This window comes from Bacillus sp. LB7 (genome assembly GCF_030449715.1).
GTDB classification, from domain to species: domain Bacteria; phylum Bacillota; class Bacilli; order Bacillales; family Bacillaceae; genus Bacillus; species Bacillus paralicheniformis.
In genome coordinates, this window is the sequence record NZ_JASGCA010000004.1 from 1 (window position 1) to 57671 (window position 57671).

The following is a 57671-nucleotide window of genomic DNA, read 5'->3' on the forward strand; positions in this document are numbered from 1 at the left end:
TAGATTTCACTCACATTTTAACAAAAAAAGCTTGTCGATCAAGCCACTTTTTATGGCTTTGTCGACAATCTGAAAAGGACAAAACCTTTAAGCGGTTTTGTCCTTTTTTATCATTTTGTTTTTTTAGCTGCGTCAAAAGCTTTTAAAGCGTTGACTAAGCCGTATCCGTAGCCGTTGTTCGGCGATTTTTTAAAGGTTTTGTCAGTCAGAGGCGTCGCCGTATTCAGCAGGATGCGCTCGATTTCATCGACTGTGAGATCCGGATTGGCTTCCCTCATTAAAGCGACGATGCCGGATACATGCGGGGTTGCCATCGATGTCCCGTTCATTGCAGCATATTTGTGTCCCGGATAAGCAGAGCGGATGCTGACGCCAGGTGCAGAAATATCGGGCTTGATTTCGTCATATGGCGAAGGCCCTTGCAATGAAAAGTCGGCTAACGCGTTTGTGCTGTCAACTGCGCCAATCGCGAAAGATTGCGGATAGTTGGACGGGTTTTCAACTGAACCCGGCCCGCCCGGTTCGAATTCGCTGACATTGCCTGCTGCAAATGCAGGGAAGATATCAGCTGCCCGCCAAGCTTTGACAATATCCAAATACCATTCATTGAGTCCGCGTTCCCCTGCCCAAGAGTTGTTGACGACATCGGGAGCCTTTTCAGGGTGCGCTTTTCCTTTCGCATCTTTCGGGGCCAAAATCCATTCTCCTGCAGCCAAAAGGGATTTTTCATCTCCGCCGTCCTCTGAAAAAGCCTTGACAGCGATCCACTTCGCTGTCGGCGCGACACCGATCTGGTTTTTGCCGCCGGCTTCTGAGCCGACCATCGTGCCTGTCACATGTGTGCCGTGGCCCAAGTCGTCATATGGCGTTTTCTTATTGCTTACCGCATCAAACCAGTTGAACTCATTGTCTGGACTATTCGGTTTAGAAGGATTGTAGCCTCTGTACTTTGTCTTCAACGCCGGATGATCCCACTCAACGCCGGTGTCAATCGAAGCGACAACGGCTCCTTTGCCTTTATAGCGCTTTTTCCAGACATCAGGAGCATGAACCTGCTGAATGTTGGAAGCGGGGGAACGATCCGCGGACGTTTTCGATTCTACCGTAGGTTTTTCAGTGTTGCCGAGCTTAATTTTTTGATTGGGCAGCACTTTTTCAACCTCCGGAAATGAAGCCGCTTTTTCCATAACATCCTTTGTCGCTGTCACAGCGATGCCGTTTACAATATAGAAAGATTCCACTTGCTTTGCTGTTCCTTTTTTCTCTTCTTTTTCCAAAAACGATTTCAAGTCTTTTTGCGTTCTCTCAGCTTTTGTACGCAGAGACGTCAGCACGGCCGAACGTTTGATTTCTTTTACTTTTTTCACTGTCATAACGCTTGCTTTCGCCCGGTTTTCAGCCGCTGTTGCCGCTTGCTGAAGATTCGCCTGGTTTTTCATTTTGATTAAAAAAGTCACTTTATCTTCTTTCTCAAAACGTTTGTAAAGAGCGCTTGATATTTTGCTTTGTTCCTTGGCCTTCGCTGCCGTGCCTGTTTCAGCGTGCACAGCAGCCGGAGCGAGAAGTGAACCGATGAGTGCAGCGCACATGAATGTGCGAAATAATGGCTTTTTCTTCACATGACATCCTCCTTTAGCAATAGCAAATATAGTCGTTTCTTGCGTTTCTTTGTCTAGAAACAGAAACTATTAATAATGGTAAAAGAAAAGACTTATAGATATTGTCGTATTTTGTCATTTTTCCTTTGCCAGTTTGTAAATTCGTTCTTTTTACATATGACTTGTTCACCGTCATAGTTCGGCCAGATGACAAGACGAAAGGAAAATCCGTGCATCCGGGAGAAAAGAGAGAGGTTAGATGCAAGGCTTTTGAGGGAGGCGCTTCGATCAGAATGACAATTGATGCTTTTGTAGGAACGTTTATTCGTCAAGGGCTGTTTTCTCGCCTATAAGGTGAACTACAGATAAACTTTTAATTTGTATTTGATTTAATTAAAAATCAGTTATCGGGATCTTTTAATTAGGAATCTAGAAAGTTATGTAGAGTGGGGAATTCAGTGTGGCACAAGCGATTAACAGAAATAGCTAAGAATGTTTAAAAACAAATTAAAAGAAAAATTAATTTAACAAGTTTTCTCGTATACATTGCTAATGTTTTTAGGTCTACTGACTAATTTCATTACATTTAAAGAACAAAAGGCTGCTGATTCGATGTCAGCAGCCTTTCTCTTAACTAACACTATTCAATTCTAAAGCCCTGAAGCTGATCGATTTCTTTGTACTTTTAATTAGTATTTAAAAGTACAAATTAAATTTTAATCAGCGTTTATTGCGGTTTCTTAAGAAAGTCGGGATGTCAAGCGTATCCTCGGCAGGCTGTGATTGGCTGCGGTGCGGCATGCTTGGCTCCTCGCGCTTCGGCTCCCGTTTCGGAGCAGGCTGATGATGATGCTGTTTTAAGCCTTGGTTTAAAGGTCTCTGCGGCTTAGATGCATCTTGATCCTGTTCGATAAAGCCGGTCGCGATGACTGTAACGACGATTTCGTCTTTCAAGTTTTCGTTGATGACAGATCCGAAGATCATGTTGACGTCCTGGTCAGATGCAGCTGCCACAATGTCCGCTGCTTCCTGAACTTCATAAAGGCTTAAGTTGGTTCCGCCTGTAATGTTCATCAGCACGCCTTGGGCGCCGTCAATCGCCGTTTCAAGCAGCGGGCTGGAAACAGCTTTTTTAGCGGCTTCTGCAGCGCGGTTCTCACCTGTCGCTACACCGATACCCATCAGTGCAGAACCTTTGTTGGACATGATCGTTTTGACGTCGGCAAAGTCAAGGTTGATCAGTCCAGGTGTTGCGATCAAGTCTGAAATGCCCTGAACACCTTGACGGAGAACGTTGTCCGCTTCGCGGAACGCTTCAAGCATCGGTGTGTTTTTATCGACGATTTCAAGAAGACGGTCATTCGGAATGACGATCAGGGTGTCGACGGCTTCCTTCATTGCTGAAATACCGCCTGCCGCCTGAAGTTGTCTTTTTCTTCCTTCAAAGGTAAACGGCCTTGTGACAACGCCGACAGTCAATGCGCCCAGATCTTTTGCGATTTGTGCGATGACAGGTGCCGCGCCCGTTCCTGTTCCGCCGCCCATTCCGGCTGTGACGAACACCATGTCTGCACCTTTCAGCGCTTCTTCAATTTGTTCTTTGCTTTCCTCTGCGGCTTTTTTGCCGACTTCCGGATTGGCTCCGGCGCCGAGACCGCGTGTCAGCTTCGCACCAATCTGCATTTTCGTTTCCGCTTTTGACAGGTTGAGAGCCTGGGCATCCGTGTTGACTGCGATAAACTCGACTCCCTGAACGTCATTTTCGATCATCCGATTGACGGCATTGTTACCGCCGCCACCTACTCCTATTACTTTAATCGATGCTAAGCCGTCTATATTTGTTTCAAACTCTAACATGCTAAATCCTCCTAATCCGTCGAATGACTAATCTCTATTCCCAAAAGAAGTTAAATATTTTCTTCATTTTGCTTGGCTTTTTCTCAGCTTGAGCCTGCTGCTTGGATTTTGGCTTCGGTCGCTGCTGCACTTCTTTTTGATGTGTTGCCGCGACTTCCTGAACCGCTTGTTCCGGCATCTTAAACCCTACTTTTCTGCCTTGGATTTTTGCGTTGCGGTAAGCGAATTGGATGAGGCCGACTCCTGTCATATATTGAGGTTCTCTTACACCGATATAATTCGGGCTAGCCACTCTGACGTTATTTTGAAGAACATCCTGTGCGAGGCTGAGGACCCCCGGCATTCCAGCCTGTCCCCCTGTAAGCACAAACCCTCCCGGCAATTCTTTTATTCCCATGTTCCGCAGTTCCTCTGCCACGAATAAAAAGATTTCTTCGAGCCTGGCTTCTATAATGTCTGCCACTTCCCGCTGAGAAAAGGTTTGCTTTTGGTCTGTCCCGATCACGGCGACTTCAAATGTTTCCTCTTCCGACGCTTCTTCATAGAAAGCATGTCCAAACTGCTTCTTCACCCGCTCAGCTTCGTCTGTGGAAGTGCGCAATCCGATTGAAATATCCTTGGTGATGTTTTCTCCTCCCAGGGGTATGACGCGGGTCGCAAGAAGATGGCCGTCCTCAAATACGGCAACCGTTGTCGATCCTCCCCCGATGTCGATTAAAGCCACTCCGAGGTTTTTTTCGTCCTTTGATAAAGCGACAGATCCGGCAGCCAGCGGCTGAAGGCAAATATCCGTTATTTCAATTCCCGCTCTTTCCACACAGCGCAGCAGGTTATGTAAAATCGTTTTAGAACCCGTGATCAGCGATCCTTCCACTTCAAGGCGGACGCCGAGCATCTTTTTCGGATCTGTGATATCGCCTCTGCCGTCAACGATAAACTGTCTCGGAATCACATCGACGATCAGCTGTTCAGGCGGGATGGAAACGACTTGAGCGGCCTCCATCACCCGGCGCACGTCTTCAACATGGATCTCTTTATTCTCGCTTGAGACAGCCACAACACCGTTCGTTTCTTGAATATGGATGTAGTTCCCGTTAACCCCGACGATCGCGTGGGTGAGCGGAAAACCTATCATTCTTTCTGCTTGTTCAAACGCTTTTTTTATAGAATGAACCGTTTCATCTATATCAACGATTGATCCTTTTTTCAGCCCCTCTGAGGGAACATTTCCGACTCCGATAATGTTAAGAGAATCGTCTGACATTTCACCGACGATCACTTTAATATTGGACGTACCGATGTCTAGACTGACGTAAAGTTCATTGTTGTTCATTCTATGGCACCTCCTCACATTTCAGTCAATTCTATTCTATTATTTGCCGAACAACAATACAATGAATCTGGTTTTACAAGTGTGTAACAATCAATACAAACCAATACGCTTCGTTTTTAGTTTTAGGATTACTGTGAATATTCGTGATATCCTATGTATATCCTCTTTTAAATCCGATTTTTTTTAATTTTTTCTCCTCGAGGCCGTCCATTTGGCGAGCAGTATTCTTCTGATGACCGCGATGTTTTGGAAAAGCCTCACACCAAATGCAAACATACCGACTAAATACAAGTCTACACCAAGATGAACGCCCAGAAAAGCCAAACTTATGGCGAGAATAATATTGAAGAAAAAGCCTGTCACAAAAACTAGTTCATCGTATACACTTTCCAAATGGGCCCTTATTCCCCCGATCAAAGTATCAAGGGATGCAAGAATCGCCAGGGACAAATAATTTGAGTATTCATCCGGAATGGTGAAGTTCGTGCTGAACCCGATTGTAATTCCGAGCAAAAGCCCTAAAACCGGAAGCCACATTAGGAATTCTCTCCTTTTGATTTCTCGAGCGGTTTCAAAGGCGCAACTTGCATTGAACCTTCGTAAGCTTTGATTTTGATTTGTTTTTCAGGCCTTTTGATTTGTAAATCCAGATTTTCTCCCGCGAACAGATCCTGCAGGGATGAAGCATTCATTCGGCTATATAGTTTATCGGCGTTTTTGCCGATGACTTTTACCGTTATCGGATAGTTGTCCAAAGGATATCCGTCGATTTTGGTTGTTCCGTTGATATCCCTGATCACCGTCGTGTTGACAACCCTTCTGTCATTGATCGATATTTCTTCCGCTTCATACATATTCAGTTCATTAATCAGCTTTTTCAGAAGGTCTGGAGGGGGATTTTGAATGGATTCTCCCGTGAGTTCTTCCGAGAAGAGCTGAGAAATGGTGATGATGATTCCGTTCCCTGTAACATCTGTAAAGCCGGCCTGTTTTTTTAAGTTTTGAAGCGTTTCATTCAACGCTTTTGTCCGCGAGGTTTCTTCTTGATGACTGTATGTGTTCAGCATTTTTTCATACTTGTCAATTTCGCTGATCAGCTCAAGCTGTTTTTTCTGTTCTTTCTTCAGGTCCTCCCTGAGGTCCCAAATGTCCCGCGTATCGCGGACCTTCGGCGCTTTCAGCGAATTGAACTGCACGGACAGCATAATTCCGAAAATGAGCATCAGGATGCTCAAACTGATGAAACGATTATTTTTCTTCAACGTCCGCCCACCAACTTTTCAACGTTCATTCCCCTTGCTTTAAAAGGGGCTCCATCTTGATTTGGTCTTGTTTTTCGATGCTGACTGAAATATGATCGCGGCTCAGCTGGTCCACAAGTCCTCCTGCAATGTTCAGCGCCGGCATCAGCACATCCGCATCCCCGATGGCCGAAATGACAAACGGCGCGGGATATTGGTTGCCGTCAACCGTGATGACAGGACCGTTGCACGATATGTAAGAATGATGCGTCACGCGCTGTCCGTTGATCGACACCGCGGCCGCCCCGGAAATCCACAGCTCATTGAGCAGGCGGAATATGTGGCTTTCATGGACGATATAGTTGTTGACATTCTCACCTTCCGGTATGTAAGAAGCGTCTTTCAGCGTCACCTTGATTCCTTCGCCCTGAACGCCGATTTCCCCAACGAACATTCTGTACCTTTCAACATCTTCCACAATATTGTAATACTCTTTTTTTTCCTTTTTCAAAGCCGTTTCTGTTTTCTGTACTTCCTGCTGTTTTTTGTAAAGCTCCTGTTCCAGCTTTTTATTTTGCTTTTCCTGGGAAATCAGCCGGTCGCGCAAGGAATACTCCTCTTTCCAATTTTCGGCGGTTTCTTCATGGTCTTTGTTTTCCCTGGCGAATTGATAGGAGAAAGACAGCAGGAATCCGAGGACAAGCATGGCGAGTGAAAGATTGACTGTGTGCCTCTTCAATTTCCGTCTCCCTTTTTGCTTTCATCCGTTTTTTTCAGAGGTTCAAAATAAGTCGCGACTTCCATATGGATAATGCCTTTTTCCCCTTTCGGCAGCTCTTTTACGATCGCCGGATAGCTGTTCATTTTCTGTCCGAACGTTTTCAGCGAAGCTGTCACGATATAGCCGTCGTTCATATACAGTCTGATCAGCCAAGGATTCGATTTTTGAGGCGTATAGTTAATCTCGGAAATCGACTTTTTCACGGAATCGGAAAGCTTGTTCAGCTGCTTTGCCATTTGAACGAGCTTTTCGTCTTCCTCCCAGTTATTAAGGGTCGGTCCGATGTCAGTCGGCGTCACCTCTTCAGGAAGCACTGTGCCGTTTTCAAGCACAGAGTAGTACACATTATGTTTTTGCAAAAACGCAATGCTTTTATACTCTTCGATGGAGATGGCGATTTTGTTGGGCAGCTGTTTTGAGATTTCGGCTTTTTTGATCAATTTATTCTGCTCGATCTTTTCTGCGGCTTTTTGCTTGCTCAGACTCCAGAATTCCGTCTGTCCTTTATGGATCGAAGACAGGGAAATGATCTGGTCTTTTGAAACGTTTTTGTTTCCTTTGATCTCTACCGTCGAGACTTTGCTGATCGGCGTCTGCAGGTAAATGATGATCAGCATCATCGTGAAAAAGAGCAGAATAAACGTAATCAGCCGGCGGTTTGCCTTTTGCTTTCGCTGTTCTTTGATTTTGGGAATCCGTTCTTCTATATTCACTACTTTTTCTTTATCAATACCGGGTTTCACGTAGGCTCACCTCAGGTTAATAAAGCAGACAAAAAGACTTTTATTTGCTTATTTTTGTTCGAAAAAAGACGCGCTTCCCGACATATGAAAGCACGGGGCAAGCTAAAAAGCTTCCGTTTAGCGAAACAAACGACATACTAGGATGCCGTTTGCTTGTTTGTTTCATACATTATATCATAAGGCGATCTGAAGTAGAGAGGCCGTTTACCGTTTTTCTCCGATAATTTCGACCTCAGTGTGCATGTCGATATCGTATTTTTCTTTAATCGTTTTTTGAATGAATGCAATCAAATCCAGGACGTCTTTCGCTGTTGCGCCGCCTGCATTGACAATGAAATTGCCGTGCATCTCTGAAACCTTTGCCCCGCCGATCTGATAGCCTTTCAAACCAGCCTCTTCAACTAGCCGGCCCGCATGTTCAGGCAGCGGGTTTCTGAAGATGCTGCCGGCGCAAGGGTTGGACACAGGCTGCGTTTCTTTTCGGTAGTCTTTGTTTTTCTGCATCTGTGCGACGATCTCATCGCGTTCTTTTTGCTCCAGCTGGAGAACGGCTTCAAGACATATGCCCGGCCGCTCGTTTTGCAGGATGGACGTGCGGTAGCTGAACGTCATCTCTTCATTCGTCAGCCAATCGATCGTTCCGTCTTCAAACAGGATCAATGCTTTCACCAATACCTTGCTGATATCTGAACCGTGGGCGCCGGCATTCATGTAAACCGCTCCGCCGACCGAACCCGGAATGCCCGCGGCAAATTCGAGGCCGGAAAGCCCTTTTTTGCTGATGCCTGTCGCAAGCCTTACGACAGAGTAGCCGCCGCCGACCGTTACTTGCTCGCCGTCGATTTCCATATGGTCAAGTCCTTGGCCGAGCTTGATGACAACGCCTCTTATCCCTTCATCGAGAACGAGAAGATTCGAGCCTCTGCCGATGGCCGTCCACTTGACGCCGTGCTTCTTGATCACCTTCATCGTATCTTTGACAGCTTGAATGTTTTTCGGAACCACCAGCACGTCAGCCGGTCCTCCGATTTTAATCGTAGTATGGTTGCTGAGCGGCTCGTTTTCCAGAACTTTGCCGACTTCAAGTTCTTTTAATTCTTGTATCACCTTATCCATCGAAAACCTCCAAAATCCTTCTGTCTTATCATTTTGCATGATGTTTCAGTTCTTTCAGCACATTGTACAAGCGTTCGGCCGCGTCCGGCACGCCAAGCGACTTCGCGTGGCTCTTCATCTCTTGCAGCGTCTTTTCGTCTTGTAAAATATGATCGATCGCCTGAATTAAGCGGTCTCCATTAAGCTCTGATTCTTTTAAAACGACAGCGGCGTTCTGCTCTCCTAGTGAGCGTGCGTTCACTTCCTGGTGGTTGGCCGTAACGTACGGACTCGGAATCAAAACGCTTGGAATGCCGAGCGCGGTGATTTCCGCTATTGTCGTTGCTCCCGCGCGCGCGACGACGACCTCGAACGCTTTTAAGTACTCGGGCATTTGATGGAGAAACGGCTGAACGACCATATTCGGAGCGGCACCTTCTTTTTCAAGCGCAGCTGTTACTTTATCATAGTGAACTTCCCCTGTGACATAAAGAACCTGGTAATCCCGCTTTTTTAATTCGTTTTGCATCTCGATAACCGCTTCATTGATCGGAGCGGCACCGCGGCTGCCTCCGAAAATAAGGACCGTTTTTTTGCCTTCTGAAAGGTCCAAAGCGGTCAGGGAACGGCCCCCTTTTATAGAGACGACTTCAGACGCCCTCGGGTTTCCTGTAAAAACAACTTTTTCTGCAGGAAAATGCGGTTTCGCTTCATCAAAACAAATGGCTACCTTATCAACATATTTGGATAAAAACTTATTGGTGAGTCCGGGAAGGCTGTTTTGTTCGTGGATAATCGTCGGAATCCCCAGTTTTGAAGCAGCGTATACCACGGGTCCGCACACGTAGCCGCCCGTGCCGATCACCGCGTCGGGCTTAAACCGTTTTAATTCTTTTTTGCATTCCTTAACACCCTTTAAAAAGCGCATGACAGTTTTGACGTTTTCAAATGACAGCTTTCTTTTAAAACCCGTAATTTCAATTGACTTGAAAGGGATCCCTTCCCGCTCGACGATATTTTTCTCCAGGCCCTTTTCGGTTCCGATATATAAAAACTCAACATCTTCATGATGCCGTTTCACTTCTTTAATAAACGCAAGGGCGGGGTAAATATGGCCGCCCGTTCCGCCTCCGCTAACAACAATCCGCATCTGTTCTCCCCCTTATTCCTTATGTACACGCCGATAACCCTGCTATCTCGCAACAGGGTTATCGTCAAAATCTAGTATCTAGAATACCTGCTGACATTCAGCAGCACGCCGACCGCCATAAGCATCAAGGTCAGTGATGAACCGCCATAGCTTAAAAACGGAAGCGTAATGCCTGTAACAGGAATCAGGCCGGTCACGACGCCAATATTGATCATAACCTGAATCGCTATCATCGAAATGACGCCGACGGCGACAAAGCTGCCGTATAAATCGGGCGCACCGAGCGCGATCCTGATGCCTCTCCATAATAGAACGCTGAAGAGCAAAAGAATCAGCGATCCGCCGATAAAGCCGAGCTCCTCTGATAATATCGCGAAAATAAAATCTGTCTGCGGCTCAGGCAGATAAAAAAACTTTTGCCTGCTCTGGCCGAGGCCGAGGCCGAACAGCCCGCCGGGCCCCACCGCATAAAGCGACTGAATGATTTGAAAGCCGCTCCCCAAAGGGTCCTCCCAAGGGTTCAAGTATGAAGTGATCCTTTTGATCCGGTACGGCGCCGACAGCACAAGGCCGACAAAGCCGCTCAGACCAAGAAGACCGAGAAAGACGAAGTGCGAAATTCTCGCCCCCGCGACGAAGATCATAATGATGCATGTGCCGACCATTACGGTTCCTGTTCCAAGGTCAGGCTGCAGCATGATGATCAGAAAAGCTGAAAAGACAATGCCCAGCGCCGGCACAAAGCCTTTTCTAAACGATGTAATATTCTTTTGCTTTTCAGATAAAAACTTGGCCAAAAATGCGATCATCGCGAGCTTCATAAACTCGGACGGCTGAATGCTGAAAGCGCCGACTCCGATCCAGCTCCTCGACCCGTTCCGTTCCATGCCGATCCCGGGAACAAGGACGATGATGAGCAGAAAGAAACATACTATGATCAGTATTTTCGCATAAGTCCTCCACGTCCAGTAGTCGACGTTCATGATGAAAAACATGGCGATGACCCCGATGCCGGCAAACAAAAGCTGCCGTTTCGCAAAGAAAAAGGAGTCGTCGTATTTGTAAGTCGCCCATACTGCACTGGCGCTGTATACCATAATCAGTCCAATTGTTAAAAGCAATAGCGTAATGATAACCAGCAAAAAATCCGGTGACGTTTTTTTTGTTTGCAAAGCCGAACACCCCAAGCTCTAATTCTTAGGGCTATCTTTACGAGACAAGCCCTTATTTAAGCATATGCACGGCGTTTACAAACATGTCACCACGTTCTTCAAATGTTTTATACTGATCCCAGCTTGCGCAGGCCGGGGACAGAAGAATGACATCTCCTTCGTCTGACAGGCTGAACGCCGCAGTTGCCGCTTGTTCAACATTATCGACACGTTTAACCTGTTGTATTCCCATTTCTTCGGCCAGCTTCTCAAACTTTGGCGCGGTCTCGCCGAATGTGATCACCGCTTTGACAAAAGACATATGCGGCTTTAGTTCATCGAATTCATTTCCGCGGTCAAGCCCCCCTGCCAGCAAAATGACCGGCTTTTGAAAGGCGGACAGCGCTTTTTTCGTCGCAAGAATGTTTGTCGCTTTGCTGTCATTGTAAAACAGTCTGTTTTTGATCGTCGCGACGTACTGCATCCTGTGCTTTACACCGGTAAAGCTCGTCAGCACCTTGCGGACGGCCTCATCGGAGACGCCTGCGGTTTTAACGATGCAAAGGGCCGCCAAAATGTTCTCCAAATTGTGCTCTCCCGGCAAAACGACGTCTTCAAGCGGCATGACCGGTTCGCCATTAAACATAATCACGCCGTCTTTCACGCACGCTCCGCGCTCAAGAGTCCTGCGGACCGAAAAATACACCTTCTCCGCTTTTGAACACTCGGCGAGCCGGACGACTGTCTCATCGTCCAAATTAACAACGGCAACGTCTGTTTCCGATTGATTTCGATAGACCTGCTGTTTGGCAAGCTCATAATTTTGGCGCGAATGGTGATAATCGAGATGGGCATCAAATACGTTTAATAACAATCCGATTTTCGGTCTGAATTGATAAGTCCCCATGAGCTGAAAACTCGACAGCTCTGTCACGATCCATTCGTCTCCCCTGGCCTGATTGGCCATTTCGCTTGCCGCCGTGCCGATATTACCAGCAACGAGCGCTTTTTTCGAATCGGCTTTCAGCATTTCATAAACAAGCGTTGTCGTTGTCGTCTTTCCGTTTGAACCGGTAATGCCGATGAACGGAGCATCTGTCAGATGATAGGCAAGTTCAACCTCCGTCCAGACCGGTATGCCCCGCTTCAGCGCTTCCTCGACCATCACGTTTTCATAGCGGATGCCAGGATTTTTAATCAGAATGTCGATCGAATGAAGATCAAAAAGTTCCGTCGGGTGAGAGCCGCAGACGACTTTCACCCCTTTTTCCGCGAGAATCCGCGCAGGTTCATTTTCCTCAAAAGGCAGCTGGTCATTCACGACAACCTTTACGCCTTTCTCATGAAGGATCGAAGCGGCAGCATATCCGCTTTTCGCCAGCCCCAGTACGAGCACATTTTGATTTTGCAATAAATCTTGAGTATCCACTTATAACCACACCTCGATGTAAATTCCTAAGACGGCTAGCAGAAGCCCCGCTGTCCAAAAAGTGACGACAACTCTCCACTCAGACCATCCGACAAGTTCGTAATGATGGTGAAGAGGGCTCATTTTGAAAATTCGTTTGCCGGTCGTTTTAAATGAAATCACCTGCAAAATGACGGACAGTGTTTCAATGACGAATACGCCGCCGATGATGACAAGCAGGATTTCCAATTTCGTTAAAATCGCGATCGTCACAATTGCGCCGCCGAGGGCAAGCGATCCTGTATCTCCCATAAAGACTTTCGCGGGGTGCGCGTTAAACACGAGAAATCCTAACACCGCTCCGACAACGGCAACCGCGAAAATGGCGACATCGTATTGCGACTGGTTCCACGCCAAAATCGCAAACGCACCGAACGCGATGGCAGCGGTACCCGACAACAGACCGTCAAGCCCGTCAGTCAGGTTGACGGCATTTGAACCGCCGACAAGCATAAAGATGACGAGCACCGGATAAATCCAGCCGAAATCAAAAGACAGCTCTGTTCCCGGAATGCGGATGTCAGTCGGCAGCCCTCGGAAGTGGTAGACGGCATAGAATACCAGAGCAATCACGATTTGGCCGATCAGTTTTTGTTTGGATGTGAGTCCAAGGTTACGCTTCATCACAACTTTAATATAATCATCCAGAAAGCCGAGCAGACCGTATCCAACCGTAACAAACAAGAGAAGGATCATGTTCATGCTGACTTCGGAAAATTTCATCGTCATGGCTATCGTCGTCGCGATAATCGACAATATGATCATGACGCCGCCCATCGTCGGCGTTCCCGATTTTTTTTGATGGGATTTCGGACCTTCCTCACGGATGCTCTGCCCGAATTTCAGCCTTCTTAAAAACGGAATGAAAATCGGAGATAAAAGAACGCTGATTAAAAAGCCCATGATAATGGTAAATAAAATTACTTGTTCGAGCATCGTTCTTCTCTCCTTTCCGCGTGGTATAAGTAGCAGCATACGCATTTATCATATTCACTGTTTTTTTTCATATGTTGATTTATTTCATCCATCATTTCAACAACTCTTTCCTGTAGTTCTTTTTCGATTATTTCAGCTCAAGAATGGCTCTTTTGGCAACCTCAGCGTCATCAAAATCAAAGGTTTGACCGCCGATCTGCTGGTAGGTTTCATGGCCTTTGCCTGCGATCAGGACGACATCGCCTTTTTTGGCGTTTGCAATGGCAAAAAAGATCGCCTGCTCGCGGTTGACGATGCTGTGATAGTATGCCCCTTTTACGCCTTCCTCCATATCGTTTAAAATGGCGAGTGGGTTTTCGCTTCTCGGGTTATCGGCTGTAAAGACCGGTTCATCGGCAAGGTCAACAGCGATCTTCGCCATTTTCGGACGCTTCGTCTTATCGCGGTCTCCTCCGCAGCCGACGACGACAAACAGCTTTCCTTCCGTTAAGCCTCTGCACGTGTTCAGGACATTTTCGAGGCTGTCAGGGGTATGTGCATAGTCGACGATCACCGGAAAGTCCTGGCCGGCGTCCACAAGCTCAAATCTTCCTCTGACGCCTTTCAGCCCTTCAATTCCTTCTGTAATCGTGGCAAACGGGATATCCGCTGCAATCGCGATCGCGGCGGCCGTTAAAACATTGTAGACGTTAAAGAGGCCGACAAGCGGAATCGTCACTTGGGCAGTACCTTTTGGGGTCACCAAATCAAAGGTTGTCCCTTTCGGAGCCATTTTGATATTTTCAGCCTTGACATCGGCATCGTTTTGAATTCCGTATGTCAAAAGGTGTGCTGATGTCACTTGGGCGAAATACGCTGAAGCAGGGTCATCCGCATTCAGCACGGCCCACTTCGGTTTATCGTGGTTAAAAGATCCGCCGAGCTGAGAGAAAAGCAGACTTTTCGCATGTTTATATTCTTCCATTGTCCGGTGGTAGTCAAGGTGGTCCTGAGTCAGGTTCGTAAATGCGGCGATATCGTAATCACACCCGTGGACCCGGCCCATGTGGAGAGCGTGTGAAGACACTTCCATGACGGCTGTATCCACATCCTGATCAACCATTTTCCTAAACGTTTTTTGAAGTGTGACGCTTTCCGGCGTCGTATTTTTCGCATCGAACGTTTCGTCATGGATTTTCGTGTACATCGTGCCGATCAGTCCTGTGCGGCTCCCGGCTTTTCTAAAGATCTCCTCCACCATGTGAGAAGTCGATGTCTTGCCGTTTGTGCCTGTAATGCCGATCAGCATCAGCTGCTTCGTCGGCTGGCCGTAAAAGGCGTCCGACAGCACGGCAAGCGCCCTCTTCGTATGACGGACGATGATCACCGGCACATCGGCGTCCACTTCCCTTTCCGCCACGATGGCGGCAGCCCCTTTTTCAGCGGCTTGCCGGGCGTAGTCATGCCCGTCGACTGTATAGCCTTTTATACAAACAAAAAGACTCCCTGTCTTGACTTCCCTGGAGTCCATCTCAATTGAAGTTATATCAGGGTCTTCTTGGCCGGCATAGGAAGGTGCATTTTTTAAATATGTAAGAAGCTTTGTTAATTTCATCGTATCAAACCTCTCAAGTCTAGTCATTCTTCATTCGTTGTCATATGTTTCTGCATTGATTCGCTGCACGGGCTTCGTGCAGGCATACAGTTCATATTTTAGCGTAAAAAAGAGGATACATCCAGCTAATCCTTTAAAATCGATATATTTTTTAGGAGGAACGGCCCCCGGTCATCAGCCGGCTGCCGCTCCTTATCATGATCCGAATTAATCAGAGGCTCCGCCTTCGCTGTCAAGGTAAATGCGAATGGTCGATCCTTCTTTTACTTTTTCACCCGGTTTAGGGGACTGCTGAACGACGACATCGCCTTCTCCGGAAGCTTTCAGCCTGAGGTTGAGCAGCAATGGTTCAAGCTCTGTCACCGAAAGCCCTATAAGGTTCGGGACCTCGATCAGCTTTTTGTCCAGCCATTGATATTCGCGTTCAATCTGATCTTTCCGCTTCTTAACGCCAAGCTGCGGAAGGCTGTCTCTCATGATGTTTCCAACGATCGGCGCTGCAACCGTACCCCCGAATTGAATCGTGCCTTTCGGGTTGTCGACGGCGACGTAGACGACGATGCTCGGATCATCTGAAGGAGCCGTTCCGATAAACGAGACGATGTGGTTGTTTTTTAAATATTTCCCGTCCTTTACTTTTTGCGCCGTACCGGTTTTGCCGCCCACACGGTAGCCGTCGACAAAAGCGTTCCGCCCCGTCCCCTGGGCGACAACGCTCTCCAGCGCGTAACGGATCTGTTTGGATGCTTCTTCAGAAATCACTTTTCTTTTGGCGATCGGCGTCTGTTTTTTCACTGTTTGTTTTGTTACGGGATCAATCCATTCTTTAGCAAGATACGGCGTATACAGCGTTCCGCCGTTGACAGCTGCAGAAACAGCTGCGACCTGCTGGATCGGTGTCACCGATACCCCCTGGCCGAAAGCGGTTGTCGCCTGCTCTACAGGACCGACCCGGTCAAGCGGGAATAAGATGCCCGTTCCTTCGCCTTGCAGATCGATCCCGGTTTTTTGTCCGAAACCGAAATTTTTAATGTAGCTGAACAGTTTTTCTTTGCCAAGCCGCTGACCAAGCTCCACAAATCCCGGGTTGCACGAATTTTGGACGACTTCAAGAAACGATTGTGCGCCGTGTCCGCCGCGCTTCCAGCATTTCAGCCTTGCGCCGTCCACTTCAACGGAACCCTTATCATAGAAGTGATCTTTTTGGAGGTTGACTTTGTTCTCCTCCAAAGCTGCGGCAAGCGTGATGATTTTAAAAGTCGAACCGGGCTCATATGTGCTCCATACAGGCAAATTCCGATTATAGACTTTAGGATCGATTGATTTGTAGTTTGCGGGATCAAAGTCCGGCCGGCTGACCATCGCCAGTATCTCCCCATTTTTCGGGTTCATCGCAACACCGACCATTCCGTCCGGATTATACTTCGCTTCTGCGATATCAAACTCCCGCTCCATGATCGTCTGTACCTTTGAATCGATCGTCAGCTTCATATCAAGCCCGTCTTTGGGCGGTGTATAGTCATCCGCCTCACCCGGCATCCTCTTGCCTTTCGCATCAGAATAAAATTTCACATAGCCCTTTTCACCTTTCAACTCTTCGTCATAAAAAGCTTCAAGGCCGAGCAGACCCTGGTTGTCAATGCCCGCGAATCCGAGCACATGGGACAGATAGCTGCCGAACGGATAATGGCGGATCGAATCTTCTGCAATGTATACGCCTTTCAAGTTGAGATCTCTGACTTCTTTTGCTTTCTCGTGGGAAATTTTCCGGCCCTCGGGATTGATCCTTTCAATCGACGTTTTTTTCGTGACATGTTTGTACGCTTTTTCTTCCGACATATTCAACACACTGGCCAGCAGTTTGCTCGTTTTGATCGGATTTTCAACCTGCTTCGGAACAACCAAAACCGATGGCGCGCTTTGGTTTGTCGCCAGCTTGACGCCGTTCCTGTCCAATATTTCGCCCCTTTCCGGCTCAAAAGGAAGGTTCCGGCTCCACGAATCTTTTGCTAATGTCGTCAGTTTATCCCCCAGAACGAACTGAACGTATCCGAGCCTTGTATCAATAATCAAAAAGATGATCACACCAAAAAGCAGAACGAATATTAAACGTTTTCTGACCGTTACATTGGAAACGCGCAAGAGACCGTTCACTCCTTATTTAGGCTTGTTTCATTTTATGCCTTGGAGCGTTTTGATAGAACGGCCCTTATTTTTATATGTTCAGGAGGCGGCCGCGCCCAAACGGAAGGCTATCGACTCTGAGCCGATAGCCTTTTAGACGGGATCTATTCGTTTTTCAGTCTGACTTTTACGACCGAGTTGGCTTTTAATTCTTTGCCTGCTTTTACATTTTGGCTTTTCACATAACCCTGGCCGCTCGTTTCGATATGAATGCCGGCCATGGCGCCGAAGCGGAGGGCGTCACGCTTTGACCAGCCCGTCATATCAGGCAGTGTGATTTTCCCGTCGGCCTTCAGGAAGACCCGCTGGTTCGGCAGGACGGCTTCTCCTGCTTTCGGGTACTGTTCTTTCACAGCCAAGCCATCGCCGATCGTAACCGGAACAAGGCTGCTGTTTTGCGCCTCTTTTTCGGCGGATTCAGCTCGTTTGCCGGTGAAATCAGGCATTTCCAGCTGTTTTTCTTCCTGCTTGTCTTCTTTTTTGGTCTCTTTCGGTGTGATATTTAAATAGTGAAGACTGTTTTTCATCACCGGATTGAAAATTTTTGATACCGGAGCAGAGCCTGTTTCCGTAGCCTTTAATTGCGGCTGCTGTACGGCTACATAAACGAGAAGCTGCGGATCGTCCTTCGGCGCCATGCCCATGAAGGAGAACACGTAGTCTTCGCGGCCGGTCAAATATCTGCCGTCTTCTCCGGTCATTTGCGCCGTACCGGTTTTTCCGGCGACATCAAATCCTTCGATTTTGTACGGCTTCCCAGTTCCTTTATCAGATGTGACGACTTTTCCCAACAGGTCGCGCACTTCTTTTGCCGTTTTGGCAGAGATCGGCTGGCCGACTTTTTCCGGTTTATTTTGATAAATCGTTTTGTTTTTGTCAGAATCAACGACATGATCGATGACATAAGGCTTCATCATTTTTCCGTTATTCGCGATCGCCGTCGCGGCCTGAAGCTGCTGGATCGGTGTGACCGCTGAACTTTGACCAAAGGCAGTTGTTACTTTATCACGCAAATATTCAAAATTGATTTTGCTGTTCGCTTCCCCGGGCAGGTCGATGCCCGTTTTGTCGTAAAAATGGAACTTCCGCAAATATTGATTGAAGCGGTCTGTGCCGAGTTTATCGTTGGCAAGGATCGCAAACGCGACGTTTGAGGAGCGTTCAACACCTTCATTAAATGTGATCGGGCCCCAGCCGTTGCCGCCATTATGATCTTTAATCGGCTTATCTTTTTTAGAAACCGAATAAGATCCAGACTTGTATTTCTCTCCTCCATTATATACGCCTTCTTGGATGGCCGCCGCCAATGTGAAGATCTTCATCGTCGAGCCCGGCTCAAAGCTGTAGGAGACTAGGTCGTTGTAATAGTTCGTGACATCGCGCACGTTCGGGTTGAAGCTCGGCCTTTGCCCCATCGCGAGCACTTTGCCCGTTTTCGGATCAACAACCGCCGCCATAATCTTCTTCGGCTTGTATTCTTTTTGGACGGTCGTCATGCTGTCTTCCAAAAACGCCTGGATTTTTTGATCGATCGTCAAATACACGTTGTCTCCGTTGTTTGGCGCTTTAATACTTTCATTGCTGTTCGGCAGGCGCCAGCCCGTTCTGTCGGTATCGTACGTCATGTATCCGTCCGTTTCTTTCAAATAATCGTTCAGCGTTTTTTCAAGGCCCATCATACCTTGCATTTCACCTGTTTTTGCATTGATCTGCGAATAGCCGATGAGGTTGGAAGCGAAGATTCCGTTTGGATAGTAGCGCTTCGTGTCGCGGGTGAACACGATGCCAGGAAGCTTCAGCTTTTCGATTTTTTCTTTTTGGGCGTATGTCAAATCCCGCCCCGCCGATCCGAATTCAACCTGAAACGCTCCTTTTTTATTGAGAATATCGAGCACTTTCCCCTCATCCATGCCGAGAATCGGCGCAAGCTTTTCAGCCGTCAGCTGCTTGTCTTTCACGTATTGAGGTTCCATCTTTTCGCTCATAATCGCGACAAGCTTATATGTCGAAGTGTCTTCGGCAAGCACTTTTCCGTTCCGGTCAAGGATCGATCCCCGGTGGGCTTCGATCGTCCGCTTTTTCTCATACTGTTCGTTCGCCTTCTGTGCAAGCACTTCCCCGTTCACTTTCCCCGTCGCTTGAATAAACGCAAATCGTCCTACGATAACAAAGAAAAAGAGGGCAAAACAAATACTGAGTATTGCCGCTCCTCTGTTCATGAATTTATTTTTTTTCGGCATTGTGCATCATTCCTGTATGTCTTTCACTTTTTTATCACCTAATTTAAGGCCTTTTTTCCGGGCGATGTCCATGATACGGTCCGGCTCTTTCAGCATATCGGCTTCTTTTTCGAGGTCATCAACTCTGCTGCTTTCCGTTTCAACCTTCTTTTCGAGCTTTTGAATTTCAATATTGGTCTGATACGCGGCGAAAGCCTTTGAAATCATAAATAGTGAAGCGCTGAGTACAGCCAGGGCAAAAAGCACAATCAGTACCTTTTCCCCAAGCGTGATCGATGCTCTTCTCCGGATGATAACGGATTGTTCTGCACTGTTTGTCTGTCGTTGCTGTTTTTCTACTTTATAAGCCAAATTGCTCATAGACTGATGACCTCCTTTTAATTCGTACAGCTCACTCTCGTGCTTTTTCCGCGATGCGCAGCTTCGCTGAGCGCGCACGGTTATTGTGTTCAAGCTCCTCTTCGGAAGCTGTGATCGGCTTTCTGTTGACTAATTTTAATTTCGGTTCAAACTCCTTGGGGATCACGGGCAGTCCGTGAGGCAGTTCAGGAGGCGATGACATCTCTTTAAATGTCGATTTGCAGATCCGGTCTTCCAGCGAGTGGAATGTGATGACCGATACCCTTCCGCCCGGCTTCAGCACCTCAATCGCCTGCAAAAGCGCTTCTTCAAACACTCTCAATTCATCGTTTACCGCAATTCGAATCGCCTGGAAGATCCGTTTGGCCGGATGCCCGCCGCTTCTTCTTGCCGGTGCGGGAATCGCCTCTTTGATGATATCGACAAGCTGGCCTGTTGTTTCAATAGACGATTGTTCTCTTGCTTTTTCGATTTTCCTGGCGATTTGCTTGCTGAACTTCTCTTCTCCGTATTTAAAGAAGATTTTCACGAGATCCTCATAAGGCCATTCATTGACGACTTCCTTTGCCGAAAGGCCCGCCGACTGGTCCATTCGCATATCAAGAGGTGCATCATGATGATAGCTGAAGCCCCTTTCAGGTGTATCCAGCTGAGGAGATGAGACGCCTAAATCAAATAAAACACCGTCCACTTTCGTGATGCCGATTTCGTTTAGACGGTCTTTTAAATACCGAAAATTGCTTTTTATGAAAACGACTTGTCCTTCATAATCCGCCAGTTTTTCCTTCGCATGGCGGAGTGCGGTTTCATCCTGGTCAAAAGCGACCAGCTTTCCTTTTTCAGACAGCTGCGAAAGCAAATATTCGCTGTGACCGGCACCGCCTAATGTACAGTCTACATATGTACCGTCTTCTTTTACATTTAAACCGTCAACTGTTTCTTTTAATAATACTGTTGTATGCTCAAACATTTCTTTACTAGTCCCACCTTTATTCAAATGAACTGATTGCAGAAGCGCCGCATGCGCAAAGATTCATTATATATCAAATCCGATCATGTTTTCAGCTATTTCGGCAAATGAATCTTCCTGCTCTTCTACGTATTGTTCCCAAATCTCTTTGCTCCACAATTCAATTCGATTTGAAACTCCGATGACCACGCATTCCTTCTCAAGCTTTGCATAATTTAAAAGCGGCGATGCAATGTTGATCCGGCCCTGCTTGTCCAATTCGCATTCGGTGGCTCCGGAGAAAAAAAAGCGGGTAAAAGCGCGTGCATCTTTCTTCGTAAGAGGAAGGGCCTTCAGTTTTTCTTCGATGAGTTTCCATTCGGACATCGGGTAGCCAAACAGGCACTGATCAAGCCCGCGCGTCAAAACGAACTGCTCGCCGAGGCCTTCTCTGAATTTCGCCGGAACGATCATGCGGCCTTTTGAATCAATCGTATGCTGGTATTCACCCATAAACATGATCTCGGCCCCCACTTTCGTTCCTCAACTCACCACTATCCACCACTTCTCTCCACAAATTTATTTTACACTGTTTTAGAACAAAAAAAAACCCTGAACTACTCAGGGTTTTTTAAAAAATTATTTCAAAGTTTGACAACTTGATGCATGTTTTGAAATGAATATGGCAAATCCTTGTATTTTTCCAAGAAATTCGGACCGTATTTGTTCAAATAATACATGATGTTCCAAATTCTCTCCTGCGGAGCGTCTAATGGCTTGATGCTCGTTTGAATTTTGTCAAAATCACGCAGAATGTAGTTTTCTCTTTCTTCAATTCTTTTGATGACCGTTTTCTCCAGAAACTCGAGCTGATCTTGAATGAAGCCCGCGTTCTTTTCTAAAAGGGGGCCGAGGCTCCCGTCGATTTCGAGGGCTTCCGCGCGCACCGCGGAATGGATGTTTTCGATTTTTTCTTTCGCCTGTTTGACCGAATCGGTAAAACCGCTCGGAACCTTATCTTCAAAATACTGTTCTTTTTTGGCGCGCGCTCCCTTTTCAATCGATTCGCGGAGTTCGATCCCCCGTTCGCCCAGCTTTTTTTCGATGTGCCGTTCAAGGAATGTAACCTGAAGCCTCGGTACTACAGGCGGCATTTTATAGCCCATAACCTGAAAAGCGCCTTTTAGCTCGCCCCAATAATTGATCTCTCCGGGACCGGCGATGAACGCCAATGTCGGAAGAAGGTATTCCTGCATGAGCGGCCTTGTTACGACATTATTACTGAACGCCTCCGGCTTTTGGCAGATCAAATCGCAAAGCTCTGCTTCAGACCACTGAAGATGAAGCTCTTTTATAAAAAACGCGCCGTTTTCTTTTTCGATTAAAAAGCGCTCGCCGTCATGCTCATAAAAAAGGTTCGCATGCTGTGCGGCTCCTTCGATAATCGGTGTGTAGCCCAGTTGTTGCATGAATTCCTGCTGCCGTTTGACAGAATCGGTCAGCTCGTCGTTTCTGTTCAGCAGCTGCCGGAAAAAACGCGCTTCAAGGGCTCTGATGCCCGGGTCGCCGGAATTCAGAAGGATCAGGCCGTCTTGTGCAAACATGCCGGCAACAAGATATTCGAAAAAATCGGTGAAGGAAAGAGACTGCCTTAAACATCGGCGCAAATGGCCGAGAAGATCATTCGTATACTCCGTTTCTTCAAATGAGGCAAAAATCCCGTCCAGCCACTTTTCAGCTTTTTCGGCATCGAGCGCCGTTTTTGACGCCTGGCTTTTTTTCCAGTGGGACCGCGGGAGCTTGTGCTTTTTCACCTTGCCGCCGTCAGAAATGTGGACGTGATTGATTTCTTCCAGATCGTGGTCTTCCCCCGCAACCCAGAATACCGGAATGACCGGAACGTTCAGCTCTTGTTCTTTTTGCTTTGCAAATACAAGGATCGATACGATTTTATGTATAGTGTAAAGAGGCCCCGTTAAAAGGCCGGCCTGCTGCCCTCCGACAACGACGACGCTTTTCGGATCGCGAAGCCGTTCGATTGTTTCATTCATGCTTGCCGATTGAAATTTGCTGTGATAGTCGAGCAAATAGTCTGCTAAAGCATCGCGGTCATACGTCCGGGAGGAAAGGTCATCCAAACGGACACTCCAACTTTCATTGCTCAGGCCGTAATCAAAAAACGGCTCTATCTCCTTTTTTCCATTTATATAGTCTCGAACAAAAGGGTTTTGACTTTGTATGGAAAGTTCAGTAAGCTGCATCTTTAGAACTTCCTTTCTCCAGTAAATAGTTAGCTTTCCGAAACGAGTATAGCACGTTCCGTGATTCGGTCAAAAGATTTAGCTCCATTCGTTTTCAAGCGCCTTGATGCTGCGATATAAAAAGGTAAGGTGCGGAGCAGACTCCCCTGACTCTTTTGCCCGCTTCAGCAGATAGCCCATGATCGCATCGGCTTCCGTTTTTCTTCCGGCCAGCACATCGGCAAGCATCGAAGACGTGTTGCTTTTTGTCCGGCGGCAGACGGAAAGAACATGGTCCCACGCTGCTTGGCGGTCTTCAAGTTCCAAAATCCGGCTCGCTTCTTCAAAGACGAGCTTCATATAGTCCGCATACATCGGCTCTTCAAGCAGTGCGCCGTTTTCCACCCGCAAAAGAGCCGTCAGCGGATTGATGCACGCATTGACAATCAATTTTCCGGCGAGGGTCTTATACCAGTCTTCGCACCAAATAAAAGGGAACGCTTCATGAACCGAAGCGAGCTCTTTTTTCAGACGGGCGGCGGAGGGGCTTCGGAATGCGCTCCATTTTACGGCCCCTTTTCCCGTGTGCCGGAATGTGCGGTCATCCACCCTGACTGCTCCGTGCTCCACAGATCCCGTATAAATGCGGTGGCCTGTCTGCCATTTTTCAAGCACGGGAATATGGGCCATTCCATTTTGCAGGAACATGATATCAAGAGGAGCTGCCTGTTCCAGTTCCGGCAGAACACCTCCGAGCTGGTGCTCCTTTACGGCAACAAAAAGAAGGTCGCAGTCCGAATCAAGTTCAGTCCTTCCGCTGACGTTCGCGATCATCTCTTGTTCGTCTTCAAGAAGGCGGATTCCCTTTTCTTCAATCGCTTCAGCCTGTTCCTTTCTCCGCGCGATCACCGTCACTTCATGGCCGAATGAAAAATAGTATGCAAAAAGGAGGCCGACCGAGCCTCCTCCGATGACTCCGATTCTCACATTCTCACACCCTGATTTTTTTCATATACTGTATATCATAGCAGAAATTTTCGCCGTTGACTTGTAAGTTGTTTCAAATATTCAGAACCATTTCGCTTCATTATATTAGAAAATTTTTATCATTTGGATTTTTTGAAAAAAGCGTTTACAATATAAGTAGACCACAAACAAGGGGGTAACATAATGGTCAAAGTCGAACGTTTGCTGATCAACTACAAAACGCTTGAAGAATTTAAAAAGTTCAGGGAGTACGGCATTCAAGAGCTTTCCATGCTGGAGGACCTTGAAAGCAACATGATTGAAAACGACAGCAATTCACCTTTTTACGGCATCTATTACGGGGATCGGCTCGTTGCAAGAATGAGCCTGTATAAAGCGGATGGAAAAACCAACCAATACTTTGAAGAAGGCCAAGATTACCTCGAGCTCTGGAAGCTTGAAGTTTTGCCGGGGTATCAGCGCAACGGCTACGGTACGATGCTGGTGGAGTTCGCCAAATCATTCGGACTCCCGATTCGCACAAGCCCGCGCGTCAAATCATCCGATTTTTGGAGCAAGATGGGCTTTACACCGGTTAAATACGATATGGCCCGGGATAAAGGGGAAAATCCGCTCGTTTGGCATCCTGCGAGCGAACCAAATCAAAGTTCTGAATCAGCATAAATGAAAAAAGCCGGCCGAAAGCAAATGGCCGGTTTTCATTTTTCAAGCGTCTCGAGATTTTCATTCGACTCCGGCTGGCGCTTCACCTTTTTGTTTCGTTCGCCTTCCTGAAGCACGACCATTTTCCTGGCTCTCTCCATGATTTCAATCAAGGCTTTATAGTCCTCTTCCGTCAATTCAAGCCGTTTTTTCAGCGATTGATTTTCGCTTCGCAGCTTTTCAACTTCTTGTTTCAGCTCATTGATTTCTTCAGCGAGCTTTTTCTTCTCATCTATAAAGTCTTTTTGAACCGGGGCTTCTTTCAGCTTTTCAAGGTATTGAATGACATCATCGAGCGTCAGATTTTCCGTATTGCTCCCGGAAACCGTTTTGACAGATCCAGGAAGGTTTGCGGAATGGATGCCGATTTTTTTGCGCAGCTCTTTGCGCTGCTTTTTTGCCAGTTCAATGCCTGATTGGTATTGCTTTCTGACAAAGGAATTCCAGCGGAATCCGCAGGCAGCGGCCGTTCTGCTTAAAGCCTTGCCCACTTCTTCAAAGGCCGAAAGCTGTGTGCCGCCTTCCCGAATGTGCCTTAAAACAACCTCAGCCAGCAATATATCTTCATCCTGTGTCCATGCATCCTGTCTTGTAATCGTCAAATGTTATCCCCCTCCATGACTTTATGAATTTACCTCATACATATGCGGCTGATAGAGTAGATAGACTATTTTCTTTACAGGAAATAAAAGGATGAAGGGAATAAAAAAACACAAGACCTGAAGTCTTGTGTTTTCATTGTTGACGATTAGTTGCTTTTTACGTCTTTTCCTTTGTATGATCCACATGCTTTGCAGACGCGGTGTGAAAGTTTCATCTCACCGCAGTTTGGGCATTCTACCATACCAGGCACTTGCAATTTAAAGTGTGTACGACGAAGTCTTTTTTTCGTTTTAGAAGTTCTTCTAAAAGGTACAGCCATTATTCCCACCTCCTTAAAGAGCGTTAAGATTCATCATCTTGTTTTAAGAGCTTCTCGAGTCCGGCAAGTCTCGGATCGATCCGGTCTTTCCGGTCATCTTCTGTAATGACCTGCCAATCCTTGCCCTCCTGCGGAGCACCTTCTTCTTTTTGAACAGACTCACAAAAGATTTGCATAGGGATCTCAAGAAGGATTTCTTCTTTCACGACCGGAGTCAAGTCGATAAGGTCATCCTCAACAACATGGACGTCTTCATCTTCCAATTCCTCGGTCTTATGAAATATAAACAGTTCTTTTGTAGAAATACTGAATGGATACCGAACATCAACAAGCGTTCTTGAGCAAGGCAAGATCATCTCGCCTGAAATGGTAAAATCAAATGCAGCCTGCTTTGAGCGGATTTCCGCGCGCCCTTTCACCCGCACCGGTGAAATGCTGCGTATTTCCGAGCTTTGAGAGAGTTCGCTTAAATCAACGGTTTCATCAAATTCAAAGTCTTTCTTCGGCATTTGATTCAACTGATGTATCGTCCATTTCATTGTATCACCTCTAAGTGAGCAACAAACATGATTATAGCTTTCATCATGTTTTTTGTCAATATTTTTTCTTTACAGATATGCGCCTGCGCTTTTCATTCGTTGACATTGTGAACAACAATTCATACACTTAGAAAAAATGCTGTTTTCGCTAGGCGTCTGGACATTCCATGTGTAAATGTATCATAACTATTTCAAGAGATGCAAGAGAGGTGAAAAAATGAAAGCGGTCGGCCTTGTTGTGGAATACAACCCTTTTCATAACGGACATTTATATCATATAAAGGAAGCAAAATCGGAAACCCGGAGCGAGGTGGCGGTTGCCGTTATGAGCGGCTCCTTTTTGCAGCGCGGCGAACCGGCCATCGTCTCAAAGTGGGCGCGAACGAAGATGGCGCTCGCATCATTTGCCGATGTCGTCGTTGAACTTCCTTACATATTCGCTGTCCAAAAAGCGGAAACGTTTGCTGAAGGCGCCGTCTCGATTTTAAATGAATTAGGGTGTGCTTCTTTGTTTTTCGGAAGCGAGCACGGCGATATTGAGGCGTTTCTCAATACAGCCGCACATACGATAGAGCATGAAGACGAGCTCAACGAAGAAGCAAAAAAACAAATAGCTTTTGGGCTGAGCTACCCGCAAGCGATGGCAAATGCGTTCCGGGCTGTAACCGGAGACGGCAGAAACATTGTTGACCTTTCAAAGCCGAACAACATACTCGGATTCCATTATGTGAAAGCCATCGTGCAAAAGCAATTGAGCATGAAGCCTGAAACCGTCAAGCGCCGATCCTCGGGCTATCACGATTCGGCCTTCCCGGAAACGGACCGAATCGCAAGCGCCACAAGCATACGCAAATCGATCTTTGAAACGGGAAGCCTCGCGAACAGCCGCTTCTACCTTCCGAAGCCATCGATCGACGAGCTTAATGAATACGCCCGGATTTTCGGCATGTGGCACTCGCCGGAAGATTATTTCCCCTTTTTGAAATACAGCCTCCATACAATGGATACAGAAGAGCTGAAAGGGATTTATGAAGTGGAAGAAGGACTTGAGCACCGCGCCAAAAAAGCGATCCGAAAAGCAGGCTCATTTAAGGAATACATGGAGCTTTTGAAAACGAAGCGCTATACGTGGACAAGGCTGCAACGCATGAACACCCACATCCTCACAAAAACGAAGAAAGCCGACGTCAAGCGCATGTTAAACGAACCGCATCCGGCATACATCAGACTTCTCGGCATGACAAAAAAAGGGCAGGCCTATTTAGCCGAAAAGAAAAAAAGCTTGAGCGTACCCCTTATTACAAAGACGGGATCTTTTTCCCACCCTTCCCTTCAGCTCGACATAAAAGCGGGCCAAGTATACAGCGCCCCGCTCAAAGAGCCGGAGCGGACGATGCTGACGGAGCAGGAATATTCCCTTTCGCCGATCAGGTATGACGAAGACAGCCGGATATTTTTGCGCAAATAAAACCGCCTGATGTTGTCCATCAGGCGGTTTTTACTTTATCTTCTAAATAATGAATCGCATCATCCATCGTGTCGACAGGGACGATTTTCATATCGGTTTTAATATCTTTTGCCGTTTTGACCGCTTCTTCGTAGTTTGATCCTTTTTTTCCGCCTTCGTTCGGAGCAAAAAAGATGTCGGCTCCCGCCTTGTCTGCGGCAACGACTTTCTGACTGATGCCGCCGATCGGACCGACTTTGCCTTCGTCATCAATCGTTCCGGTTCCAGCAATATGGTGTCCTTTCGTCTCGTCTTCTTTTGTCAGCTGGTTATAGATCTCCATTGACATCATCAGCCCTGCCGAAGGACCGCCGATGTTTTCAATGTCCATATCGACCTCCGGCTTCACCTTGACATTGCGGTCTGTGATGAGGGATACGCCAAGCCCGGCTCTCTTCGGATCTTCTTTAAATGTTTTCAGCTTCATCTCATATGTTTTTTCTTCTTTATCCCGTTCAACTACAATTTTCACGCGGTCTCCGGCTTTTTTTGATTCGATGTAGCGGACGAAGCTCTCCGCTGAGCGGAACGTTTTTCCGTCCGCTTTTTTAATTTTGTCTCCGACTTGTATTTTTCCTTCTGCAGGCATGCCGCTGACGACCGTCATGGCATATACGCCGTTAAACGTGTAGCTGACTTCTTTTCCGGCCCGCTTATAAGCGGCGATCATCGCATTTTCCTGGGAATCTCTCATCATTTGCAGCTGGCGCTTCATATATTCCTGATCAGATTCGCCTTCTTGTTTGAAATTTTCTTCCGGAAGAATTTCGTGGTAAGGGCGCATTTTTGCCCACATGTATGTAAGCGGATTTGCAGGGCCGACTTTAACTGTCATTAAAGAAAAGCTCCCTTTTTCAGGATAGCCGTTATCGACTTTAATTAAAGGTTTCAGCTCAGTCGCTTCGCCGGGTTCTGTGATGTAATAAGGCAGCTTCACAAATGACAGCGCGGCCGTGATGATAACGATCAGTAATGCGATGCGTATAATTCTTTTTTTCAGCATGAATATGTAACCCTCCATCTTTATTTTCACCGGCTCACATCTTCGGTCCGGTTCCAAATTTTCAGCCTGCATGAATTCACAGATGTATGAAATACCTTCTATTGATGCTTATCAAGGGGAAGGGCTTCTGGGAGTTTAAAGCAGCTTCCGGTTCATTTGTATCACCGATCTGCAATCTGGTGGTCTAAAATGAGGACCAGCCTTCGTATAATGATAAAGAAGTTTCACGGAGAAGGCTTCCGCACAAATCGGGCAAGCTTTTCGTTTATTTTATCATGATCCTGTTTCCAATGTGTATTCACAGCCGCAAAGGGGGTTAGAAATGGACATGTCAAAGGTAAAGACACTCATGATTGCCGTTTTGCTGCTTTCGTTTACAGCCGCTGTCATCACCCATCCGCAAGAATCATTTAACGCATCTAAAAGTGGACTTGCCATGTGGTGGGAGGTCGTTTTCCCTTCCCTTTTGCCTTTTTTTATTTTATCAGAGCTCTTGATCGGGTTTGGTGTCGTCAAGTTTGTCGGGCTGCTGCTCGAACCTTTTATGAGACCGGTGTTCCGCGTCCCCGGCGTCGGAGGGTTCGTGCTCGCGATGGGAATGGCGTCAGGAAACCCGGCCGGCGCAAAACTGACTTCAAGGCTGAGACAGGAGCGGCAGATTTCCCGGGTCGAAGCAGAGCGGCTCGCTTCGTTCACCAACTCATCTAACCCGCTGTTTATTTTCGGAGCCGTTGCGGTCGGCTTTTTCCATAATCCTTCTCTCGGCGTCGTACTTGCAGCAGCCCATTATTTGGGCAATTTCGCAGTCGGATTGACGATGCGTACTTACGGACGAAAAGAAGAAAAACGCACCGCTGTGCGAAAGAAGCTTCCTTTGCCTTCCATTAAAGATGCCTTAAAAGCGCTCCATCAGGCAAGACTTGAAGAAAAGCGGCCGCTCGGCAAACTTTTGAGCGATGCTGTCATCTCTTCCGTCCAAACGCTGTTAATGGTGGGCGGCTTCATCATTCTTTTTTCGGTTTTTAATAACATTCTTTCTGTGATGCACATCACCGACATTCTTTCGCACGCCACACGAATGGTTTTGACTGCTCTTCAATTGCCAGGTGATTTTGATAAACCGTTATTATCGGGATTGTTTGAGATTACACTCGGCAGCAAACTGGTCAGCGCCACGGATGCGGCGCTTCTCCAGCAAGCGGTGATCGTCAGCTTTATTTTGGGTTTCAGCGGCTTCTGCGTTCAGGCGCAGGTTGCAGGCATTCTTGCTGAAACCGATATTCGCTTTAAGCCGTTTTTTATCGCCCGCATCCTCCAGGGAATTTATGCAGCGATCTTTGTTCTTATTCTTTGGAAGCCTCTTTATACATCGTTTTATTCCCCGACGGAGCCGGCCTTCTCCTTTCTGACGGCCGGGAAAACGGAATCTTTCTTTCTGCAGATGTGGAACGCGTTGGCAGAGATCGGTCCGCTCCTTACGATCGGCACCCTTCTCATCTACAGCATTCTTTATGCCAAATCTTACGCCCCTGCTAAAAAATGAGCAGCCGGTTACGGCCGCTCATTTTTTGCAAACTTTTTTTCAAGTGCAGCCTCGACCGCTTCCGGCACGAGTTCTGCGACTGAACCTTTATATTTTGCCACTTCTTTGACAATGCTTGAACTGAGGAATGAGTATTGGTTATTCGTCATCATAAAAAACGTTTCAATATTTTCATCGAGCACTTTGTTCATCGAGGTTCCCTGCATCTCGTATTCAAAGTCAGATACCGCTCTAAGCCCCCGCAGGATGACGTTCGCCTGCTTGCTCTTTGCATAATCAATCAATAGCCCCCGGAAAGATTCCACTTGCACATTCGGGATATCCTTCGTCACTTCTCGAAGCAGCCCGCAGCGTTCTTCCACCGTAAACAGCGGCTTTTTCGAAGAATTGTTCAAGACGCATACATACACTTTGTCAAACACTTTCGCCCCGCGCCTGATGATATCCAAATGTCCAAAAGTCACCGGATCAAAACTTCCGGGACAAACGGCAATACTAGCCATCCCCATTCCCTCTCTTTCTGTATATGGTCACGCCTGTTAAGCCGTATATTTCCTGACGGGCAAGCTGAAGTCCGCCCGCCTCGGCCGGAAGCATAACTTCCTTCCCATGCTCAGCTAAAATAAACCCTCTGTCAGTCAGCATATCCGCTTCATCAATCTTCGATAAAAGCGCTTCCAGCTTTTGTTCTCGATATGGCGGGTCCAAAAAGACAGCGTCAAAGCTTGCGCCCCTTTTCACCAGCGCATGGAGAGCCCGTTCAGCGTCATTCCTGTACACCTCGGCGCGTTTTTCCAAGCCCAGTGTTTTCAAATTCCCTTTTACGGTTTGAATCGCTTTAAAATCACGGTCGACAAAAATGAAGCGGTCAAACCCCCGCGACAGCGCTTCAATGCCCAATCCGCCGCTTCCCGCGTACAGATCAAGACCCGTGCCGCCCTCAAAATACGGGCCGACCATATTAAAGATGGATTCCTTTACTTTATCAGTCGTCGGCCTTGTCGACGTGCCGGGAACCGCTTTTATGGCACGTCCCTTATACGTCCCAGAAATCACTCTCATACTTCCACCACTTTTTCTTAAAACTCGAAAAAAATCATTCCTATCTTATCATAAAGTGTTTTCTGGCACAAACACCCAAAGTACAAATTCATATGTATAGCAAAAAGGCACAGTGGTGATAATAATAGCAACAGCATCGATTGATGTTGTTGCCAACCGCGGAGAAGACTTACGTTTCCCCATAAGTTCTTCCTCCGGTTTCTCCTCTCCCTTTGCCTTCTCCTTAATTTTTAAGGAATAGAAGGACCCCGCAGAGGTATTTCTGCGGGGATTTTTTTAAAATAAACCAAGTTAGAGCCCGGCTTTATAGTCGTATTCTTTCGCTTTATCCTGCTTGGATTCAAACTCCATTTTCAAGAACGGTTTGTATGAAAGATCCACCTGTTTGACAAAAGAGTACGAACGTATTTTAGCGATGATTCTTTCGGCATCTTCCATATTGCAATAAACCACTACATATTTCAGCCGCTTTGAAACGTAATGAACATTTCCGAATTTCCTGAGCATTTTCGCCTGCTTCAAGGAGTGCAGCCAAACGATTAAGCCTTGACGCCTGATTTCCAAATTGTTCACCTGCCTGTCGCTCTGTGCATGAAGTTCTAAAAAAAACGAGACTCGGGGCGACCGAGCCTCATCAGGAAACTTTACAGCCGCAGCTTCCGCCTGACCCGCAGCCGCCGCCGCAAGATGAAAGATTATCAAAATAAGGGTTTCCAGTCGGTACTTTGATATGTTTTGATACAGCCTGACCGATTTCCACGCTGACTTCATCAAGGATGGATTGCAGCTCGGTTTCCGCCTTTTTAAATTCGGCTACTGCATCGTGAAGGTCAAGCTCCCGTTTGATTTCCCTCATTTTCTTGGATATCTCTTTATAATCAGGATGATACTTGCCAAAGCGCTGCACATCCTCGTACTGTTCTTTTATTTTCGTAAACGAAGCGATAATACGTCCGGCCTCTTCATCTTCGCGGAGACGCTCGTAGCATTTTCTGTAATGTTCAGCCGCCTCTGATTGAAGAATCATGTTGGCCAAATCATATGCTTCATTTTGAAGCCGCAACGATTCCATTGTGGCAAACATAGACATGCACCTCCAGCTATAGTGTATCACAAAACAGCCGTTTTCAAAAATGTCTGTGCCGCCTCCGAACTATTATTTTCCAAAAACTTCGCTTGCACAAGCTGCATCGCGCCAATCCGAAACGCCCTTGGGCTTCGGTTTATGGGTGGCGCAGCCGGCCAGCAAGAGGCACAGCGTGATCACAAGCCAGCACTTTTTCATCACAGATCAACTCCTTTACACCTAGCTTTGCCAGAATGACGCGATTTATCATCATAAAAAAAGACTCAGGCTTTAAATTAATCCTGAGTGCGCATCGCATGAAACATTTGAAGCATCATCTGGGCCATCTGAATGCCGCCCGATAGCTGGTTGACCCTGTGAGGAATCGTTTTTTCATAAAAGTTCATCATATCGAGATGAAAGGCTGACAGGTCATTCGGATTCCGCGAAAGCTTGCGGTACCAGACCGGCTGCTCACGGATGAACCGGCGGCGCTCTTCATCAGCGAACACATACTCCTGCACTTCTTTACGCATGTCTGACTCCTTCCCTAATCTTTTCGGAAAGAAAACGGATGCTCGCCGCCGCTTTGATTCTGCTGTTTTTGGCTTCCGCCCGAAAACTGGCTGAGCAAGCTTTGCAGCGAAGAAATAGACTGGCTCATTTTATTGATCTGCTCATTCATTTGATTGGCATCCATCTTGCGGACGGCCGTCACCATTTTTGAAATGAAATCGTTTTTGCCGCCAGCAGAAGGCTCCTTCTCTGCCGAAGCTTCTTGTTCCCTGTATGGATCCCAAATCGAATCGTCTTCCCCGAGCAAAACCCAGTTTTCATATACTTCCTGCCAGCTTTTTTCTTGTTTCCGGACTTCGGAAATCAACTTAGGATGCCGTTTAATAAATTGCTTAAATTCATCAATGGATGATTGCGCGTTTTGATTTGCCAACGTCTACACCCCCTCCGAAAACATATACCTGCTATAGTGTAATCCGCCCCGGCAAAATGTGTTCGCCTAAAATTCCTCTTTTTATAGGAGTCAGTGCGGAAGAGTGAGCAGCCGACCAAACATTAAAAGTTTCATGGTTTTCTCTACAAACTAAAAACCCGGGTATGATCCCGGGCTCTAGTGCCATTCTTTAATAAAGTTCTGCGTATAATATTTCTCGTCCACCCCGACTCCGAGATGAGTATAATCGGCATTTAACAGCGCTTTTCTGTGTCCTTCGCTGTTTAACCAGCCTTCAACCGCCGCAGGCCCGTCGACATAGTTGAGCGCGATATTTTCCCCCGCCTGCTCAAAGTTGATTTTCCCTTTTTCCAGCCTGTCTTTGAGCGTGCCTTCCGTTTCTGACACATGGGAGAAATAATGGTGCTCTTTCATGTCGCTGCTGTGACCGTATGCCACTTTTGATACGCCTTCATCCCAAGAGAGCTGGGAAAGGCCGTGTCTTGCGCGGATGACATTCGTCAAATCAAAGATCTGCTTCTCATTTGCTTTCTCGATTTTTTTCCAATCCGATTCTGTCAATGCATGAGGTTCGATCAGGGTGCCTCTGTAGACAACTTCGTACGGCCTTTGCTTGATGAAAGTCGGCGCATCAAATGCCCTGATGCTTGACAGCGTCCCCTCGAATTTATCCATATACAGCTGAACATAAATGTCTCCGACTTTCACCGTCGGCCTTGTATTCATGTCTTCCTCGGAAAACTCAAAACGGTATGAACTGCCTTTATATTGAACATTGACATACGGGGCGATCTGGGCGGTTTTGAAAACTTCCCTTGACGGCCGTCCAATTTTAAACGGAGCGGTGTTCAGCCCGTCGCCTGTCGCAAACAATGTCACGGCCTTGCCGCCAAGCAAGCCGATTTGAACGTACTGTTTTGCCCCTTGGTTATAGACCCACCATTCATAATCATATGCTGAAGGATCGACCCTGTCCGGTTTCCCCAGTTTCTTTTTGATGGTATCAGCCGACTCTCCGATAAAAGAAAGCAAGCCGGAATCGGGAATGTTCAAGGATTTCTCTTTTTTCGCATCCTCGTTTGAGACTTGCGGCTTGTCTTCCTTCACAATTTTCTCAGGTGTTGAACCGTATTGAATAAACAGCGTGTATGAAGCCGCAACAATGAGAAGGATCACAACCGCTCTTAATATATTTTTCAAACTTTCACCTCCGACTGACGGATCAATCTATCCATAAAACGGCGCACCGCATCAATTTGCCTTTAGTGTCATTTAAACAGAACTGACATGAATTTTCAATGATAATACAGCCTATTAAGATGTGCGACAAAATATGTTTTAATGAAGAAAATCTCCAGGCCTCTCTTCGTTTTCCGATATAAATGTCAGCGCATCGCCAGCCTGCCGGTTTGATTTTTTGTGGGTTGAAATATCGCCGAGCGTAATGATGCCCGCAAGCGTTTTTCCCCGTGTAACCGGGACCCTTCTGATCTGATAATCTCCCATGAGATCAACCGCTTTTTCAATTGAATCGTCTTCACTTACGGTAATGAGATCCGTCGTCATGACATTTGTAATTTTTTGCGAATTCGGTTTTTTAACGGCGATCCCCCGCAACACCAAATCCCGGTCAGTGACGATCCCAACCAGTTCCAAGCCGTCATCAAGCACAACCGGAATCGCTCCGACATTTCCGTCTTTCATTTTCACTGCAGCCTCGTACACATTATCAAGAACTGTACAATATAATATTTCCTTTGTCATGATATCTTTCACACGTGTCAATCAGAAGACCTCCTCTTGTCTTTCGTTTGTTCATATTGTCGTCAAGCCGCCCGCGATTCATACTGTTCACAAAAATATTTATATATCGGCTAAAGCCAGGATTGAAAGTTTAACGCTTTCATACTATGATTGTCAGTAAAGGTAATTTTTAAAAGGGGGTTTTACGGGATGAAATTTGAAGAATCCGGTATTGAAGGCTTGACTGCTGACCTTAACCGGTTAGACGACATCATGGAAAACGAAGGGTTTGTAAGAGCTGGCCAATGGGATTATGAACGCGTCACATATGACCGCAAGTTCGATATGGTGGAAGGCAGGTACTACCTCCGCGTGTTCGGTTATGCTGTCGAAGGCGATGTAGGGGCCCGGCGCGCGGTCATCAAACTGATGACACCGCTTTTGGGCAAATATTATTATCCGCATGGAGTGGAATACGGTGAAAACGAACATTTCCCGCCGCAGCTCCTCAAAACAAGCAAAACGGTGCTGAATTCGATCAAAGATAAAGTTTCAGCGCTTGAAGTGTAGCAGACGTACATAAAAAGGGTACAGCTCCTCTGGTGAGGCTGTACCCTTTTTTCATCTTAATGAACCGTAGACGGTGAATATCGTTCTTCTTCCAGTTCCTTTTCGTCTTTGGCTCTTTCCTTCCTCGCCCATCCGAAAAAGATAATCGCCAAAAATGTCCCGTACACGATTTCCTGTATGATTTTCATGACGATCGCGCCAAGCTGCTGATCTTCCAGAACAGGCATGCTGCTGAACATTTCCGGACCTGTAAGCGTCATTCCGCTCAGCGTATCGAGAGGAACGCACAGTTTCATTGCCTCCGCCCATGCGGACGGATCTGAATATGTCGAATACAGAGTCGTATCGCTGAACATGATCAGCGCGCACGCCGGTGTCAGCAAAATCCCGTCAGCCATAATGTAACCGAGTTTCAAAAGTCCGTTCATTTGCGGAAGCTCCTCGACCTTGTGAACGAGCGGCCACCACATGAAAAACGCCGCAATAAAGATCAGCACCGTAATGACGGCATGATAAACGGCATCCGTCTTGATAAAATCAAACACTAAAGGAATGTGATACATCGAAAATAAACCGTTAAACACGATAATCGCGATCAATGGTTTTGAAAAAAACCGGAACAGCGGCTTGACGACCGGCAGAAAAATGACCTTTTTCCAAAACCAAGGCGGTATGCCAAGGATGATCAAAGGCGGCACGATCAAATACAAAACCGCCATTTGCGCCATATGCGCGCTGAACATAATATGTCCCAGCAAATCAATCGGGCTGCCTTTAGACACGTATAAAAGAAGCATCGCTGTCAGGAATAAACCGATTTCTTTCCTGGATGCCCGCTCTTCTTCTGATCCAAATCGTTTCATCAGAAAAAAGTAAAGGACGGTTATGAAAACGACAGCCCCTAGGAAATAGGGGCTCCACAGGGCGCGAAAACCGAATATTTCAAGGCTGCCCAACATGAGGCATCCTCCTTTCTGTATGTCGGTTCGATTACCACCAGATAAGCGTCACAAAAGCCAAAACGGTAACAAAAGCGACCAAAACGCCCGAATAAAGGAACAACGTCGGCGCTTCATGCCCCCGCTGACTCATATGCATGAAGTAGTACAGCTGAAATGCAACCTGAATGACGGCCAGCAGCAGAATAAACGGCACCGTAAACCATACGCCGGCATCTGAGGCGACCGTTAAAAAAGCGACAATGGTCAGGCCGATCATCAAACCGAATGAAATAACCTGATATCTCATGTCCTCCGCATTTTTCTTTTTGCGGTAGGCAAGATCTGTTTTGGGATTCCCTCTGTTTTCGTTATTCACCATTTTTATCCCACCATCCCCATCAAGTATACAACGGTAAAGATAAACACCCAGACAACGTCGATAAAATGCCAATAGAGGCTTGCGACAAAAAACTTCGGCGCGTTGTAAAGGCTTAATCCGCGGCGCGCATTTCTGATCATCAAAGAAAGAATCCAGAGCAGCCCGAACGTAACGTGCGCTCCGTGCGTGCCGACTAGCGTATAAAAAGCGGAGCCGAGAGCCGAACTTTGAATGGTGAACCCATATTCGTGAATATAATGGGTGAATTCATATATTTCAAGCGCCAGGAAGCCTGCACCGAGCAGAACGGTGATTCCGAGCCAAACCTGCATCTTTTTAAAAGCAAAGTTCTTCATATGATACATGGCATACACGCTCGTTAAACTGCTCGTTAAAAGGAGCATTGTCGCCAGAAAGACCAGCCCCATGTCAAACATCTCGGTCGTTTTCGGCCCTCCTGCATTCGAATTCTTCAGCGCAAGGTATGTTGCGAAGAGAGACGCGAAAAGAACCGTCTCTCCCCCGAGAAATAGCCAAAAGCCGATAAACTTATTTTTTCCTTCTAACGTAGCTTTTTCAGGAGAAGCCGGGAAGGTTTCAGCCGTCAATTTCTCTTCTGTATGCATTATGCCTTCACCCCTTTGTCGTCATCATCCATCAGATCTTCTTTATGAATATGATACCCGTGGTCATCAATTACAGACCGGAGAAGCATCATAAATAATGTGATCCCTAATCCGATCAGAATGACAGGCAGCCCCCAGGCAAATTCCGTCCGGTACATGAAGCCGAAGGCGGATATAAACAGCCCGAGTGACATGATGAACGGGAGAATCGATCCGTTTGGCATATGGACGTCCTGAAGCGGCTCCGCGGCGGTCATTGACTGCTTGCCGGCTCTTTTTTCGATCCATAAAGCATCAAGGCCTCTGACCAAAGGCAGCTGTTTAAAGTTGTATTCAGGAGGCGGCGAAGACACGGCCCACTCAAGCGTTCTTCCGTCATGCCAAGGATCGCTGCCGACTTTTTCCCCTTTGGCAGTCGTCACGATAATATTGATCACGAGGATGATGACCGCAGCCGCCATAAACACAGCTCCGATTGAACTGATCAGGTTCGCCATGTCAAATCCCTGATTCGGCAAGTAAGTAAACACGCGTCTCGGCATTCCCCACAATCCGAGCCAATGCTGGATGAAGAAAGTCAGATGGAACCCGATGAAAAAGAGCACAAATGTTATTTTGCCCAACGCTTCGCTCAGCATTTTTCCGAACATTTTCGGCCACCAGTAATGAGCGCCTGCGAGGATGGCAAACACCACACCGCCGATGATGACGTAATGGAAGTGGGCCACGACAAAGTACGTGTCGTGGAACTGATAGTCAGCCGGTGCAGCAGCAAGCATGACGCCTGTCACCCCGCCCATGACAAACGACGGGATAAAGGATATCGCGTAAAGCATCGGCGTTGTAAACTTAATGCTCCCGCCCCAAGCCGTGAGCAGCCAGTTGAAGATTTTAATTCCGGTCGGGACGGCAATGGCCATCGTCGCCACTGCAAAAATGGCGTTCGCCACAGGCCCGAGTCCCGTTGTAAACATATGGTGGGCCCAAACCATGAAGCCTAAAAAGCCGATCAATACAGTCGCAAATACCATTGAAGAATAGCCGAACAGCCTTTTTCTCGCAAAAACCGGAATGATTTCCGAAAAAATTCCGAACGCCGGGAGTACGAGAATATAAACTTCAGGGTGCCCGAAGATCCAGAACAGATGCTCCCAAATGATCGTATTACCGCCTAGTTCCGGATTGAAAAAGCTCGTTCCGAACAACCGGTCCAGCATCAAGAGCGCGATGCCTACGGTCAGCGGCGGGAACGCGAACAAAATCAAAGCCGAAGCGACGAATGTCGTCCATGTGAATAGCGGCAGCCTCATGTATGTCATGCCCGGCGCCCTCATGTTGATAATCGTCGCGAGAAAGTTAATCCCGGCAATCAGCGTACCGATCCCGGCAATTTGCAAACCGAGAACATAGAAATCGATCCCGTGCCCTTCGGAATGAAGGGAAAGCGACGCGTAAGACGTCCAGCCGGCATCGGGTGCCCCTCCCAAAAACCAGCTTAAATTCAGAAAGATGCCGCCGAAAAGAAACAGCCAGAAGCCGAGCGAGTTCAAGAATGGAAACGCAACATCCCGCGCGCCTATCTGCAGCGGAACGACGGCGTTCATCAGTGCGAACAAAAGCGGCATCGCTGCCAGGAAAATCATCGTTGTACCGTGCATCGTCATGATCTCATTGTAGACTCCGCCGCTCATGATGTCATTGTTCGGTATCATCAGCTGAAGCCTGATCAGCATCGCTTCGATTCCGCCGAGCACAAAGAAGAACCCGCCGCCCAGCAAATAAAGGATGGCAATCTTTTTATGATCGACAGTCGTTAAATAGTCCCATAATACAGCCCCAAAACCTTGCTTTTTCTTAAGCGTACTCACAATGTAACCTCCCTCATTCTCCCTTTGAAGCGTTAGTCTTCCGTTTTTAACCCCTTTAAATATTCAGTCAGTGCATCAAGTTCCTTGTCGCTCAAATCAGGGTATGTGCCGGTCATTTTGTTGCCCGGTTTTATGCTTTCAGGATCCTTGAGCCACGCTCTCAAGTTTTCATCGCTGAATTCCTTCACGCCGGCGATCGTCGACCTGTCTCCAAAAGTCGCGAGGTTCGGAGCCGTTCTGGCCGCTTCCGCCCTTTGGTCCTTTGAATCGGTCGCATGACAGCTCAGGCAGTTTTTCTCTTTGAACACTTTTTCTCCTTCAACAGCGAGATCTGTTTTCGCCCCCGCTTTATAGTTTTCCATATCGCTCATCCATTCCTTGAACTCATCCTTCGAAACCGCTTTAACTTTAAAGTCCATTAAAGCGTGGGAAGGTCCGCAGAGCTCGGCGCATTTCCCGTAGAAATAATCTCCGGCTTTTTCCGCGCGTTTTGAATCGAACGTTAAGAAGAATTTGTTTTCATTGTCTGTGTTCGTATCAATCTTACCCCCGACTGAAGGAACCCAGAATGAATGTTTGACATCGGAAGCTTTCAGCTTAAAGTAAACGCGTTCATCGGTCGGCACGACCAGCTCCTGGCTCGTCACCACGCCGTAGTCAGGATATTCGAACTCCCACCAGTAAAGGTTCGCTCGGACGTTGACGATCAGCGCCTTCTCCGGATCCCTGTTTTTCTTATCCATCGGTTTTGTATCAGCAAGATCAAAGGTCTGTGCGACAACAGGAACAACCAGGATAAGAAGGAGAATAATCGGAATAACAGTCCATAAAATTTCTAAATTGCGGTTTCCTTCAACCTGTTTAGGGATGTGGTCATCACCGAGCTTAGATCTTCTGTACTTGACGATGACAAATACGAAAATGAAACTTACCACCACTACAACAACCACCATGATCAGCGTGCTGAGAATCATTAGGAAATACTGCTGATCAGCCACCTCGCCCGCCGGCTGCAGCGTTGATATGAACGGTTCTCCGCACCCTGCTAAAACGAGCGCCAAAATAGTGAACAGCGACATCAGACGCCATTTCTTTAACATTTCTTCCCAACCCCTTTTCAATCAATCCTTTTGAAACTTTCACTGTTCAAACGTTTATAGGACACCTATTCATTCATCTGACTCCCCACTTCAATTAAAGCACTTACATTTCCTCTTTTCTTAAATAATGATGTTTTTTACTCAAAATACCATCTATGTATGAACGTAAAGCCGCCTTGTTAAACATAATCGAAAAAATCGATAAGGCGGCTTTTACATGATTGTTGTCTGTTTGAAGTGTTAAGTGACAGCCTTCAATGTGATGAATTATAGAGTTCTATCCAATTTTAAAAAGTGTAAATACGACCATGGCAACAAAGAAAATGGTCAAGTAATTTAATGAATATACAAACATGAGCGTTGCCCACTTCATGATATTTTTGCTTCTGTAACCGACCAGACCGCAAACGAGCCAGCCGATATTGAGCACCGTCCCCAAAATAACGATCGGCAGTCCGAGTCCGCCCAGGAAAAACGGCAGCGGCATTAAGCAGGCAATCCAAATGATGATTTGCCTTTTCGTCACTTCAAAACCGTGTACAACAGGCAGCATCGGTATATTTGCGGCTCTGTACTCCTCCGTTTTCTTAATCGCAAGCGCCAGAAAGTGGGGAATCTGCCAAATAAACATAATTAAAAACAGCACCCACGCCTCAACTCCGATGGAGCCTTGGACAGCGGTCCATCCGATCAAAGGAGGAACAGCCCCTGACACACTTCCGATGATCGTATTAACGGTATAGCGGCGCTTTGACCACATCGTGTATAGAAACACGTACGTAAAGACGCCGACAAACCCTACTGCGGCAGTTGTCAGATTGGTCATCAGCAGCATGATAAAACCGAGCGCAGTCAGCAGAATGCCGAACCACAATGCCTGTGAAGGCTGGATTTTTCCAGTCACCGTCGGCCTTGTTCTCGTCCGCTGCATGAGCTGGTCAATATCACGGTCATAATAGTTGTTGATGACGCATGATCCTGCAATAATAAGCGAGGACCCCGCTAAAGTGAACAGCACGATATCAAGGTTTCCTAGAAAGCTCAGATTTGAAAAGTAAAAAGCGAGCCACATGCCCGTAAAAGTTGTTATCAGGTTCGAGTAAACAATCCCGACTTTGATAAGGGCGAGGAAATCTTTCCATGCTGTCGTCTCTTCTATTTGTCCATTCATTGCTGTATCAGCTGTAATTCTTGTTTCAGCCATAATACTAACCCCCCTTACTCAAACCTTCATCACGTCAAGAGAAGCGGTATATTCATAAAAAACCTACAACTCTATCATACAAGATTACCGGTTGGAAAAAAACAGCCTATTAAATATTAATCGACAAACCGGTTTATATTTGTGAACTTTTTATGACTTTCTTTACAGATGAAGGAAAAGTTGTGAACAAGAGCGGAAAACCACTGTCATTCTAATATAGTTCTATCAAACGAAGCCAGAATTATCAAGTCTTCAAAACCAATAAAAATGTGAACGCCTTCTATTGCATTTTTGTGAACAATAATCATTATGAATTGCAGCAGAACATCAATTCGCTTACACTTGAAGGTGGTAAATATCTTTTTATTAGTCAGTTTGCATTAAAAAGGAGAATTGAATTTATGAATAAAGCATTAAAAGGCTTGGGAATTATCACAACTATCGCCATGCTTTTCGTGCTGATCGGCGGCGCCCTCGTCACAAAGACAGGTTCAGGAATGGGCTGCGGCAGATCTTGGCCGCTTTGCAACGGAAGCATATTCCCGGCTCTGACCCTTGAATCGATTATCGAATGGAGCCACAGGTTTGTCAGCGGCACATCCGGCATCCTTGTGCTGGCTCTCGCCATTTGGACATGGAAAAAAATCGGCCATATCAGAGAAACGAAATTTCTCGCGGTAATGTCGGTCGTCTTTCTCATTCTTCAGGCGCTCCTGGGTGCTGCGGCGGTCGTCTTCGGGTCGTCGGCCCTAATCATGGCTTTGCACTTCGGAATCTCGCTTATTTCCTTTGCATCTGTTCTGCTGTTGACGCTCCTCGTGTTTGAAGCTGACAGCAAGCAGAAAGCCGAATCGTTTTATATAGGAAAAACCATGCAGTTTCATATGATAGGAATCATTATATACACATATATCGTCGTTTATACAGGCGCATATGTCCGGCATACGAAGTCAAGCCTTGCGTGCCTTGACTTTCCGATGTGCAGCACGCAAAACGGCTGGCTCCCAGGGAAGTTTCACGAATGGGTGCAGATGGGACACAGGGCTGCGGCGCTTCTTCTGTTCGCCTGGATCATCGCGGCAGCGGTACATGCGGCCAGACAGTATAAAAGTCAAAAACGCATTTATTGGGGCTGGATGATATCCCTGTTCCTGATCATCCTTCAGGCTGCTTCAGGAATTGCGGTTGTCTACAGCAGGCTGGATTTGGGATTTGCACTCGCCCACGCATTCTTTATTTCCTGCGTGTTCGGAATCCTTTGCTACTTCCTGCTGCTTGTTGTGCGCTATCGCAGGCAGGTGCAAAAATAACAATAAATGGTTGATCCCCCGCAACAGGCGGGGGATTTTTTTCATAAAAAAAGGCCGCCGACAAAAGTCAGCGGCCGCGTTTTTATTTTTTCAGCTCAATGAGGAGGTCGCCGGTTTGAATGGCTTCTCCGTTTGTCACGTGAATGTTTTCAACAGTTCCTGAAAACGGAGCCTGGACGGTCGTTTCCATTTTCATCGCTTCATTGATCATTAAATGATCGCCCTTCTTCACTTGGTCCCCTTTGCTTACAAGAAGCTTAATCACCGTTCCCGGCATGGACGCCGCGATGTGATTCGGGTTTGAACGGTCGGCTTTCACCTTTTGATGAACGGACGATTTAATGCTTTCGTCTTTAATGACCACTTCGCGAGGCTGGCCGTTCAGTTCAAAGTAGACGACTCTCGTCGCATCAGGACGCGGTTCGCCGATAGAGACAAGTTTGACGATCAGCGTTTTCCCTCTTTCGATCTCGACCTCGATTTCTTCGCCGAGCGTCATGCCGTAGAAGAAGGTCGGTGTATCAAGCACTGAGATGTCCCCGTACAGTTCCGCTGTCTTCACATACTCGGTAAACACTTTCGGATAAAGCGCATATGCGACAGCATCCTGGTCGGAAAGCTCCAGATCATGCGTTTCCTTAAACTCCGCTTTTATATCGTCAAACGAAACGGGTTCGAGCAGTTCTCCAGGGCGCACTGTAATCGGCTCCTGCCCTTTCAAAATCAGCTTTTGCAATTTCTCAGGGAATCCGCCGTGAGGCTGGCCGATATACCCTTTAAAAAGCTCGACTACTGAGTCAGGAAAATCGAGTGATTCCCCTCTTTCGTAAATATCATCTTCCGTCAGGTTATTTTGCACCATGTAAAGCGCCATATCCCCGACGACTTTAGATGACGGCGTAACCTTTACGATGTCCCCGAACAGGTGGTTGACCCGGCTGTACATTTCTTTCACTTCATTCCAGCGGTCACCGAGGCCGACTCCCTTAGCCTGCTGCTGAAGGTTGCTGTATTGGCCGCCAGGCATTTCATGCTTGTAAATTTCGGTATGAGGCGCGTTCATGCCGCTCTCAAACTCGCTGTAGTATTTTCTGACAGACTCCCAATATTGAGACAGCGACTCTACCGCATCGACATTAAGCTGCGGACGGCGTTTATCGCCTTCAAGCGCATGATAAAGCGAGCTTGCGCTTGGCTGTGATGTCAGACCCGCCATAGAGCTGACCGCTACGTCGACGATGTCGACGCCTGCTTCTATCGCCTTCGCGTACATAAAAATACCGTTGCCGCTCGTGTCGTGTGTATGCAAGTGGATCGGAATGTCGATCGTCTCTTTCAAAGCTGACACCAGTTCGTATGCTGCTTGAGGTCTCAGCAGGCCTGCCATATCTTTAATGCCGAGAATATGCGCCCCCGCTGATTCAAGCTCTTTTGCCATTGACGTATAATATTCAAGGTTATACTTGCTTCTGTTCGGATCGAGAATGTCCCCCGTATAGCAGATCGCCGCTTCGGCAAGCTTGCCTGACTCGCGCACTGCATCAATGGCGAGCGTCATCCCTTTAACCCAGTTCAAGCTGTCAAAAATGCGGAATACATCGATTCCGGCCGCAGCCGATTCGCTGACAAACTTTTTAATCAGGTTGTCAGGGTAGTTTGTATACCCGACGGCATTCGAAGATCTCAACAGCATTTGAAACATCGTATTCGGAATTTCCTTCCGCAGCTTCTCAAGCCTTTTCCAAGGGTCTTCTTTCAAGAAACGGTAAGCGACATCAAAAGTGGCGCCGCCCCACATTTCAAGGCTGAAAAGCTCGGGCCAGAGTGCAGCTGTCGGATTAGCGATTTTTTCCATATCATGCGTTCTGAATCTTGTCGCAAGCAGTGACTGATGGGCATCGCGGAACGTCGTATCAGTGAGGAGCACTTCCTCTTGATCTTTCACCCATTTGACGAGCCCTTCAGCTCCGCGTTCATCAAGAATCTGTTTTGTTCCGCTCGCGATCGGCTGATCGACATCGGTTTTGACGATTTGCGGCTTATCAAACTCAGGCTTCTTCTTTTTATCGATGCCCGGGAAGCCGTTGACCGTTACGTTCCCGATATACGTCAGCATTTTTGTTCCGCGGTCTTTCTGCTTCGGAAAGACAAAGAGTTCCGGCGTTGTATCGATAAAAGACGTATCGTACTGCCCTGTGAGAAACTTTTCGTGTTTCGCCACGTTTTCAAGGAAAGGAATATTCGTTTTGATTCCCCTGATCCTGAATTCCTGAAGGTTGCGGACCATTTTGGCCGCCGCCTGTTCAAACGTCAGCGCCCAGGTTGAAAGCTTAACAAGCAGCGAGTCGTAATAAGGCGTAATGACAGCGCCCTGAAAACTGTTTCCTGTATCAAGCCTCACCCCGAAACCGCCGCCTGAGCGATATGCCATGATTTTGCCTGTGTCAGGCATGAAATTGTTTGACGGATCTTCAGTCGTAACCCTTGACTGGATCGCATATCCGTGCAGCGTGATGGCATCCTGGTTCGGAATGCTAATTTCGCTGCTCCCCAGACTGAGTCCGGCAGCAATCAGGATTTGCGTCTGAACGATATCGACACCCGTCACCATTTCCGTAATGGTGTGCTCCACCTGAACACGCGGGTTGACTTCAATAAAGAAAAACTCATCGTTCGCAACTAAAAATTCGACCGTACCGGCATTGACATAATCAACATTCTTCGCAAGCTTAACGGCAGCATCGCAAATGTTTTCCCGGAGGGACTCAGAAAGCGAAACGCTCGGCGCCACTTCGATAACCTTTTGATGACGCCTTTGCACAGAGCAGTCGCGGTCGTAAAGGTGAACCACGTTACCTTCTTTGTCTCCGATGACTTGAACTTCAATGTGCTTCGGCTTTTCAATCAGCTTTTCGACATACACTTCATCATTGCCAAAAGCGGCTTTCGCTTCTGATTTCGCCCTGTTATAGGATTCCTCCAGCTCCGATTCGTCTCTGACGATCCGCATGCCGCGGCCGCCGCCGCCAAGCGACGCTTTGATGATAAACGGATATCCGAACTCCTCCGCAAATTGTTTGACCTCCGCGATATCAGCCACTGGGCCATCGCTCCCCGGTATGACGGGAATTCCTGCTTTTTCAGCTTGTTCACGGGCTTTTACTTTGTCTCCAAACATATCGAGGTGCTTGGAGGTCGGCCCGATAAAGATGATGCCTTCCTCTTCACACCGTTTGGCAAACTGAATGTTTTCCGACAGGAAGCCGTAGCCCGGATGGATGGCATCCACATGGTTGCGTTTCGCAATCTCGATGATCCCTTCAATATCAAGATAAGCATCAATCGGCTTTTTCCCTTCGCCGACCAGGTATGCTTCATCGGCTTTGTATCTGTGGTATGATCCGCTGTCTTCTTTAGAATAGATCGCTACCGTACGGATATTCAGTTCTGTGCAGGCGCGAAATACGCGGATAGCGATTTCCCCTCTGTTTGCAACAAGAACTTTTTGAATAGACTGTTGTGACATGTCGTTCCCCCTCATCCGCTGTTTTAAGTATGTATCTATTCTAAATGAATCGGATGGACATTGTACACGCTTAGTTTTTTAAAAATTTATACTTTTTTTATATTGATTTTCTTTGGTTTTTGTAGTATCGACAGGCTGTTTTCGTTTGAACCGGTCAAAGTATTCATTAAACATGCTGATGTTCACCAATATCCCCGCACTTGCCATCAGCAGAATGAGCGATGACCCTCCATAGCTGATAAACGGAAGCGTCACCCCTGTCAAAGGAATCAAACCGGATATGCCGCCCAGGTTCACGAAGGACTGGATGGCGATCATGCTTGATATGCCGATCGCAAGCAGGCTTCCAAACGGGTCGTCGCATTTTCTAGCAATATAAAACCCTTTTAAAACAATGAAAGCGAGCAGCAGCACGACAAAAAGGACACCGAAAATGCCGAGCTCCTCGGCGATGACCGCCATAATGAAATCGGTGTGCGTTTCAGGCAGATATCCATACTTCTGCACGCTCTCGCCGAGACCCAGGCCGAACAGCCCTCCCGAACCGATCGCCAAGTAGGAGTTGACGACTTGAAAGCCCGAATCTCCCGCATCTTTAAACGGGTTTTGGTAGCTTTCAAACCGCTTCATCCGTCCTTCTGTTAAAATGCTGTCCCAGTTGAAATAAATGAGCGGGCTGACGAGCACAAGGACAGCCCCGGCCAAAAGCACGAGCTTCAACAGCGTTTTGCCGCTGAATCCCGAGCACAAAATAATGCACAAAGCGATTAAAGCGATGATAAAGGCCGTTCCTACATCCGGCTGAGCAGCGACCAGGGCGCAAATGAAAAGCGTGATGATCGCAGGAGGGGCGATTCCGGCTCCCAAGTTGTCAATATAGCTTTGCTTTTTGGCATAGACGGAAGAAAGATACAAGATGACGGTCAGCTTGACAAACTCCCCCGGCTGGATGCCGTAATTCGAAACCCTGAACCAGCTTTGGGCATTCCCGGCCACGTGTCCGACAACGAACAGTGCGAACAAAGCGACGACGGAAATGAGCAGCAAAAACTTTTGGAACTTTTGATTGGCAAAAGCCTTATACGGAAAAAGCGCCGCGCCTAAAAATATGACGGTTCCGAGCGCCAAAAACATCAGCTGCCTGTCAAAAAAGTAGCTGCTGTCTCGTCCGTACCTTGTCACGGCTGTGATCATACTTGAGCTGTACACCATTACGAGCCCGAACCCGCACAGCAGGAATACAGCGAAGATTAATGAATAATCATAGGATTTGAGCATTCTTTTTATCATATTATTATCCTCTTCCTTACTTGCCTTCAAAATGTGTTTGTGGTAGCTCCTTCGTTATTTTACTACACTTTCTTAAAAAGCACGAAAGATACCCTTATCATAAGACTTCGAATCCCCTCAGAAAGAAAAGTCCGTCTGTGACAAGACTGCCGTTCTATTTTTTTATCGGCATACCATGCGTCTTCGTTTATTCGGCACGAACAGCGTCCATTCCTTCATCAGCGGACGTTTTCTTTCTCATTCCAAACAAAAAAAGCCTGCCGGCAGTTTGTTTCTATCGAAACTCGTCGACAAGCTGACTCAGACAGAAAGATTCTTCTGAGGTGTTCATTTATTTTTTTGTAAATGCATCATGTAATGCAGACAATTCACGTTCCAGCCTGTAAAGCAGTTCTTTACCCTCTTCTTCATCCACTAATCCAAGGCGGACAGCAAAATCAATTTCCCTAGAGAGTCCGAACATTTGTGTATCTAAAACCTCTTCATAAAGAGGACATTGAGGCATCGTTAAGTTGTCCATTTGCACTTGAATCAGCTTTAAGATTTTATCAGCATCACGTTTTAACAAGGCAAGTGCTTTTTCACGATGGTCGACTACAATCTCAGACGCCAAAAGTATCCCTCCGTTCCCCAGGCGAGTACCTAATTCTTCTATTTATGATAAAGCCTCAGCCGAAAAAAAGCAAGCTATTTCTGTCCTTTCGCCGTATTTCAAAGACTCGCATTTTAAGCTTCCGCTAACGTTTTAAAAAATGCTTAAACTGTAGTTCGCCGATAACAGCTCTAAAAGTCGGATTCCGGCGATGCTGTTTCCCTTTTCATCGAGCGAGGGCCCGAAGATGCCGATGCCGAAACGGTATGGGGATAGCCCCATGATTCCCCCAGAAACCCCGCTTTTGGCGGGTATGCCGATTTTGATTGCGAATTCGCCGCTGGCATTATACATCCCGCATGTCACCATAAATGTCTTGCAAATTCTCGCGATATCCTTCGGTATGATTTGCTCTCCCGTTTCGGGATGCTTGCCGTTCAAAGCAAAAACAGAGCCGATTTTCGCCAGGTCTAAGCTGTTCATTTCAATGGCGCACTGTTTTGTATACACATCCATGACATCCTCAACCTCAGCCTGAAAAATGCCGTGCTCTTTCATGTAATAGCACATCGCCCTGTTGACCATCGAAGTTTTAAATTCAGATTCGGCGACCTTCTCACAAACGGCAATGTTCCGGTTATTTGCCAGTTTTTTAATAAAATCAAGCAGCCTGCCGATCTTATCGGCGTTTGTCTCTCCTTTAATCATGCTTGTCACCACCAATGCTCCGGCATTTATCATCGGATTCAGCGGCTTCCCCGGGTTGACGGTTTCAAGTTTGATGATGGAGTTAAACGGATCACCAGTCGGCTCTTGCCCTACATAATGAAACACTGTTTCCGGGCCGTGATCGATCAGAACAAGAGCAAGCGACAATACTTTTGAGATGCTTTGCAGAGTGAAGGCTTTTTCCACGTCTCCTGCTGATATACACGTCCCGTCCGTAAAGTAGACTGCCGCCGATAAATCGTCCTCCGATAATTCAGCCAAAGCCGGTATGTAAGATGCAACCTTTCCTTTGTCCGTCACTTTTTTCGCTTCTGTGACAAAATATTCGAGCTCCTCATTATCCCGGCAATTCAAGTTTTTTCCCTCCATCCGAGCGTCATTGCTGTTATCTTTCCCGAAGAGGGCTTTTGTTATGAGAAGTGACATTTTGAAAGAAAGCGCTTATAATTTTTGTGAGGGAGTGGTAGAAACATGAGCATTGTAACGATCACAGGAAATGTAAAGTATCCGATTACGCTCGATCCGAGCGTTTGGATTTTTGATGACCGAAAATTTGATCTCGATCAGTTCTTTTCACATTTCGGAGAGGTAAAAGATGAAGATGACGACCTTGTGATTGACCGGGAACGGCAAATCAGGGAAGGTGCTGTATCACCGCCGACTCTGAAATCAGAGAAAAAGTATGAGAAGGAAAAGCTGCTTGACGGCACTTTCGGGATCAAGCTTGAACCTTTTTTGAAAAATGCGGAGGTGTCAGGCTCCGCCGTCAAATGCCTCTTCAAAACGGAAGGTGAAGACGTTTCCGTTCCGATCGAAGAAGCGGGCGGCATGATTCTCTGCTTCAGCAACAAAGGCAAGCCGCTTGGCGAAGACGGGCCTGTACACGTTTATTTTCCCGACGGATCAAACAGGATGACTCCTGTGAAACGAGTAAAAGAAATTCACATTGTTTAATGCAGCAACTGGTGCACCGGAGGCGATGAAACACTCCGCCTCCCCTTTTCCCGGCCGGGTTTTCGGCTCTTGCCGGCGACCCGGCCCGTGTGCCATGCAAATTGAAGCCTGGGCTAAAAGCCCGGGTTTTTTAATTACAGCAGATCAGCAGCAAGCCTGGCGAGCCGGGAGCGCTCTCCTTTTAAAAGCTTCACGTTTCCGGAAATTTTTTGATCCTTAAAGCGTTCTACAACATAGGCCAGGCCGTTGTTCATCGCATCTAAATAAGGATGGTCGATCTGTTCGGTGTCTCCCATCAATACGATTTTGCTGCCTTCCCCGACGCGCGTCAGAAGCGTTTTGACTTCATGCTTGGTCAGATTTTGAGCCTCATCAATGATGATGAATTGGTCGGGAATGCTTCTGCCCCTTATATATGTGAGGGCTTCGACTTGAATGGAGCCCATCCCCGCTAAAATATCATCAAGCTCCCCCGGCTTTTTTGCATTGAACAAGTATTCCAAGTTATCAAAAATAGGCTGGACCCACGGACGAAGTTTTTCTTCTTTTTCACCCGGAAGATAGCCGAGATCTTTTCCGACAGGAACGATCGGCCTTGTGACAACAAGTTTTTTAAAATTCCCCAGATCCTCTGTCTGCAGCAGCCCCGCTGCCAGTGCAAGCAGAGTTTTACCTGTGCCGGCTTTTCCGATCAGGGTGACAAGCGGAATATCTTGTCTTAAAAGAAGTTCCAACGCCATCGTCTGCTGTACATTTCGCGAACGTATGCCCCAAACCTGTTCCTGATCGAAAACAAGCTTTTTCACGGCTTTTCCGCTTTGATCTACGATCCCTACGGCAGAAGATGATCCGCCGAGCGCGTCCTTCATGACGACAAACTGGTTTGGACGCAGCATCTCACTGCTGATTTCGTGAAGCGGCAAATCGTGATGTTCAAAAAAGGAATCCATCTGATCCGGGCGAATGTACACGTCCGTATAACCGCTGTATATATCATCATTGTCGACAACCCTGTCGTGCAAAAAATCCTCTGACATCAAGCCGATGGCATCGGCTTTGACGCGGATCAGCATATCTTTGCTGACAAGGATAACCGGCCTGCCGCCTTCTTTCGTTTCCTCTTCCAGGCTGAGGTTTTTCGCTACGGCTAAAATGCGGTTGTCGCCTGTTTTTTCGATAAAAATTTCTTGAAGTTGCTGAAAAGAGCGGTGGTTCAGCTCGATTCTCAAGCTTCCTCCGTTTGGTAGGGGAACATTTTCATACAACCTTCCTTTTAAACGCAAATCATCTATCAATTTAGATACGCGCCTTGCATTCCTCCCAATTTCATCCATATAGCGTTTCTTTGAGTCGACTTCCTCCAATACGACAGCCGGGATGACAACCTCGTTATCTTCAAAAGAAAAGATTGAATTCGGATCCTGCAATAACACATTCGTATCTAGCACATAAATTTTACTCAATCTTCCGCCTCCTGATCAGGATTTTTAGCCTTTTCTTTTCATTTGGGTTAAAAGCTGATGGAGCGCCCGCTAAAATATATGTTTTTGTGAATAAAGATAGAAGGTTAATTCAACAATAAAAATTAATGAAAGCATTTTTAAGGAGGCAACCTCAAGTGCGAATCTTTTTTTTGATCCTAATTCAAACCGTTATGCTGCTTTCAGCCTGCGGCATTCAAAATAATGCCCGAAATGAAGCCAACGAGCTTCCCGGCAACAAACCGATTCAAGTAAAAAACAGCTCCCAAGAGCCGGTGAACCGGAAAGACGGGCAAGCCATCTCGCGGCGCCTTGTGAAGATCACCGAAAGCGTTCCGGGTGTCAATGATGCGACCGCCGTCGTGCTCGGCAGGCTAGCCGTCGTCGGAATTGATGTGAAAGACAATTTGGAACGCAGCAAAGTCGAATCCATTAAGTATTCCGTGGCTGAAGCGCTGCAAAATGACCCTTACGGAGCAAACGCCGCCGTTGTCGCGGACCCCGACACAGTCAACCGCCTGCGGGCAATGGGCAGAGAAATTCAAGCGGGACGTCCTGTCAAAGGGATTCTCGACGAGCTGGCAGCCATCGTTGGGCGCGTCCTTCCTGAAGTGCCGAACGACGCAACAGACAACCAGCAAACAAATCCTACAAAATCCAATAACGACCAGCTGAATGACAGAAACCAGAAACAGCTTGAAAAGGAGCAGAATAAGCAATCAAACAAGCATATGAAAAATCGGCAGCCATAACTTTTAAAAGCCTGTGCCACTGTTTTCTTGACGGCACAGGCTTTTTCCTTTTTTCTAAAGGAGAAAATTTATTTGTCCGATTGATTAAGGTATAATGAATCGTAAGCGAGGTGAATCAAGTGAGGGTAAAGTGTTCATTGTGTGACAAAATCGAGAAAATCGAAGATGACACACTCATTGCCAAACGTCTCCGAAACCGGCCGATACATACTTATATGTGCCATGAATGCAGCGAACGAATTAAAATCAAAACAGAAAACCGGATGAAAACCGGCCGTTTTAAGCTATATCCGCACAGAAAAGATAAAGAGCAGATCAAGTCATAAAAGCATGGACAAGCTCCATGCTTTTTTATCACCTTTTTGTTACACGAGTAACAAAATTAAAGATTATAGTTGATAAACATTTTCATTTATAGTATCTTAAAATTGTTTCATACGTAACAAAAAAGGAGTGATTCATCATGGATTTTGATGTATTGATTGCAGGCGGCGGCCCCGTCGGTCTGCTGACGGCTTCCGAGCTGGCTTTGGCCGGTGTCCGGACCTGCATTGTCGAACGGCTGAAAGAGCCTTCTCCATTCTCAAAAGCGCTTACGCTGCATCCGCGCTCAATCGAAATACTTGAAATGAGGGGGCTTGGAGAACGGTTTAAGGAAATTGGCAAGCCGGTTCCTTCGGGGCATTTTGCCAGTCTGAAGACGGGATTGGACTTTTCTGCGCTTGACACGCAAGCCAATTTTACATTGTTCATCCCCCAGTCCGAAACTGAGAAGGTGCTTGAGGAACATGCGCGAAATCTCGGTGTCTGCATCCTTCGCGGTCATGAAGTTCTCGCTGTCCGCGAGCATGAGGAATCAGCCGAGCTTGTTGTCCAGGGTCCGGATGGCCTGTCCTTACTAACGGCTTCCTATATCGTCGGTGCTGACGGAGCAGGAAGTATCATTCGCAAGCAGGCGCGCATCGCTTTTTCCGGAACTGATGCAAATATCACTGCAATGCTTGCTGATGTGTCGCTTGAAAATCCGCCGGAATCTCATTTTTATACTTGCGAGAACCGTGAAGGCGGCGTTGTGATCGTGCCTTTAGACGGCGGCATTTTCCGCGTCATTATAACGTCGCCGCACATGCCTCAAGCTTTGCTTCACGAGCCCGTCACACTGGAAGAATTAAAAAAAGAACTCAACCGCATCTGCGGCACGGACTTTGGAATGGACCGCCCGGTTTGGATGTCCCGCTTTGGAAATGCCAGCAAGTTGGCGGAGCATTACCGTTCCGGCAGAATTTTCTTGGCTGGAGATGCCGCGCATATTCATTTTCCCGCAGGAGGGCAAGGTTTAAATGTCGGGCTTCAGGACGCGATGAACCTCGGCTGGAAGCTGGCAGCAAAGATCAACGGACGGTGCCCCGACTGGTTGCTTGACAGTTACCATAATGAAAGACACCCTGTCGGGGAAGCGCTGCTCGTCAATACACAAATCCAAACAAAGCTGTTTGATTTTACACGTGAAGGCCTGTACCTCCGCGAATTATTATCCGGCATTCTCGAATTTGCAGACGTCAATCGCTATCTGGCCGAACAAATTGCGGCGATCAGCGTGCAATACGAAGCAGATGAAAAGATGCCTGAACATGAGCTGAACGGAAAACGTCTGCCAGATATCGACCTGACCCTTTCAGATGGTACTGTCAAACGGCTCTACACTTTTCTCCGCGATGGACGCTTTTTATTGGCAGCGTTCGGGTTCGAAGCAAAGGAATTTTCCGGCTTTCCTCACGTCCGGCGCATACAAGTGAAAGCAATTGACGGCAGGCCTGAATGGTATGGGGTAAAAGCAGCGCTGATCCGTCCCGACGGCCACGTAGCCTGGGCTGTCGACGAATCCCTGGAAAATGCGGAGCAATTGATTGCCGATGGTATCCGCCGCTGGTGCGGGAACTCTCATCTTCAGTCTGTTTAACCATTTTGTTTCACGCGCAACAAAATGGTATAATCAAAGCAGAAAAATCGATTAAAGGAGCCGGTTTTCTGCATGGAGCATTTAACACACGCCAAGCAAGAAATATTTGACCTGTACATCAGGATCATTCATCAGCAGGAACAGCAAGAAACCGTCATGAAAGAGCGCATCTCCGCAGAAATGAAAAAGATGGAGCGCGAATTCGGAGCTGAACTGAAACTCAACATGTCTGACATCCATACGATCAGCTGCATTGGCGACCACGAACCGATCAACGTCACCTCGATTTCCGAGAAGATGGCATTTTCAAAAGCGACAGTCTCAAGGATCACCGCAAAGCTGACCGAAAAAGGCCTCGTCAGCAAAACACAGCTCAGCGACAATAAAAAAGAAATCTACTTCCGCTTAAGCCATAAAGGAAGAAACATTCATCACCTTCACCAGCGGGAGCACGAAAAAATCGAACAAAGCTTTAAACGATTTTTAAGCAGGTATTCAGCAGATGAGATTCTTTTTGCCAGGGCTTTGTTTCGGGACTTATTAACGGCGGATTTTCTGGCGGACATAGAAAAGACATAGCCTTCTTTGGCTATGTCTTTTCTATGTATTCGCCCCCGTCTGCTCTTTTTTCGAACGGTGCAGACGGATTTTGTAAATCGAAAGGATTAAAACGGCTACGATCAGCCCTTCTCCAACCGGCAGAAAAACGCCGAAAAAAGTTAAAAACGTACAGCCTAGCGCCAGAAAAAAGTAAATGATCGCCGTTTTCAACAGCGGCAGCCGTTTGGCAAACCCCAGTTTAAAGACGACCGCAGACAGGACGAAGATGGTGGCATAAAGCCACCACATTCCCGCCTCAGGATTCTGGTCCACTTTATAAAGAGCGGCAAAAAACGACAGCCGTTCACTTACATCAGTCAAAAAGATTCCCCTCCCCTTTGCTTAGTTGGGTTGCTCTTTTTTTAGGTTCTGCAAATGTTACGACAATCCTGCCAGCTTTTTCTTTTTCGCTGCTTTTTCGCGTTCGTTTTTGTCGAGAATTTTCTTTCTCAATCTGATGGATTCAGGCGTGACTTCGCAGTACTCATCCTCGTTCAAGTATTCAAGCGATTCTTCAAGCGACATGATACGCGGTTTTTTCATGCTGACCGTCTGATCTTTCGTCGCTGAGCGCACGTTTGTCTGCTGCTTCATTTTGTTGATGTTGACGACAAGGTCGTTTTCACGGTTGTGCTCGCCGACGATCATGCCTTCATATACTTCTGTGCCAGGCTCGACAAAAATCACGCCGCGTTCTTCAACGCCTTGAATGCCGTAGGCTGAAGCTTTCCCGGTATCCATTGAGACAAGCACACCTTGACGGCGCCCGCCGACTTGCCCGGGCTCAACTGGCTGATAGCTGTCAAACGTATGATTTAAAATTCCGAAACCGCGTGTAAGGGAAAGGAATTCGGTTGAGTAGCCGATTAATCCGCGTGAAGGGACGTTGAAAATCAGGCGGACTTGCCCGTTTCCGTTATTGATCATGTCGATCATTTCACCTTTGCGCGCGCCCATTGATTCCATAACAGATCCGGTATGCTCTTCAGGCACATCGATTTGCACGCGTTCAACAGGCTCACAGCGAACGCCGTCGATTTCTTTAATGATGACTTCCGGCTTCGATACTTGCAGTTCAAAGCCTTCACGGCGCATGTTTTCGATTAAAATCGACAAATGCAGCTCACCGCGTCCGGATACGATCCAGGCATCAGGTGATGGTGTCGGATCGACTCGAAGGCTGACATCTGTCTGAAGCTGCTGTTCAAGGCGCTCTTCAATCTTCCTGGCCGTGACATATTTTCCTTCGCGACCGGCAAAAGGACTGTTGTTAACCGCAAACGTCATTTGAAGCGTCGGCTCGTCAATGCGCAGAACCGGAAGGGCCTCTTGATGCTCAATCGGGCAGACGGTTTCTCCGACATTGATGTCTTCCATTCCTGATACCGCGACAAGGTCGCCGGCTTTCGCTTCTTCAATCTCGACTCTCTTCAAGCCCTGGAAACCGAAGATTTTCGTGACACGGAACGGTTTGGCAGAACCGTCAAGCTTCATTAAAGCAACTTGCTGTCCGACCTTCATCGTTCCTCTGAACACGCGTCCGATTCCGATACGGCCGACATAATCATTGTAGTCAAGCAGAGCCACCTGGAATTGTAAAGGATCCTCATGGTTATCGACAGGACAAGGAATATGGTTGACAATCGCTTCGAATAAAGCTTCCATATTTTCATCCTGCTGCTTCGGATCTGCTGAAGCGGTACCGTTGATCGCAGAAGCGTAAACAACCGGGAATTCAAGCTGTTCTTCATTGGCATCAAGCTCGATAAACAAATCGAGCACTTCGTCAACGACCTCTTCAGGACGGGCAAAATCGCGGTCGATCTTATTAACAACAACGATCGGCGTCAAGTTTTGCTCAAGTGCTTTTTTCAGCACAAAGCGGGTTTGCGGCATGCAGCCTTCATAAGCGTCAACAACAAGCAGAACGCCGTCGACCATTTTCATGATCCGCTCAACTTCTCCGCCGAAGTCCGCGTGTCCTGGAGTATCCAAAATATTAATGCGTGTATCTTTATAATTAATCGCTGTATTTTTCGCTAAAATCGTAATGCCGCGCTCTCTTTCCAAATCATTGGAATCCATTGCGCGCTCAGCCACGTTTTCATTTGCACGGAATGTGCCAGCCTGATGGAGGAGCTGATCCACAAGCGTCGTTTTCCCATGGTCAACGTGGGCGATAATAGCGATATTGCGAAGATCTTCTCGAAGTTTCACATTTTCATCTCCTAAAAAATTTAGATAATCTTTCATATTATAACTGACGAACGAAGTTATTTCAATTTGTTTCGAATTTCCAGCTTCGGTTGACCCTTTCTATTCAGCGCGATTTTCTGTAAACTAACAGTAGACTTCATACTAAGGGGATGGGAAAACAGTGAAACAAATCAAATGGATATTCTTATTATTCGCACTTGCTGCAGTGATCAGCATCATGATGATCGGCGTTGCAGTCGCCGAAAAAAGCGGAGCCGGCGTCGCAATCGCCGTCGCGATTCTGATCGTCATTATGGGGAGCGGTTTTACACTCAAAAAAAGAATGCGCGCAAAAGGCCTGCTTGAATAAAAAAGGAGCCCCTTCCGGCTGAAGGGGCTTTTGATTGTCAAACACACAATCCTGCGTAAATCATAGCCTTGCACCATGTTCATCCCTCTGCGGTTTGAAATAAACTGAAAAAAACCGGCAGCAACAAGCCGCCAGTTCTTATAAAAAGAATAAATAAATCAAAAGCATCAGCAAGTAGCCCCCGCCAAACAGCGCTGCCCCTTTGAGAATCAGCCTTTGATAGTACGCTTTCCTGAATTTTTGTTCTTCCGCTTCTCCT

59 protein-coding genes (1 of these 59 running past the window's edge) are annotated in these 57671 nt (G+C 47.0%); 11 read left to right on the forward strand and 48 right to left on the reverse strand.

What is annotated here, in order from left to right; translation table 11 throughout:
- Positions 1-110: 110 nt before the first annotated feature.
- The 20 genes from QMZ64_RS06540 to QMZ64_RS06635 form a co-directional block, all read right to left on the reverse strand.
- Entirely contained in the window at positions 111-1619 is a 1509-nt protein-coding gene (locus tag QMZ64_RS06540) for a S8 family serine peptidase (protein WP_322784719.1), read from the reverse strand.
- 699 nt (positions 1620-2318) lie between these two features.
- Complete coding sequence (ftsZ, locus tag QMZ64_RS06545; RefSeq protein WP_265627108.1) at positions 2319-3455, reverse strand: cell division protein FtsZ; 1137 nt, start codon at positions 3453-3455, stop codon at positions 2319-2321.
- Between the two features lie 34 nt (positions 3456-3489).
- Positions 3490-4788, reverse strand: coding sequence for a cell division protein FtsA (gene ftsA, locus QMZ64_RS06550; RefSeq protein WP_154997796.1), 1299 nt, complete (start codon positions 4786-4788; stop codon positions 3490-3492).
- Positions 4789-4971: 183 nt separating this feature from the next.
- Positions 4972-5325, reverse strand: a complete 354-nt coding sequence (locus QMZ64_RS06555) for a small basic family protein (RefSeq protein WP_003181559.1) — start codon at positions 5323-5325, stop codon at positions 4972-4974.
- A complete protein-coding gene (locus QMZ64_RS06560) occupies positions 5325-6050 on the reverse strand; it encodes a DUF881 domain-containing protein (protein WP_020451306.1) in 726 nt (241 codons plus the stop codon). The genes QMZ64_RS06555 and QMZ64_RS06560 overlap by 1 nt, the downstream gene beginning before the upstream one ends.
- 25 nt (positions 6051-6075) lie before the next feature.
- Positions 6076-6768: a DUF881 domain-containing protein gene (locus QMZ64_RS06565; protein ID WP_243940190.1), complete on the reverse strand. Its 693-nt coding sequence runs from the start codon at positions 6766-6768 to the stop codon at positions 6076-6078.
- The gene (locus QMZ64_RS06570; RefSeq protein ID WP_020451304.1) at positions 6765-7553 is read right to left on the reverse strand and encodes a cell division protein FtsQ/DivIB; all 789 of its coding nucleotides are present in this window, start codon (positions 7551-7553) and stop codon (positions 6765-6767) included. Before QMZ64_RS06570 ends, QMZ64_RS06565 begins: the two co-directional genes overlap by 4 nt.
- Positions 7554-7757: 204 nt before the next feature.
- A complete protein-coding gene (gene murB, locus QMZ64_RS06575; protein ID WP_243940187.1) occupies positions 7758-8669 on the reverse strand; it encodes a UDP-N-acetylmuramate dehydrogenase in 912 nt (303 codons plus the stop codon).
- A 28-nt stretch (positions 8670-8697) separates the two neighbouring features.
- Positions 8698-9798, reverse strand: a complete 1101-nt coding sequence (gene murG / locus QMZ64_RS06580) for an undecaprenyldiphospho-muramoylpentapeptide beta-N-acetylglucosaminyltransferase (RefSeq protein ID WP_265627109.1) — start codon at positions 9796-9798, stop codon at positions 8698-8700.
- Positions 9799-9869: 71 nt separating this feature from the next.
- Positions 9870-10970, reverse strand: a complete 1101-nt coding sequence (gene spoVE / locus QMZ64_RS06585) for a stage V sporulation protein E (protein WP_075752954.1) — start codon at positions 10968-10970, stop codon at positions 9870-9872.
- A gap of 52 nt (positions 10971-11022) precedes the next feature.
- Positions 11023-12378: a UDP-N-acetylmuramoyl-L-alanine--D-glutamate ligase gene (murD, locus tag QMZ64_RS06590; protein ID WP_265627110.1), complete on the reverse strand. Its 1356-nt coding sequence runs from the start codon at positions 12376-12378 to the stop codon at positions 11023-11025.
- Complete coding sequence (gene mraY, locus QMZ64_RS06595; RefSeq protein ID WP_265627111.1) at positions 12379-13353, reverse strand: phospho-N-acetylmuramoyl-pentapeptide-transferase; 975 nt, start codon at positions 13351-13353, stop codon at positions 12379-12381.
- Positions 13354-13480: 127 nt separating this feature from the next.
- Positions 13481-14947, reverse strand: a complete 1467-nt coding sequence (locus QMZ64_RS06600) for a UDP-N-acetylmuramoyl-L-alanyl-D-glutamate--2,6-diaminopimelate ligase (protein ID WP_265627112.1) — start codon at positions 14945-14947, stop codon at positions 13481-13483.
- A 207-nt stretch (positions 14948-15154) separates the two neighbouring features.
- Positions 15155-17089, reverse strand: a complete 1935-nt coding sequence (locus QMZ64_RS06605; RefSeq protein ID WP_265627113.1) for a stage V sporulation protein D — start codon at positions 17087-17089, stop codon at positions 15155-15157.
- A 146-nt stretch (positions 17090-17235) separates the two neighbouring features.
- Positions 17236-19371, reverse strand: coding sequence for a penicillin-binding protein (locus QMZ64_RS06610; RefSeq protein WP_265627114.1), 2136 nt, complete (start codon positions 19369-19371; stop codon positions 17236-17238).
- 6 nt (positions 19372-19377) lie between these two features.
- On the reverse strand, positions 19378-19731 hold the full coding sequence (gene ftsL, locus QMZ64_RS06615) for a cell division protein FtsL (protein WP_043927563.1): 354 nt from the start codon (positions 19729-19731) through the stop codon (positions 19378-19380).
- 31 nt (positions 19732-19762) lie between these two features.
- Entirely contained in the window at positions 19763-20701 is a 939-nt protein-coding gene (rsmH, locus tag QMZ64_RS06620) for a 16S rRNA (cytosine(1402)-N(4))-methyltransferase RsmH (RefSeq protein ID WP_243940176.1), read from the reverse strand.
- A 66-nt stretch (positions 20702-20767) separates the two neighbouring features.
- The gene (gene mraZ / locus QMZ64_RS06625; RefSeq protein ID WP_009328555.1) at positions 20768-21199 is read right to left on the reverse strand and encodes a division/cell wall cluster transcriptional repressor MraZ; all 432 of its coding nucleotides are present in this window, start codon (positions 21197-21199) and stop codon (positions 20768-20770) included.
- A gap of 125 nt (positions 21200-21324) precedes the next feature.
- Positions 21325-22941, reverse strand: coding sequence for a bacillithiol biosynthesis cysteine-adding enzyme BshC (bshC, locus tag QMZ64_RS06630; RefSeq protein ID WP_265627115.1), 1617 nt, complete (start codon positions 22939-22941; stop codon positions 21325-21327).
- 78 nt (positions 22942-23019) lie between these two features.
- Positions 23020-23907, reverse strand: a complete 888-nt coding sequence (locus QMZ64_RS06635) for a 2-dehydropantoate 2-reductase (RefSeq protein WP_265627116.1) — start codon at positions 23905-23907, stop codon at positions 23020-23022.
- A 183-nt stretch (positions 23908-24090) separates the two neighbouring features.
- On the opposite strand from QMZ64_RS06635, the gene QMZ64_RS06640 reads away from it, so the two are divergent.
- The gene (locus tag QMZ64_RS06640) at positions 24091-24570 is read left to right on the forward strand and encodes an N-acetyltransferase (protein ID WP_020451291.1); all 480 of its coding nucleotides are present in this window, start codon (positions 24091-24093) and stop codon (positions 24568-24570) included.
- Positions 24571-24605: 35 nt separating this feature from the next.
- Here the strand turns inward: QMZ64_RS06640 and gerR are convergent, their stop codons facing one another.
- The 3 genes from gerR to QMZ64_RS06655 form a co-directional block, all read right to left on the reverse strand.
- Entirely contained in the window at positions 24606-25211 is a 606-nt protein-coding gene (gerR, locus tag QMZ64_RS06645) for a sporulation-specific transcriptional regulator GerR (protein ID WP_265627117.1), read from the reverse strand.
- Between the two features lie 146 nt (positions 25212-25357).
- Positions 25358-25531: a 50S ribosomal protein L32 gene (gene rpmF / locus QMZ64_RS06650; protein WP_003181522.1), complete on the reverse strand. Its 174-nt coding sequence runs from the start codon at positions 25529-25531 to the stop codon at positions 25358-25360.
- 23 nt (positions 25532-25554) lie between these two features.
- Positions 25555-26070 (reverse strand): YceD family protein, encoded by a 516-nt coding sequence (locus QMZ64_RS06655; protein WP_075752976.1) that lies wholly within the window; start codon positions 26068-26070, stop codon positions 25555-25557.
- 217 nt (positions 26071-26287) lie between these two features.
- On the opposite strand from QMZ64_RS06655, the gene QMZ64_RS06660 reads away from it, so the two are divergent.
- Entirely contained in the window at positions 26288-27538 is a 1251-nt protein-coding gene (locus tag QMZ64_RS06660; RefSeq protein ID WP_265627118.1) for a nucleotidyltransferase, read from the forward strand.
- A gap of 19 nt (positions 27539-27557) precedes the next feature.
- On the opposite strand, the gene QMZ64_RS06665 is transcribed toward QMZ64_RS06660, so the two are convergent.
- Positions 27558-28580 (reverse strand): SepM family pheromone-processing serine protease, encoded by a 1023-nt coding sequence (locus tag QMZ64_RS06665; RefSeq protein ID WP_243940166.1) that lies wholly within the window; start codon positions 28578-28580, stop codon positions 27558-27560.
- 322 nt (positions 28581-28902) lie between these two features.
- Between QMZ64_RS06665 and ylbJ the strand changes: the two genes are divergently transcribed.
- A complete protein-coding gene (gene ylbJ, locus QMZ64_RS06670; protein WP_243940164.1) occupies positions 28903-30123 on the forward strand; it encodes a sporulation integral membrane protein YlbJ in 1221 nt (406 codons plus the stop codon).
- Between the two features lie 8 nt (positions 30124-30131).
- Here ylbJ and coaD read toward each other — a convergent pair whose 3' ends face one another.
- The 10 genes from coaD to QMZ64_RS06720 all read right to left on the reverse strand — a co-directional run bounded on the left by coaD (position 30132) and on the right by QMZ64_RS06720 (position 35006).
- On the reverse strand, positions 30132-30626 hold the full coding sequence (gene coaD, locus QMZ64_RS06675; RefSeq protein ID WP_165426920.1) for a pantetheine-phosphate adenylyltransferase: 495 nt from the start codon (positions 30624-30626) through the stop codon (positions 30132-30134).
- Positions 30619-31185: a 16S rRNA (guanine(966)-N(2))-methyltransferase RsmD gene (gene rsmD, locus QMZ64_RS06680; protein WP_265627119.1), complete on the reverse strand. Its 567-nt coding sequence runs from the start codon at positions 31183-31185 to the stop codon at positions 30619-30621. Before rsmD ends, coaD begins: the two co-directional genes overlap by 8 nt.
- Positions 31186-31233: 48 nt before the next feature.
- The gene (locus QMZ64_RS06685; RefSeq protein WP_265627120.1) at positions 31234-31368 is read right to left on the reverse strand and encodes a hypothetical protein; all 135 of its coding nucleotides are present in this window, start codon (positions 31366-31368) and stop codon (positions 31234-31236) included.
- A gap of 108 nt (positions 31369-31476) precedes the next feature.
- Entirely contained in the window at positions 31477-31749 is a 273-nt protein-coding gene (locus tag QMZ64_RS06690) for a YlbG family protein (RefSeq protein ID WP_009328559.1), read from the reverse strand.
- A 70-nt stretch (positions 31750-31819) separates the two neighbouring features.
- Positions 31820-32269 carry a regulatory iron-sulfur-containing complex subunit RicF gene (ricF, locus tag QMZ64_RS06695; protein ID WP_243940159.1) on the reverse strand — a complete coding sequence of 150 codons (450 nt, stop codon included), beginning with the start codon at positions 32267-32269 and terminating at the stop codon, positions 31820-31822.
- A gap of 72 nt (positions 32270-32341) precedes the next feature.
- Positions 32342-32470: a hypothetical protein gene (locus QMZ64_RS06700; RefSeq protein WP_265627121.1), complete on the reverse strand. Its 129-nt coding sequence runs from the start codon at positions 32468-32470 to the stop codon at positions 32342-32344.
- A 77-nt stretch (positions 32471-32547) separates the two neighbouring features.
- On the reverse strand, positions 32548-32787 hold the full coding sequence (locus QMZ64_RS06705; protein ID WP_020451282.1) for a YlbE-like family protein: 240 nt from the start codon (positions 32785-32787) through the stop codon (positions 32548-32550).
- 14 nt (positions 32788-32801) lie between these two features.
- Positions 32802-33200, reverse strand: coding sequence for a YlbD family protein (ylbD, locus tag QMZ64_RS06710; protein ID WP_243940157.1), 399 nt, complete (start codon positions 33198-33200; stop codon positions 32802-32804).
- A gap of 177 nt (positions 33201-33377) precedes the next feature.
- Positions 33378-34421, reverse strand: coding sequence for a CAP domain-containing protein (locus QMZ64_RS06715; RefSeq protein WP_301441206.1), 1044 nt, complete (start codon positions 34419-34421; stop codon positions 33378-33380).
- Between the two features lie 138 nt (positions 34422-34559).
- Positions 34560-35006 carry a CBS domain-containing protein gene (locus QMZ64_RS06720; RefSeq protein WP_265627123.1) on the reverse strand — a complete coding sequence of 149 codons (447 nt, stop codon included), beginning with the start codon at positions 35004-35006 and terminating at the stop codon, positions 34560-34562.
- Positions 35007-35174: 168 nt separating this feature from the next.
- Between QMZ64_RS06720 and QMZ64_RS06725 the strand changes: the two genes are divergently transcribed.
- Complete coding sequence (locus QMZ64_RS06725; protein ID WP_265627124.1) at positions 35175-35534, forward strand: YugN family protein; 360 nt, start codon at positions 35175-35177, stop codon at positions 35532-35534.
- A 56-nt stretch (positions 35535-35590) separates the two neighbouring features.
- Here the strand turns inward: QMZ64_RS06725 and ctaG are convergent, their stop codons facing one another.
- From ctaG to cyoE, 6 genes are all read right to left on the reverse strand, one after another.
- Entirely contained in the window at positions 35591-36490 is a 900-nt protein-coding gene (gene ctaG, locus QMZ64_RS06730; protein WP_265627820.1) for a cytochrome c oxidase assembly factor CtaG, read from the reverse strand.
- Between the two features lie 34 nt (positions 36491-36524).
- On the reverse strand, positions 36525-36854 hold the full coding sequence (gene ctaF / locus QMZ64_RS06735) for a cytochrome c oxidase subunit IVB (protein WP_003181487.1): 330 nt from the start codon (positions 36852-36854) through the stop codon (positions 36525-36527).
- Positions 36855-36856: 2 nt separating this feature from the next.
- Complete coding sequence (ctaE, locus tag QMZ64_RS06740; RefSeq protein ID WP_020451275.1) at positions 36857-37480, reverse strand: cytochrome c oxidase subunit III; 624 nt, start codon at positions 37478-37480, stop codon at positions 36857-36859.
- A complete protein-coding gene (gene ctaD / locus QMZ64_RS06745; protein WP_409365390.1) occupies positions 37480-39348 on the reverse strand; it encodes a cytochrome c oxidase subunit I in 1869 nt (622 codons plus the stop codon). The genes ctaE and ctaD overlap by 1 nt, the downstream gene beginning before the upstream one ends.
- A gap of 32 nt (positions 39349-39380) precedes the next feature.
- The gene (coxB, locus tag QMZ64_RS06750; protein ID WP_265627125.1) at positions 39381-40448 is read right to left on the reverse strand and encodes a cytochrome c oxidase subunit II; all 1068 of its coding nucleotides are present in this window, start codon (positions 40446-40448) and stop codon (positions 39381-39383) included.
- A 277-nt stretch (positions 40449-40725) separates the two neighbouring features.
- Entirely contained in the window at positions 40726-41652 is a 927-nt protein-coding gene (gene cyoE / locus QMZ64_RS06755) for a heme o synthase (protein ID WP_075752998.1), read from the reverse strand.
- A gap of 401 nt (positions 41653-42053) precedes the next feature.
- Between cyoE and QMZ64_RS06760 the strand changes: the two genes are divergently transcribed.
- A complete protein-coding gene (locus tag QMZ64_RS06760) occupies positions 42054-42962 on the forward strand; it encodes a COX15/CtaA family protein (RefSeq protein ID WP_265627126.1) in 909 nt (302 codons plus the stop codon).
- Positions 42963-43044: 82 nt separating this feature from the next.
- Here QMZ64_RS06760 and pyc read toward each other — a convergent pair whose 3' ends face one another.
- The 4 genes from pyc to glsA form a co-directional block, all read right to left on the reverse strand.
- A complete protein-coding gene (gene pyc, locus QMZ64_RS06765) occupies positions 43045-46488 on the reverse strand; it encodes a pyruvate carboxylase (RefSeq protein WP_265627127.1) in 3444 nt (1147 codons plus the stop codon).
- Positions 46489-46566: 78 nt separating this feature from the next.
- Positions 46567-47778 (reverse strand): putative lipid II flippase FtsW, encoded by a 1212-nt coding sequence (gene ftsW / locus QMZ64_RS06770; RefSeq protein ID WP_165426910.1) that lies wholly within the window; start codon positions 47776-47778, stop codon positions 46567-46569.
- Between the two features lie 331 nt (positions 47779-48109).
- Positions 48110-48391, reverse strand: coding sequence for an Fpa/YlaN family protein (locus QMZ64_RS06775; RefSeq protein ID WP_003181465.1), 282 nt, complete (start codon positions 48389-48391; stop codon positions 48110-48112).
- A gap of 132 nt (positions 48392-48523) precedes the next feature.
- Complete coding sequence (gene glsA, locus QMZ64_RS06780; RefSeq protein ID WP_409365391.1) at positions 48524-49468, reverse strand: glutaminase A; 945 nt, start codon at positions 49466-49468, stop codon at positions 48524-48526.
- 102 nt (positions 49469-49570) lie between these two features.
- On the opposite strand from glsA, the gene QMZ64_RS06785 reads away from it, so the two are divergent.
- The gene (locus tag QMZ64_RS06785) at positions 49571-50053 is read left to right on the forward strand and encodes a peptidyl-prolyl cis-trans isomerase (protein WP_165426909.1); all 483 of its coding nucleotides are present in this window, start codon (positions 49571-49573) and stop codon (positions 50051-50053) included.
- Between the two features lie 134 nt (positions 50054-50187).
- On the opposite strand, the gene QMZ64_RS06790 is transcribed toward QMZ64_RS06785, so the two are convergent.
- The gene (locus QMZ64_RS06790) at positions 50188-51516 is read right to left on the reverse strand and encodes a PhoH family protein (RefSeq protein ID WP_165426908.1); all 1329 of its coding nucleotides are present in this window, start codon (positions 51514-51516) and stop codon (positions 50188-50190) included.
- A gap of 155 nt (positions 51517-51671) precedes the next feature.
- Here QMZ64_RS06790 and QMZ64_RS06795 point away from each other — a divergent pair, with 155 nt between their 5' ends.
- From QMZ64_RS06795 to QMZ64_RS06810, 4 genes are all read left to right on the forward strand, one after another.
- Complete coding sequence (locus tag QMZ64_RS06795) at positions 51672-52286, forward strand: YhcN/YlaJ family sporulation lipoprotein (protein ID WP_020451265.1); 615 nt, start codon at positions 51672-51674, stop codon at positions 52284-52286.
- Between the two features lie 119 nt (positions 52287-52405).
- Positions 52406-52612 carry a YlaI family protein gene (locus QMZ64_RS06800; RefSeq protein ID WP_243940140.1) on the forward strand — a complete coding sequence of 69 codons (207 nt, stop codon included), beginning with the start codon at positions 52406-52408 and terminating at the stop codon, positions 52610-52612.
- A 137-nt stretch (positions 52613-52749) separates the two neighbouring features.
- Entirely contained in the window at positions 52750-54246 is a 1497-nt protein-coding gene (locus QMZ64_RS06805; protein ID WP_265627129.1) for a monooxygenase, read from the forward strand.
- 72 nt (positions 54247-54318) lie between these two features.
- Positions 54319-54825, forward strand: a complete 507-nt coding sequence (locus QMZ64_RS06810; protein WP_265627130.1) for a MarR family transcriptional regulator — start codon at positions 54319-54321, stop codon at positions 54823-54825.
- A 21-nt stretch (positions 54826-54846) separates the two neighbouring features.
- Here QMZ64_RS06810 and QMZ64_RS06815 read toward each other — a convergent pair whose 3' ends face one another.
- Together QMZ64_RS06815 and typA are read right to left on the reverse strand one after the other, a co-directional pair.
- Positions 54847-55167 (reverse strand): YlaH-like family protein, encoded by a 321-nt coding sequence (locus tag QMZ64_RS06815; RefSeq protein ID WP_003181448.1) that lies wholly within the window; start codon positions 55165-55167, stop codon positions 54847-54849.
- A 57-nt stretch (positions 55168-55224) separates the two neighbouring features.
- A complete protein-coding gene (gene typA, locus QMZ64_RS06820) occupies positions 55225-57063 on the reverse strand; it encodes a translational GTPase TypA (RefSeq protein ID WP_154996651.1) in 1839 nt (612 codons plus the stop codon).
- Between the two features lie 160 nt (positions 57064-57223).
- Between typA and QMZ64_RS06825 the strand changes: the two genes are divergently transcribed.
- On the forward strand, positions 57224-57412 hold the full coding sequence (locus QMZ64_RS06825; RefSeq protein WP_265627131.1) for a YlaF family protein: 189 nt from the start codon (positions 57224-57226) through the stop codon (positions 57410-57412).
- A gap of 138 nt (positions 57413-57550) precedes the next feature.
- Here the strand turns inward: QMZ64_RS06825 and QMZ64_RS06830 are convergent, their stop codons facing one another.
- On the reverse strand, positions 57551-57671 hold the 3' end of the coding sequence (locus tag QMZ64_RS06830) for a zf-HC2 domain-containing protein (RefSeq protein WP_265627132.1). Its footprint extends 176 nt past the window's final position; only the last 121 of its 297 coding nucleotides appear in the window; its start codon lies beyond the right edge, outside the window; it ends in the stop codon at positions 57551-57553.

Bases quoted from the DNA above. Each gene is read 5' to 3' on its own strand.
- mraZ (WP_009328555.1), bottom strand. From the start codon at position 21,199: ATGTTTATGGGTGAATACCAGCATACGATTGATTCAAAAGGCCGCATG.
- rsmH (WP_243940176.1), bottom strand. From the start codon at position 20,701: ATGTTTGAGCATACAACAGTATTATTAAAAGAAACAGTTGACGGTTTA.
- cyoE (WP_075752998.1), bottom strand. From the start codon at position 41,652: ATGGCTGAAACAAGAATTACAGCTGATACAGCAATGAATGGACAAATA.
- QMZ64_RS06665 (WP_243940166.1), bottom strand. From the start codon at position 28,580: ATGCTGAAAAAAAGAATTATACGCATCGCATTACTGATCGTTATCATC.
- QMZ64_RS06725 (WP_265627124.1), top strand. From the start codon at position 35,175: ATGAAATTTGAAGAATCCGGTATTGAAGGCTTGACTGCTGACCTTAAC.
- coxB (WP_265627125.1), bottom strand. From the start codon at position 40,448: ATGTTAAAGAAATGGCGTCTGATGTCGCTGTTCACTATTTTGGCGCTC.
- rsmD (WP_265627119.1), bottom strand. From the start codon at position 31,185: ATGAGAGTGATTTCTGGGACGTATAAGGGACGTGCCATAAAAGCGGTT.
- ylbJ (WP_243940164.1), top strand. From the start codon at position 28,903: ATGGACATGTCAAAGGTAAAGACACTCATGATTGCCGTTTTGCTGCTT.
- ctaE (WP_020451275.1), bottom strand. From the start codon at position 37,480: ATGCATACAGAAGAGAAATTGACGGCTGAAACCTTCCCGGCTTCTCCT.
- QMZ64_RS06610 (WP_265627114.1), bottom strand. From the start codon at position 19,371: ATGCCGAAAAAAAATAAATTCATGAACAGAGGAGCGGCAATACTCAGT.
- QMZ64_RS06655 (WP_075752976.1), bottom strand. From the start codon at position 26,070: ATGAAATGGACGATACATCAGTTGAATCAAATGCCGAAGAAAGACTTT.
- ftsA (WP_154997796.1), bottom strand. From the start codon at position 4,788: ATGAACAACAATGAACTTTACGTCAGTCTAGACATCGGTACGTCCAAT.
- murG (WP_265627109.1), bottom strand. From the start codon at position 9,798: ATGCGGATTGTTGTTAGCGGAGGCGGAACGGGCGGCCATATTTACCCC.
- ricF (WP_243940159.1), bottom strand. From the start codon at position 32,269: ATGTTTGCCACAATGGAATCGTTGCGGCTTCAAAATGAAGCATATGAT.
- QMZ64_RS06660 (WP_265627118.1), top strand. From the start codon at position 26,288: ATGAAAGCGGTCGGCCTTGTTGTGGAATACAACCCTTTTCATAACGGA.
- murB (WP_243940187.1), bottom strand. From the start codon at position 8,669: ATGGATAAGGTGATACAAGAATTAAAAGAACTTGAAGTCGGCAAAGTT.
- glsA (WP_409365391.1), bottom strand. From the start codon at position 49,468: ATGGAGGGAAAAAACTTGAATTGCCGGGATAATGAGGAGCTCGAATAT.
- QMZ64_RS06600 (WP_265627112.1), bottom strand. From the start codon at position 14,947: ATGAAATTAACAAAGCTTCTTACATATTTAAAAAATGCACCTTCCTAT.
- ctaF (WP_003181487.1), bottom strand. From the start codon at position 36,854: ATGGTGAATAACGAAAACAGAGGGAATCCCAAAACAGATCTTGCCTAC.
- ftsL (WP_043927563.1), bottom strand. From the start codon at position 19,731: ATGAGCAATTTGGCTTATAAAGTAGAAAAACAGCAACGACAGACAAAC.
- pyc (WP_265627127.1), bottom strand. From the start codon at position 46,488: ATGTCACAACAGTCTATTCAAAAAGTTCTTGTTGCAAACAGAGGGGAA.
- QMZ64_RS06700 (WP_265627121.1), bottom strand. From the start codon at position 32,470: ATGAAAAAGTGCTGGCTTGTGATCACGCTGTGCCTCTTGCTGGCCGGC.
- rpmF (WP_003181522.1), bottom strand. From the start codon at position 25,531: ATGGCTGTACCTTTTAGAAGAACTTCTAAAACGAAAAAAAGACTTCGT.
- ftsW (WP_165426910.1), bottom strand. From the start codon at position 47,778: ATGATAAAAAGAATGCTCAAATCCTATGATTATTCATTAATCTTCGCT.
- QMZ64_RS06810 (WP_265627130.1), top strand. From the start codon at position 54,319: ATGGAGCATTTAACACACGCCAAGCAAGAAATATTTGACCTGTACATC.
- QMZ64_RS06555 (WP_003181559.1), bottom strand. From the start codon at position 5,325: ATGTGGCTTCCGGTTTTAGGGCTTTTGCTCGGAATTACAATCGGGTTC.
- QMZ64_RS06705 (WP_020451282.1), bottom strand. From the start codon at position 32,787: ATGCGTAAAGAAGTGCAGGAGTATGTGTTCGCTGATGAAGAGCGCCGC.
- QMZ64_RS06805 (WP_265627129.1), top strand. From the start codon at position 52,750: ATGGATTTTGATGTATTGATTGCAGGCGGCGGCCCCGTCGGTCTGCTG.
- mraY (WP_265627111.1), bottom strand. From the start codon at position 13,353: ATGCTCGAACAAGTAATTTTATTTACCATTATCATGGGCTTTTTAATC.
- QMZ64_RS06640 (WP_020451291.1), top strand. From the start codon at position 24,091: ATGGTCAAAGTCGAACGTTTGCTGATCAACTACAAAACGCTTGAAGAA.
- bshC (WP_265627115.1), bottom strand. From the start codon at position 22,941: ATGCAGCTTACTGAACTTTCCATACAAAGTCAAAACCCTTTTGTTCGA.
- ftsZ (WP_265627108.1), bottom strand. From the start codon at position 3,455: ATGTTAGAGTTTGAAACAAATATAGACGGCTTAGCATCGATTAAAGTA.
- coaD (WP_165426920.1), bottom strand. From the start codon at position 30,626: ATGGCTAGTATTGCCGTTTGTCCCGGAAGTTTTGATCCGGTGACTTTT.
- QMZ64_RS06685 (WP_265627120.1), bottom strand. From the start codon at position 31,368: ATGGGGAAACGTAAGTCTTCTCCGCGGTTGGCAACAACATCAATCGAT.
- QMZ64_RS06760 (WP_265627126.1), top strand. From the start codon at position 42,054: ATGAATAAAGCATTAAAAGGCTTGGGAATTATCACAACTATCGCCATG.
- QMZ64_RS06785 (WP_165426909.1), top strand. From the start codon at position 49,571: ATGAGCATTGTAACGATCACAGGAAATGTAAAGTATCCGATTACGCTC.